The sequence below is a fragment of the Cytobacillus sp. C11.1 genome (assembly GCF_058145115.1).
In genome coordinates, this window is the sequence record NZ_CM176935.1 from 1,497,092 (window position 1) to 1,554,762 (window position 57,671).

The 57,671-nt window shown below is 44.4% G+C and carries 53 protein-coding genes, 1 tRNA gene, 1 other RNA gene and 3 pseudogenes (2 of these 58 running past the window's edge); 48 read left to right on the top strand and 10 right to left on the bottom strand.

Features of this window, described 5'->3' with window-relative positions; genetic code table 11:
- The 10 genes from AC3ZVC_RS07335 to AC3ZVC_RS07380 form a co-directional block, all read left to right on the top strand.
- A protein-coding gene (locus AC3ZVC_RS07335) for an aspartate aminotransferase family protein (protein ID WP_490067625.1) crosses the window boundary here: on the top strand, positions 1 to 234 show its 3' end. Its footprint begins 1,131 nt before the window's first position; only the last 234 of its 1,365 coding nucleotides appear in the window; the start codon falls outside the window, past its left edge; the stop codon is at positions 232 to 234.
- A 522-nt stretch (positions 235 to 756) separates the two neighbouring features.
- The gene (uvrB, locus tag AC3ZVC_RS07340; RefSeq protein ID WP_490067628.1) at positions 757 to 2,736 is read left to right on the top strand and encodes an excinuclease ABC subunit UvrB; all 1,980 of its coding nucleotides are present in this window, start codon (positions 757 to 759) and stop codon (positions 2,734 to 2,736) included.
- Between the two features lie 7 nt (positions 2,737 to 2,743).
- The gene (gene uvrA, locus AC3ZVC_RS07345; protein ID WP_490067631.1) at positions 2,744 to 5,620 is read left to right on the top strand and encodes an excinuclease ABC subunit UvrA; all 2,877 of its coding nucleotides are present in this window, start codon (positions 2,744 to 2,746) and stop codon (positions 5,618 to 5,620) included.
- A 336-nt stretch (positions 5,621 to 5,956) separates the two neighbouring features.
- Entirely contained in the window at positions 5,957 to 6,673 is a 717-nt protein-coding gene (locus AC3ZVC_RS07350; protein ID WP_490067634.1) for a DUF459 domain-containing protein, read from the top strand.
- A gap of 129 nt (positions 6,674 to 6,802) precedes the next feature.
- Entirely contained in the window at positions 6,803 to 7,147 is a 345-nt protein-coding gene (locus tag AC3ZVC_RS07355; RefSeq protein ID WP_110064589.1) for a hypothetical protein, read from the top strand.
- Positions 7,148 to 7,379: 232 nt separating this feature from the next.
- Positions 7,380 to 7,694 carry a magnetosome magnetite crystal formation protein family gene (locus AC3ZVC_RS07360; protein WP_214726277.1) on the top strand — a complete coding sequence of 105 codons (315 nt, stop codon included), beginning with the start codon at positions 7,380 to 7,382 and terminating at the stop codon, positions 7,692 to 7,694.
- A gap of 26 nt (positions 7,695 to 7,720) precedes the next feature.
- Positions 7,721 to 7,951 carry an SHOCT-like domain-containing protein gene (locus AC3ZVC_RS07365; protein ID WP_490067641.1) on the top strand — a complete coding sequence of 77 codons (231 nt, stop codon included), beginning with the start codon at positions 7,721 to 7,723 and terminating at the stop codon, positions 7,949 to 7,951.
- 17 nt (positions 7,952 to 7,968) lie between these two features.
- Positions 7,969 to 8,829 (top strand): DUF4097 family beta strand repeat-containing protein, encoded by an 861-nt coding sequence (locus AC3ZVC_RS07370; protein WP_490067643.1) that lies wholly within the window; start codon positions 7,969 to 7,971, stop codon positions 8,827 to 8,829.
- A gap of 34 nt (positions 8,830 to 8,863) precedes the next feature.
- Positions 8,864 to 9,058, top strand: coding sequence for a PspC domain-containing protein (locus AC3ZVC_RS07375; protein ID WP_490067645.1), 195 nt, complete (start codon positions 8,864 to 8,866; stop codon positions 9,056 to 9,058).
- A gap of 3 nt (positions 9,059 to 9,061) precedes the next feature.
- Positions 9,062 to 9,421, top strand: coding sequence for a phage holin family protein (locus tag AC3ZVC_RS07380; RefSeq protein WP_490067647.1), 360 nt, complete (start codon positions 9,062 to 9,064; stop codon positions 9,419 to 9,421).
- Positions 9,422 to 9,580: 159 nt separating this feature from the next.
- Here AC3ZVC_RS07380 and AC3ZVC_RS07385 read toward each other — a convergent pair whose 3' ends face one another.
- From AC3ZVC_RS07385 to AC3ZVC_RS07415, 7 genes are all read right to left on the bottom strand, one after another.
- Positions 9,581 to 10,249 carry an N-acetylmuramoyl-L-alanine amidase gene (locus AC3ZVC_RS07385; protein ID WP_490067649.1) on the bottom strand — a complete coding sequence of 223 codons (669 nt, stop codon included), beginning with the start codon at positions 10,247 to 10,249 and terminating at the stop codon, positions 9,581 to 9,583.
- Positions 10,250 to 10,368: 119 nt separating this feature from the next.
- Positions 10,369 to 11,100: a GntR family transcriptional regulator gene (locus tag AC3ZVC_RS07390; protein ID WP_214726272.1), complete on the bottom strand. Its 732-nt coding sequence runs from the start codon at positions 11,098 to 11,100 to the stop codon at positions 10,369 to 10,371.
- Between the two features lie 252 nt (positions 11,101 to 11,352).
- Positions 11,353 to 12,087, bottom strand: coding sequence for a glucosamine-6-phosphate deaminase (gene nagB / locus AC3ZVC_RS07395; protein WP_490067653.1), 735 nt, complete (start codon positions 12,085 to 12,087; stop codon positions 11,353 to 11,355).
- Complete coding sequence (gene nagA, locus AC3ZVC_RS07400) at positions 12,084 to 13,274, bottom strand: N-acetylglucosamine-6-phosphate deacetylase (protein ID WP_490067655.1); 1,191 nt, start codon at positions 13,272 to 13,274, stop codon at positions 12,084 to 12,086. Before nagA ends, nagB begins: the two co-directional genes overlap by 4 nt.
- Before the next feature lie 294 nt (positions 13,275 to 13,568).
- The gene (gene murQ, locus AC3ZVC_RS07405; RefSeq protein ID WP_490068858.1) at positions 13,569 to 14,474 is read right to left on the bottom strand and encodes an N-acetylmuramic acid 6-phosphate etherase; all 906 of its coding nucleotides are present in this window, start codon (positions 14,472 to 14,474) and stop codon (positions 13,569 to 13,571) included.
- Positions 14,474 to 15,544, bottom strand: coding sequence for a DUF871 domain-containing protein (locus AC3ZVC_RS07410; protein ID WP_490067658.1), 1,071 nt, complete (start codon positions 15,542 to 15,544; stop codon positions 14,474 to 14,476). The genes murQ and AC3ZVC_RS07410 overlap by 1 nt, the downstream gene beginning before the upstream one ends.
- 208 nt (positions 15,545 to 15,752) lie before the next feature.
- Positions 15,753 to 17,132 carry a PTS transporter subunit EIIC gene (locus tag AC3ZVC_RS07415; protein ID WP_490067661.1) on the bottom strand — a complete coding sequence of 460 codons (1,380 nt, stop codon included), beginning with the start codon at positions 17,130 to 17,132 and terminating at the stop codon, positions 15,753 to 15,755.
- A gap of 357 nt (positions 17,133 to 17,489) precedes the next feature.
- Between AC3ZVC_RS07415 and hprK the strand changes: the two genes are divergently transcribed.
- The 20 genes and pseudogenes from hprK (at position 17,490) to AC3ZVC_RS07515 (ending at position 35,616) form a co-directional block, all read left to right on the top strand.
- Positions 17,490 to 18,425: an HPr(Ser) kinase/phosphatase gene (gene hprK / locus AC3ZVC_RS07420; RefSeq protein ID WP_490067663.1), complete on the top strand. Its 936-nt coding sequence runs from the start codon at positions 17,490 to 17,492 to the stop codon at positions 18,423 to 18,425.
- Positions 18,426 to 18,786: 361 nt separating this feature from the next.
- A complete protein-coding gene (gene lgt, locus AC3ZVC_RS07425) occupies positions 18,787 to 19,602 on the top strand; it encodes a prolipoprotein diacylglyceryl transferase (RefSeq protein ID WP_490067666.1) in 816 nt (271 codons plus the stop codon).
- 26 nt (positions 19,603 to 19,628) lie between these two features.
- Entirely contained in the window at positions 19,629 to 20,576 is a 948-nt protein-coding gene (locus AC3ZVC_RS07430; RefSeq protein ID WP_490067669.1) for a nucleoside recognition domain-containing protein, read from the top strand.
- The gene (gene ppaX / locus AC3ZVC_RS07435; protein WP_490067672.1) at positions 20,566 to 21,213 is read left to right on the top strand and encodes a pyrophosphatase PpaX; all 648 of its coding nucleotides are present in this window, start codon (positions 20,566 to 20,568) and stop codon (positions 21,211 to 21,213) included. The genes AC3ZVC_RS07430 and ppaX overlap by 11 nt, the downstream gene beginning before the upstream one ends.
- The gene (locus tag AC3ZVC_RS07440; protein ID WP_490067675.1) at positions 21,210 to 21,761 is read left to right on the top strand and encodes an acyltransferase; all 552 of its coding nucleotides are present in this window, start codon (positions 21,210 to 21,212) and stop codon (positions 21,759 to 21,761) included. Before ppaX ends, AC3ZVC_RS07440 begins: the two co-directional genes overlap by 4 nt.
- Before the next feature lie 314 nt (positions 21,762 to 22,075).
- Positions 22,076 to 23,260 (top strand): ATP phosphoribosyltransferase regulatory subunit, encoded by a 1,185-nt coding sequence (locus tag AC3ZVC_RS07445; RefSeq protein ID WP_490067678.1) that lies wholly within the window; start codon positions 22,076 to 22,078, stop codon positions 23,258 to 23,260.
- On the top strand, positions 23,257 to 23,901 hold the full coding sequence (gene hisG / locus AC3ZVC_RS07450; RefSeq protein ID WP_490067680.1) for an ATP phosphoribosyltransferase: 645 nt from the start codon (positions 23,257 to 23,259) through the stop codon (positions 23,899 to 23,901). The genes AC3ZVC_RS07445 and hisG overlap by 4 nt, the downstream gene beginning before the upstream one ends.
- Positions 23,902 to 23,917: 16 nt before the next feature.
- Positions 23,918 to 25,189, top strand: a complete 1,272-nt coding sequence (hisD, locus tag AC3ZVC_RS07455; RefSeq protein WP_490067684.1) for a histidinol dehydrogenase — start codon at positions 23,918 to 23,920, stop codon at positions 25,187 to 25,189.
- A 15-nt stretch (positions 25,190 to 25,204) separates the two neighbouring features.
- Positions 25,205 to 25,792 carry an imidazoleglycerol-phosphate dehydratase HisB gene (gene hisB / locus AC3ZVC_RS07460; RefSeq protein WP_110064608.1) on the top strand — a complete coding sequence of 196 codons (588 nt, stop codon included), beginning with the start codon at positions 25,205 to 25,207 and terminating at the stop codon, positions 25,790 to 25,792.
- Complete coding sequence (gene hisH / locus AC3ZVC_RS07465) at positions 25,793 to 26,431, top strand: imidazole glycerol phosphate synthase subunit HisH (RefSeq protein WP_490067688.1); 639 nt, start codon at positions 25,793 to 25,795, stop codon at positions 26,429 to 26,431. It begins immediately after the preceding gene.
- Complete coding sequence (hisA, locus tag AC3ZVC_RS07470; RefSeq protein ID WP_490067692.1) at positions 26,428 to 27,159, top strand: 1-(5-phosphoribosyl)-5-[(5-phosphoribosylamino)methylideneamino]imidazole-4-carboxamide isomerase; 732 nt, start codon at positions 26,428 to 26,430, stop codon at positions 27,157 to 27,159. The genes hisH and hisA overlap by 4 nt, the downstream gene beginning before the upstream one ends.
- Complete coding sequence (gene hisF / locus AC3ZVC_RS07475; RefSeq protein WP_490067695.1) at positions 27,159 to 27,917, top strand: imidazole glycerol phosphate synthase subunit HisF; 759 nt, start codon at positions 27,159 to 27,161, stop codon at positions 27,915 to 27,917. The genes hisA and hisF overlap by 1 nt, the downstream gene beginning before the upstream one ends.
- On the top strand, positions 27,914 to 28,570 hold the full coding sequence (gene hisIE / locus AC3ZVC_RS07480) for a bifunctional phosphoribosyl-AMP cyclohydrolase/phosphoribosyl-ATP diphosphatase HisIE (protein WP_490067697.1): 657 nt from the start codon (positions 27,914 to 27,916) through the stop codon (positions 28,568 to 28,570). Before hisF ends, hisIE begins: the two co-directional genes overlap by 4 nt.
- Positions 28,571 to 28,846: 276 nt before the next feature.
- On the top strand, positions 28,847 to 30,346 hold the full coding sequence (locus tag AC3ZVC_RS07485; RefSeq protein ID WP_490067698.1) for a tetratricopeptide repeat protein: 1,500 nt from the start codon (positions 28,847 to 28,849) through the stop codon (positions 30,344 to 30,346).
- Positions 30,347 to 30,487: 141 nt separating this feature from the next.
- On the top strand, positions 30,488 to 31,438 hold the full coding sequence (gene trxB, locus AC3ZVC_RS07490; protein ID WP_490067699.1) for a thioredoxin-disulfide reductase: 951 nt from the start codon (positions 30,488 to 30,490) through the stop codon (positions 31,436 to 31,438).
- Between the two features lie 464 nt (positions 31,439 to 31,902).
- The gene (locus AC3ZVC_RS07495) at positions 31,903 to 32,361 is read left to right on the top strand and encodes an NUDIX hydrolase (protein ID WP_026582041.1); all 459 of its coding nucleotides are present in this window, start codon (positions 31,903 to 31,905) and stop codon (positions 32,359 to 32,361) included.
- Positions 32,362 to 32,388: 27 nt separating this feature from the next.
- Entirely contained in the window at positions 32,389 to 33,282 is an 894-nt protein-coding gene (rapZ, locus tag AC3ZVC_RS07500) for an RNase adapter RapZ (protein ID WP_490067702.1), read from the top strand.
- Positions 33,279 to 34,255, top strand: a pseudogene (locus tag AC3ZVC_RS07505) (gluconeogenesis factor YvcK family protein). Before rapZ ends, AC3ZVC_RS07505 begins: the two are co-directional and overlap by 4 nt.
- 125 nt (positions 34,256 to 34,380) lie before the next feature.
- The gene (gene whiA, locus AC3ZVC_RS07510; protein WP_490067704.1) at positions 34,381 to 35,331 is read left to right on the top strand and encodes a DNA-binding protein WhiA; all 951 of its coding nucleotides are present in this window, start codon (positions 34,381 to 34,383) and stop codon (positions 35,329 to 35,331) included.
- 27 nt (positions 35,332 to 35,358) lie between these two features.
- A complete protein-coding gene (locus AC3ZVC_RS07515; protein WP_490067707.1) occupies positions 35,359 to 35,616 on the top strand; it encodes an HPr family phosphocarrier protein in 258 nt (85 codons plus the stop codon).
- Between the two features lie 38 nt (positions 35,617 to 35,654).
- Here the strand turns inward: AC3ZVC_RS07515 and clpP are convergent, their stop codons facing one another.
- Positions 35,655 to 36,260 (bottom strand): ATP-dependent Clp endopeptidase proteolytic subunit ClpP, encoded by a 606-nt coding sequence (gene clpP / locus AC3ZVC_RS07520; protein ID WP_214726248.1) that lies wholly within the window; start codon positions 36,258 to 36,260, stop codon positions 35,655 to 35,657.
- A gap of 310 nt (positions 36,261 to 36,570) precedes the next feature.
- Here clpP and AC3ZVC_RS07525 point away from each other — a divergent pair.
- The 14 genes and pseudogenes from AC3ZVC_RS07525 (at position 36,571) to ssrA (ending at position 51,266) form a co-directional block, all read left to right on the top strand.
- Positions 36,571 to 36,642: transfer RNA gene (locus AC3ZVC_RS07525), tRNA-Arg, on the top strand.
- 486 nt (positions 36,643 to 37,128) lie between these two features.
- Complete coding sequence (rpoN, locus tag AC3ZVC_RS07530; protein ID WP_490067713.1) at positions 37,129 to 38,460, top strand: RNA polymerase factor sigma-54; 1,332 nt, start codon at positions 37,129 to 37,131, stop codon at positions 38,458 to 38,460.
- 17 nt (positions 38,461 to 38,477) lie between these two features.
- Entirely contained in the window at positions 38,478 to 38,726 is a 249-nt protein-coding gene (locus AC3ZVC_RS07535) for a glutaredoxin family protein (RefSeq protein WP_490067718.1), read from the top strand.
- A gap of 135 nt (positions 38,727 to 38,861) precedes the next feature.
- Complete coding sequence (locus AC3ZVC_RS07540; protein WP_490067720.1) at positions 38,862 to 39,884, top strand: sugar-binding transcriptional regulator; 1,023 nt, start codon at positions 38,862 to 38,864, stop codon at positions 39,882 to 39,884.
- A gap of 45 nt (positions 39,885 to 39,929) precedes the next feature.
- The gene (gene gap / locus AC3ZVC_RS07545; RefSeq protein WP_490067722.1) at positions 39,930 to 40,937 is read left to right on the top strand and encodes a type I glyceraldehyde-3-phosphate dehydrogenase; all 1,008 of its coding nucleotides are present in this window, start codon (positions 39,930 to 39,932) and stop codon (positions 40,935 to 40,937) included.
- A gap of 334 nt (positions 40,938 to 41,271) precedes the next feature.
- Entirely contained in the window at positions 41,272 to 42,456 is a 1,185-nt protein-coding gene (locus tag AC3ZVC_RS07550) for a phosphoglycerate kinase (protein ID WP_490067725.1), read from the top strand.
- 62 nt (positions 42,457 to 42,518) lie between these two features.
- The gene (gene tpiA / locus AC3ZVC_RS07555; protein ID WP_490067727.1) at positions 42,519 to 43,280 is read left to right on the top strand and encodes a triose-phosphate isomerase; all 762 of its coding nucleotides are present in this window, start codon (positions 42,519 to 42,521) and stop codon (positions 43,278 to 43,280) included.
- Positions 43,273 to 44,812, top strand: a pseudogene (gene gpmI, locus AC3ZVC_RS07560) (2,3-bisphosphoglycerate-independent phosphoglycerate mutase). The gene tpiA and the pseudogene gpmI overlap by 8 nt, the downstream one beginning before the upstream one ends.
- Before the next feature lie 263 nt (positions 44,813 to 45,075).
- The gene (gene eno, locus AC3ZVC_RS07565; RefSeq protein ID WP_214726240.1) at positions 45,076 to 46,371 is read left to right on the top strand and encodes a phosphopyruvate hydratase; all 1,296 of its coding nucleotides are present in this window, start codon (positions 45,076 to 45,078) and stop codon (positions 46,369 to 46,371) included.
- Between the two features lie 187 nt (positions 46,372 to 46,558).
- A complete protein-coding gene (gene secG, locus AC3ZVC_RS07570; RefSeq protein ID WP_110064632.1) occupies positions 46,559 to 46,792 on the top strand; it encodes a preprotein translocase subunit SecG in 234 nt (77 codons plus the stop codon).
- Between the two features lie 234 nt (positions 46,793 to 47,026).
- Positions 47,027 to 47,773, top strand: a complete 747-nt coding sequence (locus AC3ZVC_RS07575; protein WP_490067731.1) for an alpha/beta hydrolase — start codon at positions 47,027 to 47,029, stop codon at positions 47,771 to 47,773.
- A 43-nt stretch (positions 47,774 to 47,816) separates the two neighbouring features.
- The gene (gene rnr, locus AC3ZVC_RS07580) at positions 47,817 to 50,141 is read left to right on the top strand and encodes a ribonuclease R (protein ID WP_490067735.1); all 2,325 of its coding nucleotides are present in this window, start codon (positions 47,817 to 47,819) and stop codon (positions 50,139 to 50,141) included.
- Between the two features lie 169 nt (positions 50,142 to 50,310).
- A complete protein-coding gene (gene smpB, locus AC3ZVC_RS07585) occupies positions 50,311 to 50,778 on the top strand; it encodes an SsrA-binding protein SmpB (protein WP_490067739.1) in 468 nt (155 codons plus the stop codon).
- Positions 50,779 to 50,929: 151 nt separating this feature from the next.
- Positions 50,930 to 51,266: a transfer-messenger RNA gene (ssrA, locus tag AC3ZVC_RS07590) on the top strand.
- 327 nt (positions 51,267 to 51,593) lie between these two features.
- On the opposite strand, the gene AC3ZVC_RS07595 is transcribed toward ssrA, so the two are convergent.
- Together AC3ZVC_RS07595 and AC3ZVC_RS07600 are read right to left on the bottom strand one after the other, a co-directional pair.
- On the bottom strand, positions 51,594 to 52,001 hold the full coding sequence (locus AC3ZVC_RS07595; protein ID WP_490067742.1) for an LAGLIDADG family homing endonuclease: 408 nt from the start codon (positions 51,999 to 52,001) through the stop codon (positions 51,594 to 51,596).
- A 606-nt stretch (positions 52,002 to 52,607) separates the two neighbouring features.
- Entirely contained in the window at positions 52,608 to 53,147 is a 540-nt protein-coding gene (locus AC3ZVC_RS07600) for a flavodoxin family protein (protein WP_490067746.1), read from the bottom strand.
- A 180-nt stretch (positions 53,148 to 53,327) separates the two neighbouring features.
- Between AC3ZVC_RS07600 and AC3ZVC_RS07605 the strand changes: the two genes are divergently transcribed.
- The 4 genes and pseudogenes from AC3ZVC_RS07605 to AC3ZVC_RS07620 all read left to right on the top strand — a co-directional run.
- Positions 53,328 to 54,704, top strand: a complete 1,377-nt coding sequence (locus tag AC3ZVC_RS07605; protein ID WP_490067748.1) for an alkaline phosphatase — start codon at positions 53,328 to 53,330, stop codon at positions 54,702 to 54,704.
- Between the two features lie 67 nt (positions 54,705 to 54,771).
- Positions 54,772 to 55,407, top strand: a complete 636-nt coding sequence (locus AC3ZVC_RS07610) for a DUF4352 domain-containing protein (RefSeq protein WP_490067751.1) — start codon at positions 54,772 to 54,774, stop codon at positions 55,405 to 55,407.
- A 160-nt stretch (positions 55,408 to 55,567) separates the two neighbouring features.
- A complete protein-coding gene (locus AC3ZVC_RS07615) occupies positions 55,568 to 56,029 on the top strand; it encodes a MarR family winged helix-turn-helix transcriptional regulator (protein WP_490067754.1) in 462 nt (153 codons plus the stop codon).
- A gap of 3 nt (positions 56,030 to 56,032) precedes the next feature.
- A pseudogene (locus AC3ZVC_RS07620) lies at positions 56,033 to 57,671 on the top strand (MMPL family transporter) (it continues 1,489 nt past the right edge of the window).

The following is a 57,671-nucleotide window of genomic DNA, read 5'->3' on the forward strand; positions in this document are numbered from 1 at the left end:
ATGGGCATTGAGCTAGTGAAGGATAAAGATTCCAAAGAACCTGCTCCACCTTCATATCTTGGATCAATAATCAGTGAGTGTAAGGCCAACGGGCTGATTATCGGCAAAAACGGAGACACGGTTGACGGGCATAATAATATTTTATCGCTGTCACCTCCTTTATCCTGTACAGATGAGGATTTTGCATTTATTGTTTCATCACTTAAGAAAGTACTTAAAGCGAATCACTTATAAAAGTTTTCAATTATTAACTAAAAGTTTAAAAAGAATAGAATTTATGATCAATCTCTCAGCTTGTAGATAAGTCTATGGTTTAGACTTCATCTACGGGCTTTTTATTTTATCAAAAGTAAGGCTAAAGGAGTTGCATTTAGAGTGGAAGAAAAAATTGATAAAGTACCTTCCAAAGGGCATTTTGTCCGGCACTTTTAATTTAAGCCGATTAATGTTCATTGATCTCTAAATAAGAGGATTTAAATATATACAAAAAGTTAATCAAACGTTTGATTAACTATTCTTCGACACTACCCAGCCTTTTTCGGCATATTTCCCGAGCAATACTTTATTAATAAAAATAAAAAAACGAATATCCGTTCGCATATTGTTGGTTTGTTTTACCCTCTTTGTGGTAGAATGATGATATGAGTTTTGAGTAAAAAACTGACAAATCAGCAGCATCCCGGCCCTCAGTCATTTAACAGGCTGATTTGTGTTTATAAATAGATAGAAGTTAATTTTTGAACGGGAGGCTTTTAGGTGAAGGATCAATTCGAATTAGTCTCAAAGTATTCCCCTCAAGGCGACCAGCCGGGGGCCATTAAAAAGATCGTTGAAGGTATAAATTCCGGCAAAAAGCACCAGACCCTACTGGGAGCGACAGGTACAGGAAAAACCTTCACGATTTCGAATGTGATTAAAGAAGTAAACAAGCCGACGCTTGTGATTGCACACAATAAGACGCTGGCCGGCCAGCTTTACAGCGAGTTTAAAGACTTTTTTCCAAACAATGCTGTAGAGTATTTTGTCAGTTACTATGACTATTACCAGCCCGAAGCGTATGTGCCTTCAACAGATACCTTTATTGAAAAAGACGCGAGCATAAATGATGAAATTGATAAGCTTCGCCACTCGGCTACTTCCTCCTTATTTGAGAGGAACGATGTCATCATCATTGCAAGTGTTTCCTGTATATATGGTTTGGGATCTCCTGAAGAATACCGTGAGATGGTACTATCTCTTAGAACGGGTATGGAGATAGAAAGGAATCAGCTCCTACACAGGCTTGTAGATATTCAATATGAGAGAAACGATATTGACTTCCAGCGCGGAACCTTCCGGGTGCGCGGGGATGTAGTTGAAATTTTCCCAGCATCACGGGATGAGCATTGTATCCGGGTCGAGTTTTTCGGAGATGAAATTGACCGGATCCGTGAAGTGGATGCCCTGACAGGCGAGATCATCGGAGAACGCGATCATGTCGCGATTTTCCCTGCATCCCACTTCGTAACACGTGAAGAAAAAATGCGGATTGCGATTCAAAATATTGAAAAAGAACTGGAAGAACGCTTAGCTGAATTAAGAGAAAATGATAAGCTCCTTGAAGCACAGCGTCTGGAGCAGCGGACCCGCTATGACCTTGAAATGATGAGGGAAATGGGCTTCTGTTCAGGTATCGAAAACTACTCGCGGCACCTGACGTTAAGACCGCCTGGTTCCACACCTTACACCCTTCTGGATTATTTTCCGGAGGACTTCCTGATTGTCATAGATGAGTCACACGTAACGCTGCCGCAAATCCGCGGAATGTTCAATGGTGACCAGGCAAGAAAATCAGTTCTTGTGGATCATGGCTTCCGTTTGCCATCTGCCATGGATAACCGCCCGCTTACTTTTGCAGAGTTTGAAAAGCATGTGAACCAGGCTGTCTTTGTTTCTGCGACGCCAGGTCCGTATGAGCTTGAGCACACTCCGGAAATGATTGAGCAGATCATCCGCCCGACCGGACTGCTTGATCCAACCATTGATGTCCGCCCAATTGAAGGGCAAATCGATGATCTAATCGGCGAAATTCAGGAGCGTGTCCAGAAAAATGAACGCGTACTGGTTACAACCTTGACGAAGAAGATGTCAGAGGACTTAACCGATTATTTGAAGGAGATCGGCATTAAGGTCCAATATCTGCACTCAGAGGTTAAGACGCTTGAGCGGATTGAAATTATCCGGGAGCTGCGGCTTGGAAAATACGATGTTCTAGTCGGAATCAATCTTTTAAGGGAAGGGCTGGACATACCGGAAGTATCTCTTGTCACCATTTTGGATGCTGATAAAGAAGGCTTCCTCCGTTCCGAGCGTTCACTCATCCAGACGATGGGGCGGGCTGCGCGTAATGCAAATGGCCATGTCATTATGTATGCCGACCGGATCACGGATAGCATGGAAAAAGCCATCAGTGAAACAAAGCGACGCCGTTCCATTCAGGAAGAATACAATGAAAAACACGGCATAACGCCAATGACTATACAAAAGGATATTCGCGATTCAATCCGTGCAACCCATGCGGCGGAAGAGCAGGAAGAATATCAGCCATCAGCCAAGCTTGGCAAGCTGAACAAGAAAGAGCGCGAAAAGCTGATCGGCGATATGGAAAAGGAAATGAAGGAAGCGGCAAAAGCCCTCAATTTCGAACGGGCTGCCGAGCTTCGTGATTTACTATTAGAGTTAAAAGCGGAAGGATGACGTACAAATGGCGATGGATAAGCTGATTGTAAAGGGTGCCAGAGCCCATAATTTGAAAAATATCGATGTCACCATTCCGAGAGATAAGCTTGTCGTACTGACAGGGCTGTCCGGTTCCGGAAAGTCTTCACTGGCTTTTGATACGATTTATGCAGAAGGGCAGCGCCGCTATGTGGAATCATTATCAGCATATGCACGGCAATTCCTTGGGCAAATGGATAAGCCTGACGTTGATGCCATTGAGGGGCTGTCTCCTGCCATTTCAATTGACCAGAAAACAACAAGCCGAAATCCGCGTTCCACAGTGGGAACGGTGACGGAAATCTATGATTATCTGCGATTATTATTCGCTCGGGTCGGGCGCCCGACATGCCCGATTCATGATATCGAAATCTCCTCGCAGACCATTGAACAAATGGTGGACAGGATTATGGAATACCCCGAAAGAACAAAGCTCCAGGTAATGGCTCCGCTGGTATCCGGCAGAAAAGGCACACATGTAAAGGTCCTTGAGGATATTAAAAAACAGGGCTTTGTCCGAGTCCGTGTTGATGGAGAGATGATGGATCTTGGAGAAGAGATAGAACTAGAAAAGAATAAAAAGCACTCGATTGAAGTAGTGATAGACAGGATCGTAGTAAAAGAAGGTGTGGCTCCGCGTCTGGCAGATTCAATGGAAACAGCGCTAAACCTTGGAAATGGCAAGGTGCTTGTCGATGTGATCGGAGAAGAAGAACTGTTATTCAGCGCAAATCATGCCTGTCCGCACTGCGGCTTTTCAATCGGCGAACTGGAGCCAAGAATGTTTTCATTCAATAGCCCGTTCGGCGCTTGTCCCGAATGTGATGGTCTTGGTTCAAAGCTCGAAGTCGATGTAGATCTTGTAATCCCCGACAAGGAGCTATCCTTGAAGCAGCATGCCATTGCACCTTGGGAACCGACAAGCTCGCAGTACTACCCTCAGCTTTTAGAGGCAGTCTGCAATCATTATGGAATTGATATGGATATTCCCGTTAAGGATATTCCTGAACACTTACTTGAGAAGGTTTTATACGGATCAAGCAAAGACAATATCTATTTCCGTTATGAAAACGATTTTGGACAGGTGAGGGAGAACTATATCCGGTTTGAAGGTGTAATCCGGAATGTGGAGCGCCGCTACAAGGAAACAAGCTCAGACTATATCCGGGAGCAAATGGAAAAATATATGGCGCAGCATCCGTGCCCTTCATGTAAAGGTTACCGATTGAAGCCGGAAACCCTTGCAGTGCTGGTGTCCGGAAAGCATATCGGCCATGTGACGGCCTTTTCAATTGAAGAAGCGTTTAGCTTTTTCGAGGATCTGACACTTTCTGAAAAAGAAATGAAGATTGCCAATCTCATTTTCCGTGAGATTAAAGAACGACTTGGCTTCCTGATTAATGTAGGACTGGATTATCTTACATTGAGCCGTGCAGCCGGAACTTTATCCGGTGGAGAGGCACAGCGTATTCGCCTGGCAACACAAATTGGGTCACGTCTGACAGGTGTTCTTTATATTCTGGACGAGCCTTCCATTGGCTTGCATCAGCGTGATAATGACCGTTTGATCGATACGCTGAAAAATATGCGCGATATCGGCAATACATTGATTGTGGTTGAGCATGATGAGGACACCATGGTCGCTGCCGACTATTTGATTGATGTTGGCCCTGGAGCAGGTGTTCATGGCGGGCAAATCGTTTCTGCGGGGACGCCTCAGGACGTTATGGATGATCCAAATTCTCTGACAGGACAATATCTATCCGGGAAAAAATTCATTCCGCTGCCGATTGAGCGCAGGAAGAATGACGGCCGCTTTATTGAAATTAAAGGAGCTAAAGAAAATAACCTTAAGAATGTGAACGCGAAGTTCCCGCTTGGTTCCTTTATTTCTGTAACAGGCGTTTCCGGTTCCGGAAAAAGCACCTTAATTAATGAAATCCTTCATAAAGGGCTTGCCCAAAAGCTTCATAGAGCAAAAGCGAAGCCTGGTGAACATAGGGAAATTAAAGGTGTAGAACATTTAGATAAAGTCATTGATATTGACCAATCGCCAATCGGAAGGACACCGCGATCCAATCCTGCAACCTACACGGGCGTGTTCGATGATATTCGTGATGTATTTGCAACAACGAATGAAGCGAAAGTGCGCGGCTATAAAAAGGGCCGTTTCAGCTTTAACGTTAAAGGCGGACGCTGTGAAGCCTGCCGTGGCGATGGGATTATTAAAATTGAAATGCACTTCCTGCCTGATGTGTATGTACCATGTGAAGTCTGCCATGGCAAACGCTATAACAGGGAGACGCTTGAAGTTAAATACAAAGGGAAGAACATCTCTGAAATTCTCGAAATGACTGTTGAAGATGCATTGGAATTTTTTGAGAACATCCCGAAAATTCGCCGTAAGCTGCAAACCATTTTTGATGTGGGCCTTGGCTACATTACATTGGGACAGCCGGCGACAACCTTATCCGGAGGGGAAGCGCAGCGTGTCAAACTCGCTTCCGAGCTGCATCGCCGCTCAACCGGCCGTTCACTTTATATACTGGATGAACCGACAACCGGCCTCCATGTGGATGATATCTCAAGATTGCTTGTCGTTCTTCAGCGTCTTGTTGAAAATGGTGACACTGTATTGGTTATCGAGCATAATCTCGATGTGATCAAGGCGGCCGACTATATCGTAGATCTTGGACCAGAAGGCGGAGACAAAGGCGGTACTATTTTAGCCGCCGGAACGCCTGAAAAAATTGCGGAAGTTCCGGAATCCTATACAGGCAAATACCTCAAACCAATATTGGAGAGAGACCGACTCAGAATGAAACAGCAAATTGAAGAAAAAGAAGGCGTGACAAACGCTTGATAAATGGAAGCAGCAGCCATGAGGCGCTGCTTCTTTTTATGGAAGAAAGATTACTTTCATTCAAATCGGGTAAAGAAAATCAGGCTGCAGCCATCATCCGTTTAGGATGATGGCTGCCGGACACTAGTAATTTATCAATAACCGGATCAAAAGGTCACTATTTCGTCATTTAGCGGTGAGAATTCTAGTAATAACGGAAATTTTCGATTTATTGGTCAGAACTCAATTTTATCAGTCACTTTGCGGCCTAACAATCATTCCAATCATAACGAAAACTGGCGGTTAAACCGATCACTTCCTTAATGCAAGGCACAACCAAGAAAGGAACACACATATATGAAAAAAGGAATCTTTCTATTAGCTGGAGCTCTCCTAATTGGGCTGGCACTTTATCTTTCTATTACCTTTTTAGGAGAAGAGAAAAAAGCGGATGGCGGCAAGATGATTGTGGCATTTGGCGATTCGCTTACCTATGGGTACGGAGATGAAACGAAGAAGGGTTATATCGGCAGGCTGCAGAGCAAGCTGAGCCGTGCTTATCCGGAGAGGAATTACCAAATAAAAAATTATGGTGTGTACGGCTATAAATCATCCGATGTATTAAAGCAGATGCTCAAGCCGAAAGTGGCGCAGGACCTTAAAGAAGCGGATATGTTCATCGTTTATATCGGGACGAATGATTTGCTGAAGAGCAATGGCGGAGATTTGTATCCACTCCACCATAAAAAGCTCGTCGAAGCTAAGAATGTGTATGAAGATAAACTAAACGGAATTCTTGAAACGCTAGAAACGGCCGATAATGAAGCTCCTATTATTCTGCTGGGGCTTTACAATCCATATCCGGATGGGGATAAAATTGAAAAATACATTGATCATTGGAACCAATCAATTCAGAAAACAGCAGAGCAAGATGAAAACATCACCTATATTTCTACCAATGAGTTATTCAAAGGGAAAAACAAGAAGCAATATTTCTCTGATTCTCTGCATCCGAACGGAAAAGGCTATGAATTAATCGCTGACAAGATCCTGAACGAGTACTCATTTAAATAATTATCCTTCAAGAATGACCTTCTCAACTTCTTCTTTGATAAGACAATGTAATGTTCTAGCAAAAAGCATGTAAACATACTGCGTTATAATTGTAACAAGGGAAATTTTAGACAAAATGGGGAGGTCATTATGGAGGACTATTTAGCGAAGTCATTAGATGAATGGAAAGAAGATATTTCAGAGGTATTGGATCAAATCAATAATGAGTACGAAGATGTGAAAAAAGAGCTGAAGGTTTATTCCTATAAATATGGAATCACCAAGCAGGTTATTCAATCGACAGTGAACGAAGAGATTATTGATAATATTCGCGAAATGTATCATAAGCCTTTTGAAGAAAAGTATAATGAACTGAAAGAGTACATACGGGATTTGGATGAAAAAAGAAAAGTGTTCCAAATGTTTGTGAACAAGATTGATGAAGTGAAACGGAAGGAAGCGCCGAGAACCGACCTGGCTGCTGCCTACAAATAAGCTTCAATGAAGGAAACCGTCTTTGCAGAAAGGCGGTTTTTGTCGTTAGCCAAAAGCTCTACGCCTTTTGGCCATTGAAGCCTAAGCCTGCAGATGTATTTTTGCAAAAACAGAGGTAAATACTCCTGCGGTTTCCTATAATGAAAGTGAGAAGAGGAAACGCTATTTGGTTTTACAAAAACGAAACCTTACCTGCTCCACATTCGTATTAGAGTAAAAGGAGCTGAAAACAATGGAAACGAGAAAGGTGCTATCCGCGTTAAGCTATTTCAGCATTATGTTCGCAGGATTTATATTTCCGCTAATTGTGTTTTTTGCAACTGGAGACCCGGAAGTGAAGCGGCATGCGAAGAGTGCATTCTTATCGCATTTAATTCCGCTGGTTCCTGTTCCCTTTATTATTTTTGCAGCAGTGACCCAGTTTACGGTTACCGGCCAGGATATTCCGGTATTTTTTCTGGCGGCTGTCGTCATCACGATCATTCTAAGTTTAATTGTACTAATCTGGAATATTATTAAAGGGGTAAAAGTCCTTATTGAAGAGTAGCAAATAGATATAGAGGAGGAACCAAAATGAAAGAGGAACGGAAACGCATACTAAAAATGGTAGAGGAAGGCAAGCTGACAGTTGATGAGGCTTTAACGCTATTAGAGCAGCTTGAAAATTCACACCAGACAATGGAACAAAAGCAGGAAGATCTTATTAAGGAACTCTCCGCAGATGTGAAGTTTGAAGAATCAAAGAAGGAGATCCCTACAGCTCAAAGCATCAAAGTGCCAAAGAAAAGATTATTGATTTCGTAGACTCTGCATTAAAGAAAGTGAAGGACTTTGACCTTGATTTCAATTTTGGCAAAAACGTTGAGATCTCGCATATTTTCCAGCATGCAGACACATACTTGAAGGATCTGGATATAGATGTTGCAAACGGAACAGTCAGGGTTGTACCGTGGGAGCAAAGCGATGTCCGTGTTGAATGCCATGCGAAGGTTTACCGGGTGGATAACCAGGAGGAAGCACGCAAGAATTTCCTTAAGGATGTTATTTTTGCCATTGAAGGACAAAAGCTCCGTTTCTCCACCCAGCAAAAGTGGATGAAGCTTGATGCTGTCATCTATATTCCGAAGGCAGAATATGAAAATGTTAAAATTCGCATGTTTAATGGACCAATTGAAAGTCAAAACTTATCAGTGGAAAACTTTAAAGCCAAAACCGCCAACGGAAAAATTACAATCAGGGATTTGAGCAGCAAATATGTTGAGGCGGAAACAGCAAATGGGCAGATTTCTGTTCAAAGAAGCCGGATCGATAGTCTTGAGGCTGAAACGCTTAATGGCGCCATTTTAGCGGAGGGGGACTTTGTAAAGGCGGAGCTGCAATCCTTTAATGGCAACGTAACCTGCAGGGCTGAAAATGAACGCTGTGAAAGGATAGAAGCAAAGGCGGCAACCGGCAGCATTGACCTGTTTGTACCCGATTTTGCGGCTGTCAGCGGAGAGCTGAGAACCAATCTGGGCGGTTTTCATGTAGATATTGAGGGAATAGAGGTAGTAGAAGAAAAGAGCGAAGTGATACAAAAAATGATGCGCTTTAAGTCTGTAAAAGAAGCGGATAGCGGACTTAAGCTATTGGCTGATTCGAAAACCGGGACGATTACGTTAAAAAGGTCATCAGCCTGGTAGGATCATAGCGTTTTTATGATGGGAGGGAAGCTTTATGAATAAGCTTATGCGCTCACGAAGCAACAGAAAAGTGGCTGGTGTCCTTGGCGGGCTATCTAAATCGATCGGTATTGACCCGACCATAACGAGGGTCATATTCATAGTCCTGCTCTTTACGACAGGAGTATTTCCAATGGCTTTGATTTATGCACTATTGGTGTTTGTGCTGCCGAACGAAGAGGTGCTGTAATCGATGAGATGGATGATTGGCATATTAATCAACGCCATCCTCTTTGTCGCCATTGCCGGCTTCTTTGAGGATTCTTTTTACCTGTCCGGGTTTGGCGCTGCCATCGGGGCCAGCTTTATGCTTTCAATTTTAAATATCCTTGTGAAGCCAATCCTGATTATATTGACATTGCCGGTCACAGTATTAACGCTCGGCTTGTTCCTGTTCGTCATTAATGCCGTCACATTAATGATCACAGACGGTTTCATGGGCGATTCCTTTGAAATTGCGGGTTTTGGCACGGCAATCATCGTTTCCATCATTATGTCGATCGTCAACCTGATTATCCAAAAAGCAGTATTAGAACCTGCGAAGGAAAAATGAAAAACCGCGCCAGAATGGGAAGTTGCACATAAAATTGGCTGTGTTAAGCTCAATGTTGATTTTAGCATCTTTTTGATGTGAGAGAATAACCGAAACAAACCCGGGACATGATGTTCCCATCCGAAAAAAGCCAGCACCATTTCACGTGCTGGCTTTTTCCTATTCAATGATAATCGCATTATAGCCATCGTTCAGTAAATTCCCTGCGAGTTTTTCAGCTTCTTGCCTTTCCTCAAAAGTAACCTGCACTTTATATTGTTTGGGTCCTTCCGATTTTCTTTTTAAACCGTATTGTTCAGCTATAGCTTTTACAATGGCTTGGGCACATCGTTTGCGGTAGACAGGTGTGCGGAGCAGTGCGGCTTCTTCTTTGTTTGTCATAAACCCGCATTCCACAAGGACGGCGGTCATTTTCGTTTCCCGGAGGACATGGAAGTCGGCCGTTTTTACGCCGCGGTCGCGCAAGCCGGTTGAGTGAATTAAATTCCGCTGAATCTTTTGTGCAAGTTCAAGCGCTTCCTGAGGCCTGGAAGGATAGACGAATGTTTCAATCCCGCCGACCTCGTTCCAGCCGCCCGTTCCATATGCATTAGCATGAATGGACACATAGCAGTCTGCATGAAGCTTGTTTGCGAGGTCAGTCCTCTCAGAGAGAGGTGCATCCCGCTCATCCGAATGGGCAAAATAAACAGTCACATTTTGATAGTTTTCCAGCAGACCCTTTGCAAGGTTTGCTACAGCTCGGTTGAATTCATATTCCCGTATACCATCGGGACTTCTTTTTCCGGAAGTGTCGTATCCATGGCCGGCGTCCAGCATAATCTTCATTTTTATCTCCCCTTTCTGAGTCATTTTTTTATAAAAATATTCTCACTTATATAATATGGACAAACCCTGTAAAAGGACATGGCAAAATAAAAAAGGAGAAAACCCCCATGGGCTTTCTCCTATTTAGTGGCGCGCTGCATCGAATGGACAAATTTATAGCGGTCTGCCCGGTATGCTGATTTTACAAGCTCAAAAGGCGTGCCATCCTGCAAAAATGAAGTTCTGACAATCAGAAGAACAGGGGAGCCTGTATCGACTTGCAGATGCTTTACCTCTGTTTCTTTTGCAATGGAAGCTTCAATTTGCTGTGTCGCTTCACTGATTGTGAGCGCCAGTTTTTCCTCAATATATTGATATAATGATTGGTTGATGATTTCTTCCGTAAGCCCTTTTACCAGATTGGCAGGAAGGTAGGTCGTTTCTAGTGCCATTGGCAGGTTATCAGCCATGCGCACCCGCTTAATTTCATAAACAGGCGTATTTTCTTTAATGCCAAGCTTACGGGCAAGCTGCGGTTCAGCCGGGATAATTTCAAAGGAGATCAGGCGGCTGCTTGGCACCATGCCCCGTTCTTTCATATCCTCTGTAAAACTTGTCAGACCCTGCAGCTTCTGCTCAACCTTCTGCTTATTGACGAAGGTTCCCCGGCCTTTTTGCCTGTACAAAAATCCATCGTTCACCAGGTTGTTCAAGGCTTGCCTGACCGTCATGCGGCTGATCTGGTATTGCTCGGAATACTCGCGTTCAGACGGAATCGCTTCATCAGGCTTTAAAATTCCGTTTTCAATTAAGTGTTTAATATACTCCTCTAATTGATGGTAAATCGGAATAGGTGATTGTTTATCGATCATGGGAAATTCTCCTATCACTTTGTCTTCAGATTGTTGTTTTTGTACTATAAAAATTTGCCCGTTGATTTCCGCTCCAGTCACTTGCTTTCCGCGGGGAGGAACGGGAGCCTCCTCGGCGTTTCACGCCTGCGGGGTCTCCCGCTCCCTCTCTTCCCGCAGGAGTCAAGTGCCTTCCGCTTCAATCAACTCAGTAATTAAAACCAGTTTGTAAGCAACTAATTTTGCGAAAACAGCCTTTAACAAAGCATTGTCTTAATAATCCTGCACCAAACGTAGCGCTTCTTCATCGGTAATGATCGTCACATTGGGATGAAGCTTTAGAGCAGAGGCTGGAAACTGCTCATCAGGCTCTCCATTTACCAGGCGTCTGATTGCTTCTGCCTTAGCTGAGCCTGATGCGAGCAGCACGATTTCTCTGCTATCAAGGATGGAGGCGATGCCCATTGTAATCGCATGGGCAGGAACTTCATCGATGGATTCGAAAAATCTTGCATTTGCTTTTCGTGTGCTTTCCGCAAGCTTGACGACATGCGTCCGGCTTTTAAAAGAAGTGCCTGGCTCATTGAAGCCGATATGCCCGTTGCGGCCGATGCCCAGCAGCTGCAGATCAATATCCGCAAGGTCTTTAATCAGCTGTTCATAACGCTGGCATTCCTGGTTAATATCTTCCGCCGTCCCATTAGGGAGATGCGTGTTTTCGAGCGGAAGATTAAGATGTTTAAAAAGCTCGCAGTTCATAAAATATCGGTAGCTGTTAGGGTCAGAAGAAGGCAGGCCGATATATTCATCCAAATTAATCGTTGTGATGTTTTCATAGGAGGTGCCGTTTTCAAGATGATCTTTAATCAGCTCAGCGTAAACTCCTTTTGGCGTACTGCCGGTTGCCAGCCCTAAAGTCATATCTGGATTGGAACGTATTTTTTCGATCATCAGCAGTGCCGCTTTATGGCTCATATCCTCATAATGGGCTGCTCGGATAATCTTCAAGAAGACTTCACCTCGCGTTCAAAAGCCTTTATACCTCTGCAAAAGGTCATTACCACCTCGAGATTTTCATCCAGGATCACCAGGTCAGCATCCTTTCCTTCCGAGATGCTGCCTTTCCGGTCATAGATGTTCATCTGTTTGGCCGGATTGCTGCTGGCAAGGCGGACGGCTTCCAATAAAGTGATATCCGTAAAATCAATCATATTCTTAATCGAATCTTTCATTTTTAAAATGCTGCCAGCCAATGTTCCATCAGCGAGCAGGGCCTGGCCATTTTCAACGGTGACATCCTGTCCTCCGAGATCATAATGGCCGTTCTTCAGGCATTTGGCTCTCATCGAATCAGTAATCAGAATCATGCCATCCTGGCCTTTGGCGTTGAGAGCAAGCTTAATCATTTCCGGCCGGACGTGTATGCCGTCTGCGATCATTTCAACAATGAGTTCTTTGAATAAAAGAGCAGCCCCGGCAACGCCTGGCTCCCGGTGATGCAAGCCTCTCATGCCGTTAAAAAGGTGGGTCACATGCGTGGCACCTGCTTTAACGGCTTCCTCCATTTCGGTGAAAATAGCATCACTATGGCCGATCGAGGCAACAACGCCATTTTCGCTTAAATAGCGGATAAAATCGTAGCCGTTCGCCTTTTCAGGCGCCAGCGTAATAAGTTTGATTGTGTGGTTTGCAGCTTCCTGCCAGCGTTTAAAAAGCTCGATATCAGGTTCGAGAATATGGTTCCTCGGCTGGGCTCCGCCTCTTTTTTCATTAATAAACGGTCCTTCTAAATGGATACCGATGATCTCTGCTTTGCCTGGCGTGTTTTGCTCTTTTTGATAGAGGGCTGCATTAGACAGCGCCGCCTCTATCTTTTCTTTTTCCTGGGTAATGGTGGTAGCCAGAAAGCTGGTTGTTCCTTCTGCCGGAAGAACGCTGGCCATTGTGGTGAGAGCTTCCGGCGTTGCATCCATCGTATCCGCTCCGCCTGCCCCGTGAATATGGACATCAATAAATCCCGGGCTGATCGTCTGTTCCGGGGGAAGTTCCATGATTTCTATATCCTGATCAATAGCAGGAATCTCATCCATGCTTCCCACTTTTATGATCTTTTCATTTTCTATTAAAATAAAACCGTTATTAAGAAGGTCGTGTTCTCGAATAATTTTCGCATTTTTTATAAGAAGACGGCTCATCTTACTTCATCTCCGTTCAAGTCTTAGTATAGGGTTAAGAGTATACCTCTATTATAAAAGGTTTATGAATAGATGTCTATACCAGTTGATGTAAATATACACTGGTTTATATTTGGTCTATACAACTAAAATAAAAAAGGATAGAGAGCACCAAATGAATGTGGCTTTCTATCCTTTTTATTGGGTTCGCGGATAAATCAATTTTTTCGCGGATAAATCGAAAATGCCGGCTTAATTCCGATTTGGCTAGTCATTCTTCTGCAGAAAACACTGCTAAGAATCCTAATTCTATCCCTAGTTTGAATGATATTCTGCTATTGCTTCACGCAAATAGCCGTTATGCTTATCCAAAAGCTCTGCCGCTGCTTCGCCTTTTAATCCAGTTAAGATTTGCAGGATGGCAGCCTTCGTATTATGCTTTTGCTCCAGCAGAGCGGCTTTGGCTTCCTTATCAGATGCGCCTGTTGCCATTTTGACGATATTCTCCGCTCGTTTGAACAGCTTTTCATTGGTCATTTGCACGTCGACCATCAGATTCCCGTACACTTTTCCGAGCTTGACCATAGACGCCGTCGTAAGTATGTTCAATACCAGCTTTTGCGCAGTTCCTGCTTTCATGCGTGTGGAGCCTGTAACCACTTCCGGACCCGTGATCGGCGCAATCGTATATCTTGAGATTTTCTCCATCTCGGAATCCTTTGTGCAGGCGACCGAAACCGTAACAGCTCCGACTTCGTTTCCGTATTGAAGCGCTCCGATTGTGTATGGAGTGCGTCCGCTTGCTGCGATTCCGACAAGCACATCATTCTCAGTCAGGCTGATATCCATCACATCCTGGCGGCCTTGCGCACTGTCATCTTCAGCGCCTTCAATCGCATCGGTCATCGCCTCTTTTCCGCCGGCGATAATGCCGACAACCATTTCAGGATCGGTGCCATAGGTTGGAGGACATTCGGAAGCATCAATAATGCCAAGCCTTCCGGAAGTGCCGGCCCCTACATAAATGAGACGGCCGCCTTTTTTAAAACTCTCCACAATCTCATCCACCACTTTTACAATATGGGGAATTTCCCGTGCGATGGCATTGGGAACAATCGTATCCTCCTGATTGATGATTGTAATAATTTCTTCTGTTGTCATTAAATCAATTTCCATTGTTTTTGGATTTCGCTGCTCGGTATTAAGCTTCGTAATATTCATCATTGATCCCTCACCACTAATTGAAATTTTGTTCCCGCTTTGATTTGGTCCAAAAGAGGAAGGTCTTCCTCTATGACTCTGGCCACCACATTGACGCGTTCATCCCGCGGCAGGTCTGCCAGAGCGATTTGCATTTCGCCTGCATAGCGTCCGTATAGAACATTATCAACCGTCACCATGCCTTTATTACGATCCACCTGGTTAGCAGGTTCCAGTTTAGTTTGTCCCTGCTGGGCATATGATCTTGATTCCACTGACCGGATCACATCCCGGGCAGGATCCATGCGGTTTGTATGGACTTGTTTAAAAAGGTCCTCATGGTGCTGCCCGCCAAGAGTCTCGATGCGAAGAGGAATCACACCCTCGGCCATTTTGGTTAATTGCATCAATGTCTCATCATTTACCGAATGGTCACCGATTAATACTTTATCCGTATAACAGCTGTTCATTAATTCAGCAGCTGCCGCAGCAGGGGAGAAGCCCCGATGTTTTTCCAAAGTCGGCAGTCCTGAGAAAACAGGACCGCGCCGTTCGCCATCACCGGGAACAAAAGCCATCGTTGTAATGCCCATTCCTTTTAAAAATTGATTTCTTTTGATTAAAAACTCTCTGTCCAGACCTGTTTCAGGGCGCGGGTAAAAGTTATGCCATGCCTCTACATTGCTGGCGTTTAAGCCAAGATCGAGCCACTCTTGCAGCTCCTTTGCTGGAATGGTGCTCGCATTTATTCCAAGTTTCATTTTTTTCGAGAGTTTAACAATTTGGGAAGCTGAAAAGCCATAATCAGCCCGAATGCCAGCCAGGCCCCAGTCAAGAAGGGTATCGATCGATTCCCAATTTAAGCCCAAGTGGCCTAATGATTGCGGAGAAACATCCGCCAGCAGCTCCATATCATGCTGTTTGGCCAGAGCGCCGAGCTCCTGCAGCAAATGCTTATATGTACTGTGGTCGTCTTCAGGAATATGGAGGGAAGTGAAAATGGATTTTAACCCAAAGGAAGCTGCTTTCCCAATCCATTCCGCATTTTGTTCCTGCCGTTTATCAGATAAATAGACTGATATTCCAAGCATCAAGCTCACCTCAATTTAAGTTCGAATTTTTAAAAAATATGACCTCATAAGTAAAGAAGGAGGAATCGATCCTCCTTCTTTATTTGTTTTGGCTCTGTTAAATTTGCCTGTTGATTTCAGCACGAGGCACTCCCTTTCCGCGGGTGGTCCGACGCTCCAATCAACAGGGTGCTAAAAAACAACAATAAGCTATAACAGAGCCTTTGTTTTAAATATTTTTCGCCATTTCTTCCTTAAATCCGAACATCCATGTGAACAGGAAGCCGAATGCATAGGCGATTAATAAACCGATTAGGTACAATACTATTTGATGTGTGTGCACGAGGAAGGCAAGCGGTATGCCGGAAACCCCGATCGCAATCGTGGCAATTTTAAAGAACGCCTGGAATGCTCCGCCAACAGCAGCTCCTAGACATGCTGTTAAGAACGGGCGTCCCAATGGAAGGGTTACCCCGAAGATCAGCGGTTCGCCGATGCCGAGAATTCCAACCGGAAGACCGCCTTTGATGACTTTTTTCAGACGGGCATTCTTTGTTTTGAAATAGATGGCAAATGCTGCACCGACCTGGCCTGCGCCGCCCATTGCCAGGATTGGCAGAAGCGGGTCATCGCCGATTGTATTGATTAATTCCATATGCACAGGTGTTAAACCTTGGTGCAAGCCGGTTACAACAAGCGGAAGGAATGTTCCGGCAAGTACTAATCCGGCAAGGACGCCGCCAATATCAAGAATGCCAAGCAATCCTTTTGTAATGATATCTGACAGGAATCCGCCAACAGGCTGCAGGATAAAGAATGTTGCAAAGCCTGTGATTAATAAAGCAAGAGTAGGTGTTACGATAATATCAACAGCTGATGGAACCACTTTGCGGATTCTCTTTTCTAAAAAGGCGATAAGAGCAGCTGCCAGCATGACGCCAATTAATCCGCCTCGCCCAGGAACAAGTGCTTCACCGAAAAGAGTAATATTCGCAAGGCCCGGGTTGATTAACAGGATACCGGCCGCACCACCAAGAGCAGGCGATCCGCCAAATTCCTTCGCTGTATTAATACCAACGAACACGCCCAGGTAACTGAATAATCCCCAGCCAATTAAGCTCAGCATCTGTACTAAAGTTGATTCCGGATCTGCGCCGGAGCGGATCACTACATTTGTAATCCCCGCGACCAAACCGGATGCAACAATCGCCGGAATCAGCGGGATGAAGATACTGGCAATTTTTCTTAAAAATAATTTGAATGGTGTGGCATTTTTCTCATTGAGTCCAGCTTTTGTACGTGCAGCCAGGCCTTCCAATGAAGTATCAATTTCTTCGCCATCATCCACAGAAGCCACATTCATGCCCGTCATTTTTGATACCTCGTCAGCCACCTTTGTGACAATACCCGGTCCCAGAATGATTTGCAGTGTTTCTGCTTCAACAACGCCCATAACTCCATCAATATCCTTGATGCCTTCGAGGCTGACCTTGCTTGCATCAACCGGTTTCACACGAAGGCGGGTCATGCAGGAAGCCAGTTCTGCGATATTGCCGGTGCCGCCCAACTGATCCGTAATCTCTTTCGCCAAGCGTTCTTCTTTACGCATGAGCTTTTCCCCCTCATAAAAAAATAGAATACAAGTGCAAGAAACAAATAAAAAGTCAATGAATCCGCTTACATACTAATATTACCAACTAACAGTATAGTTGTCTATACCATTTATGTATATTTTTATATTGTTAAAGATTTCGAGGCTGTCTTACCATAACTATACGCTGCCTAATGTGAAAAATTGTCCATTCCGTTGCCGATTAAGCAAAAGGGCCTATAACATCCTTAAACTTTTGTAAAATTCGCTATCAGAAATTTGGTTCTGCGTTAAAAAGTGCTAAAATAAGAGGAACTATTATAGGACATTAAACAATTTCATCCGAGAAGTGCCAGCATAAAGGAGGAGCTTAACTTGGTAAAAGTTCGCACAAAAGATATTATAGAAAAATTTGGTCTTGAGCTGATTGCCGGGGAGGAAGGCATTAACCGGCCGATTACAACGAGTGATATCTCACGGCCAGGGCTTGAGATGGCTGGCTATTTTGATTACTACCCGGGAGAAAGGGTTCAGCTGCTGGGGAAAACGGAGCTAACCTTTGCGGAAAAATTAAACGATACAGACCGGGAAAGCCGCCTGGAACGTTTATGTACGGATATTACGCCGGGCATCATTATCACAAGGTCGCTTGAAATTCCGGAAGAGCTCATCGAAGCCGCTGAACGCGAGTCTGTACCTCTTCTTCGTACAAAGCAAAAAACAACCCGATTTTCCAGCTTGCTGACCAACTTTCTTGAAAGCAAGCTTGCCCCTACGACTGCAGTCCATGGTGTTCTAGTCGATATATATGGTGTAGGGGTGCTGATTACGGGAAAAAGCGGTGTCGGTAAAAGTGAAACAGCTCTTGAACTCGTAAAACGGGGCCATCGTCTTGTTGCAGATGACTGTGTGGAAATCAGGCAGGAGGATGAAGATTATCTAGTCGGAAACTCGCCGGAACTTATTGAGCATTTGCTTGAAATCCGCGGCCTTGGCATCATTAATGTTATGACATTGTTTGGAGCAGGGGCAGTCCGCAGCTATAAGAAAATCTCCGTTGTGATGAATCTGGAGCTGTGGGATCCGAAAAAGCAATACGACCGCCTCGGCCTTGATGAAGAAAAAATGAAAATCATCGATACGGAAATCACAAAGCTGACGATTCCGGTCCGCCCTGGACGTAACCTTGCTGTTATCATTGAAGTTGCGGCCATGAACTTCCGCCTAAAACGAATGGGCATGAATGCAGCCGAACAATTTACCAACCGCTTGTCTGATGTCATTGAAGACGGCGATCATGAGGACCGTTAAGTTTGCTTTTCATTTCAATCAAACGTTTGATTGAAGTCTAATAAACGGCTTCATTAAAGGAATTAAGTGATATAAATAGAGGAAGCACAACCATAGATAACTGTCTAGCTCCAGGCGCCATCGGCTCGAGGTCATAAGCCAATCCGTCACAAAGGTTAAAGAACAACCTTCATGCAGGCTTGTCTTATGCTTGAGGCCCGCAGGACAAGGAAAGCTTCGTCAGCATCCTCATCGCTCGACCAAAAGCGGCAGCTTTTGGGAGGATGCGGGTCATTCAGACGTTGCCACAGGACGTGGCGGTTTTAGTCTGCGTTCTAATTAAGCGGGCGCCTTGCGCTTTTCTAGAGAAGGAGAAGTGATCATGGAAAACAATATACAGCCGCTTGATCCGATTGCCATTTCCCTTGGACCGATCCAAGTCCATTGGTATGGCCTCATTATCGGGATCGGCATTGCGTTGGCTCTCATCATTGCAATGAGGGAAGGGGAGAGAAGGGGACTCCCTAAGGATATTTTTGCAGATTTAATGCTTTGGGCCATTCCTATTGCCATTATTTCCGCACGGATTTATTATGTTATATTTCAATGGGACTTTTACTCGCAGAACCCGGGCGAGATTATAAAAATATGGAATGGCGGAATTGCCATTCATGGAGCTCTAATTGGTTCCGTCATCACCGCTTATATTTTTGCGAAAAACAAAAAGATTTCCTTCTGGCAGCTTGCTGATGTTGCAGCGCCAAGTATTATTTTAGGTCAGGCAATCGGACGCTGGGGCAACTTTATGAACCAGGAAGCACACGGCGGGGAAGTCAGCCGCGCTTTTTTGGAAAATATGCACCTGCCTGAATTTATTATTAACCAAATGTATATCAATGGTGCTTATTATCATCCAACGTTTTTATATGAATCAATTTGGAATATAATTGGGTTTGTTATTCTTATATTATTAAGAAGAGCGAATTTGCGGCGCGGAGAGCTTTTCCTTACGTATGTGATCTGGTATTCAATCGGCCGTTTCTTCGTGGAAGGATTGCGGACAGACAGCCTGATGCTTACAGACACATTAAGAATCGCGCAGACGATTTCAATTGCTCTTATTATTGGCGCGCTTGCTCTCATTTTCTATAGAAGAAAAACAGGATTGGCAGACGCCCGCTATTTGGATAAAGCATAGAAAAAACGAACAAAGGGAGAAAAGAGATGCTGGTTGAATCATCGAAACGGGGGCTCATGGTCGGCTTAAAGACAACATGGACACTTGGAAAAGTCATTTTTCCGGTTACGCTGATCGTGGCAATGCTGCAGCATACGCCAGTGCTTCCATGGGTTATAAAGCTGATCACGCCTCTTATGAATCTGATTGGGCTGTCAGGGGATGCAGCCATACCGCTTGTTTTGGGGAATTTTTTGAATTTGTATGCCGGAATCGGGGCGATTTTAACGCTTGATCTCACGGTAAAAGAAGTTTTTATTATCGCAGTCATGCTGTCTTTTTCGCATAATATGCTGATTGAAACGGGAGTAGCCCTAAAAGTCGGCGTCAAGCTTTGGGTTGTTTTAGCCGTAAGATTCGGTCTTGCGTTCATTAGCGCGGCAGTCATTAATTTAACCTGGCAGGGCGGTTCGGAAACGGCCAAGTACGGATTTATCCCAGCAAAAGAAGAGCAGGTGTCCGGATTCGTTCCCATCATAATGGATGCACTGCAAACAGCATTGCTTGGGATTTTCCAGCTTGCCATAATTGTTATACCGCTTATGGTGGCTATTCAAATTTTAAAAGACAAACAATGGCTCGCTGTTTTTTCAAAATGGATGGCGCCTGTTACAAGAGCGCTGGGTATGAAAGAAAATACGTCAACCACTTTGGCGGCTGGCTTGCTGATTGGTCTCGCCTACGGGGCGGGTGTCATGATCCAGGCTGTCCAGGAGGATGGTGTCAGCAAAAAAGATGTTACGATCGCATTTATATTCCTCGTAGCCTGCCACGCTGTTGTGGAGGATACGCTGATCTTTGTTCCTCTGGGCATTCCAATCCTGCCGCTCCTGCTCATCCGCTTGGGGGTAGCAATTGTGCTGACACTGGTGGTTGCAATGATTTGGAACCGTGCTGATCTGGCAAAAAGAAAGGAAGCAACATATGAGTATTAACACAATTTTATTTGATTTAGACGGAACATTAATCGATACAAATGAATTAATTATATCTTCATTTTTGCATACACTGGGGCAATATTACCCAGAACGGTATCAGCGTGAGGATGTCCTTCCCTTTATGGGGCCAACGCTTCATGAAACATTCGAATCGATCAACCCGGAGAAAGTGGAGGAAATGATCACTGTTTACCGGGAGTACAATATTAAAAATCACGATGTCCTTGTGAAGGAGTTTGAAGGCGTATTCGAAACAGTGCGGACTTTAAAGGAATCCGGCTACAAGCTGGGCATCGTAACGACCAAGGTTTCCAATGTAGTAGATAAGGGCTTAAAGCTGACAAATCTTGATCAATTTTTTGATGTGGTTGTGACGCTCGATCATGTGGAAAAACCGAAGCCGGATCCGGAGCCCATTTTAAAAGCGTTGAATTTATTGGATGCAAAGCCGGAAGATGCGATCATGGTTGGAGATAACTCACACGATATTGAAGGCGGGAAAAACGCCGGCACGAAAACGGCAGGAGTTGCCTGGACGGCCAAAGGCCGCGAGTTTCTGGCCCGCTTTGAACCTGATTATATGCTCGACAACATGGCTGACCTGCTTGATATCCTTGAGGCAGAAAAGCAATGAGAAAAACGGAACGTTACCCAGTCGAGGGCGGCAATTCTCTCTGGCATGTGTATAAAACCGTTCCGTTCTGGAAGGTCGTCAAAAACTTTGCTGTCATCCAGCTGGCACGCTATACACCGTTTCTCGGCATGAAGAACTGGCTCTACAGGACCTTTTTAAGAATGAAGGTGGGGGACCAAACGTCATTCGCACTCATGGTCATGCTGGATGTCATGTTTCCGGAAAAAATCAGCGTCGGCCGCAACACGGTTATCGGCTATAACACAACGATTCTGGCACATGAGTACCTGATCAAAGAGTATCGTCTCGGCCGAGTTGAAATTGGCAGCGAAGTCATGATCGGCGCCAATTCGACAATCCTGCCGGGTGTCACGATCGGTGACGGAGCCATCGTATCCGCGGGAACGCTCGTCCACAAGGATGTCCCTGCCGGCGCCTTCGTCGGCGGCAACCCGATGCGGGTTATATACACAAAGGAAGAACTCGCCGCTCGCTGGGCAGACGATCCGATATATGGCATGAATGAGGAGAAGGCTCCGCTGGCTTAGGCTGGCGGGGTTTTTTATATCCCCGTGATCAGGATAGATACAAAACCGCATCAGATCAAGGAGTGGCGCATAAATTCGAAAAGTGACGCAAAAAACGCTATCGGCTCAAATAACCTCTCCTATAAAAGAGCAAACTAAAGCAAAAGCTCCTTTTTCAAACCAAAAAGGAGCCTTTTTTATGCAGGATCAAATTTTTCTCCAACCTATTGGTTGACGTCACAAACGAACCGCGTTACACTACATATAACTTCAATTTGTTACCATATTAGCGAACTAAAGGATTCGGAATTTTTTAGTCATAGAGGTGAATACTTTTGAGCCGATTATTTATGTTTGAAAAACCATTAGGAATGAGAGATACATTACCTGATTTGTATGAAAGAAAAGCTGCAGTCAGGTCATCCATTCAGGAAGAAATGAAGCGCTGGGGCTACCAGTTTATTGAAACGCCTGCGCTTGAATATTACGAAACAGTTGGAGCGGCTTCTGCTATTCTTGATCAGCAGCTGTTCAAGCTCCTTGACCAGCAGGGGCATACACTTGTACTGCGCCCGGACATGACCGCTCCAATCGCGAGGGTGGCGGCTTCACGCCTGTTAAAAGATGAGCTGCCAATCCGGCTGGCCTATTCTGCGAATGTTTACCGCGCCCAGCAGCGGGAGGGCGGACGCCCGGCCGAGTTTGAGCAGATCGGCGTTGAGTGTATTGGCGACCATACAATAAGCGCAGATGGAGAAGGCATGGCACTGATGATTTCTTCCTTAAAAGAAGCAGGACTCCAGAACTTTCAGCTGTCTGTCGGCCATGTCGGATTTGTGCGCGAATTCTTCCAGCAGATTCTTGGAACGGCAGAAAGAGTTGAAAACTTAACCAGATTTTTATATGAAAAGAATTATGTGGGGTATAGGGAACATGTAAAAAGCCTGGCCCTTTCATCCATCGATAAACAAAGGCTTCTCGACTTCCTTAAATTAAGAGGCGGAGAAGAAGTTATTGAAATGGCTTATGGCCTTCTCGAAAACGGTACAGGCAAAAAGGCCCTTGCCGAGCTGCAGCAGCTATGGGGAATCATGCTTGATTACGGTCAGGAGGACACAGTTAAATTTGATTTAACGCTTGTCAGCCATATGAGCTATTATACGGGCATCCTGTTTGAAGTTTATGCCGGAAACGTCGGTTTCCCGATTGGAAACGGCGGCCGCTACGATCTTCTGCTTCGAAAATTCGGAAAAGATACTGGAGCGACCGGTTTTGCGATCAGACTGGACCGCCTGCTTGAAGCTCTCGAAGATAACAAAGCAGCTGAACCGGTTTACTGCATTTTATATAGCCCGGAGCGCCGAAAAGAAGCATTCCAGCTTGCAAAGGAACAGCGCGCATCCGGAAAGAAAGTGGTTCTTCAGGATATCAGCGGCGTGAAGGATCTTGATGCCTGTACGAACCAATATGAGGATATTACCTTTTTAGTCGGAAAAGCTGGAAAGGAGAGCGTAAAATGAGTGACGTTTTAACGATTGCGATGCCGAAGGGCCGCATTTTTGAAGAAGCTGCCGAATTGCTGCGCCAGGCGGGCTTCCAACTGCCTCCTGAATTTGATGATTCGCGCAAGCTGATTATAGATGTGCCGGAAGAAAAATTCCGGTTTATCCTCGCAAAGCCGATGGATGTGCCAACCTATGTGGAGCATGGCGTTGCAGATCTTGGAATTGCCGGGAAGGATGTTATGCTTGAGGAAGAGCGTGATGTTTACGAGCTGCTTGATTTAAAAATCAGTGCCTGCTATCTTGCGGTTGCTGGCCTGCCAAACACAAAGCTAAACGATGTTGCTCCTAAAATCGCGACAAAGTATCCGCATATCGCGGCTGCCTATTTCCGCGAGCAGGGAGAGCAGGTTGAAATCATTAAGCTGAACGGATCCATCGAGCTGGCTCCAATGATCGGGCTTGCAGATCGGATCGTTGATATCGTTTCAACAGGCCGTACTTTAAAAGAGAACGGACTCGTTGAATACGAAACAATCGTGGGAATCACCTCAAGGCTGATTGTTAATCCTGTCAGCTACCGCATGAAGGACGAACGAATCAGCGAGCTCGTTGGCCGGCTGTCAGAAGTTATTTCAGGAGAAGAAATAAGCTCTTAAAAGGATGTAGAACCCTATGAAAATTTTAAAAGTAAAAGACCAGGTTTCGATTAAACGGTCTGTTGATAATGGAACGGAGGATCAGCGGGCAATTGTAAAAGGTATCATTGAAGCAGTCCGCCAAAATGGAGACCAGGCGTTAAAAGAATACACGGAAAAATTTGATGGCATCTCCCTTGATGATTTTGCGGTAACACAGGCTGAGATTGAAGAAGCATACAGCCAGGTGGATGAAGAAATCCTCGAGATCATTAAAGAAGCTGCTGATAATATCAAGTCCTTCCATGAAAAACAGCTGCGCCCATCCTGGATGACAACCGAGGAAAATGGCACAGTCCTAGGGCAAAAGATTACACCGCTTGATTCGGTTGGGTTGTATGTTCCAGGCGGAACGGCGGCATATCCGTCATCCGTACTCATGAATGTGATTCCTGCAAAGGTAGCGGGCGTCAAACGGATTGTGATTACTTCGCCTCCTGATAAAAAGACCGGCAAGCTGCCTCCGGCGGTTCTGGCAGCCGCACATATCGCAGGTGCGGAAGAAATCTATAAAGTTGGCGGAGCCCAGGCGATTGCCGCCCTTGCATATGGTACTGAAACGATTGCTTCAGTCGATAAAATCACAGGACCAGGAAATATTTTTGTAGCACTCGCCAAGCGTGAAGTTTTTGGCGATGTGGATATTGATATGATCGCTGGCCCAAGTGAAATTGCCATTCTTGCAGATGAGACGGCACAGCCTGATGAGGCTGCAGCTGATCTTTTATCACAGGCTGAGCATGATCCTATGGCGAGTGCGGTGCTCGTTACACCATCGTCGGCTTTGGCAGAAGCGGTTTCAGCAGAAGTTGAACGCCAGCTTGCCGAGCTGCCGCGCCAGGAAATTGCCGCTCAGTCCATCATGAATTATGGCGCCATTTATGTGACGGAAAGTATGGATGAAGCGGTTGAAACGGTTAACAGTCTCGCTCCGGAACACCTTGAAATTTTAACAGAGAACCCGATGGAGCTTCTTGGACAAATTCGGCACGGAGGTGCCATTTTCCTTGGAAGATTCAGTCCGGAACCGGTCGGCGATTATTTTGCAGGCCCGAACCACGTTCTGCCGACCAACGGAACCGCCCGTTTTTCAAGTCCGCTAAACGTGGAGGATTTTCAAAAGAAATCAAGTATTCTTTTATATAGTGAAAAAGCTTTAAGAAGCAATGGCGAAAAAATTGCGGCATTTGCACGACTCGAAGGGCTTGAAGCCCATGCCCGCTCCATTGAAACAAGACTAAGAAAATAAGCTGGAGGAATAATCATGGCCAGAACTGCAGAAATTTCCCGTAAAACAAACGAAACAAATATCTCACTTTCCTTAAATATAGATGGGGAAGGCAAAAGCGACCTGGAAACAGGCGTGCCTTTTATGACACATATGCTTGACCTGTTCGCCAAGCATGGGCAATTTGATTTGAACATTGTTGCCAATGGGGATACGGACGTTGATGACCACCATACGACAGAGGATATCGGCATTTGCCTCGGACAAGTGCTGAAGGATGCTTTAGGTGATAAAAAGGGCATCAAGCGCTATGGCAACGCTTTTGTTCCAATGGATGAAGCTTTGGCTCAAGTTGTGGTTGACCTCAGCAATCGCCCGCACCTGGAAATGCGCGCAGAGTTTCCAAGCCAAAAGGTTGGCACGTTTGATACGGAGCTAGTGCATGAATTCCTCTGGAAGCTTGCACTTGAAGCAAGAATGAACCTGCATGTGATCGTCCACTACGGACAAAATACACATCACATTATTGAAGCGATTTTTAAAGCGCTCGCTCGTGCTCTTGACGAAGCGACAACTATTGACCCGCGGATTAAGGGAGTTCCATCAACGAAAGGGATGTTGTAAATGATCGGCATCATTGATTACGGAATGGGGAATCTCTTTAGTGTCAGCAAAGCGCTCGAACGCTTGGAAGTTCCTTATTTTTTATCTGAAAATAAAGATGAGCTGATGAAGGCAGATGGATTGATTTTGCCGGGAGTCGGCTCCTTTAAAGATGCAATGTCCATCTTGAATTCTACAGGCCTTGCTGATCTGGTAAAAGAGTATGCAGAAACAGGAAAGCCGCTGCTGGGTATTTGCCTCGGGATGCAGCTTTTGTTTGAGGATAGCGAAGAGAATGGGCTGACTGAAGGTTTGCAGCTCCTGCCCGGCCATGTAAGACGTTTTCCAGGCACAACAGCTGAAGGCGAAACGTATAAAGTGCCGCATATGGGCTGGAATCGCCTTGAATTCTTACATAGCTCTCCCATTTTAAAAGGGCTTGAAGAAGATTATGTTTATTTCGTCCACTCCTATTTTGTGGATACTAATGATAAAGAAGTTGTCATCAGCAGAAGTTTGTATGATGTAGAAGTGCCGGCAGTTGTCGGCAGGGGAAATGTGTTCGGCATGCAATTCCACCCTGAAAAAAGCAGTGCGCTCGGGATGGCGCTGCTGCGCAACTTTACCGAGCTGGTTGAAGAAAGGATGTCTGTGAAATGAGTTTTACCATTTATCCGGCAATCGATATGAGAGGCGGCAAGTGCGTTCGGCTGCTGCAGGGGGACTATGATAAGGAAACAGTCTACGGCGATTCTCCTTTTGATATGGCCAAAAAGTTTGCTGATGAAGGAGCAGGCTGGATCCATATGGTGGACCTTGACGGCGCTAAGGACGGGAAGCGCGTCAATGATGAATACGTCATACAGGCGGCTCGCGAACTCGGAGTATCTGTCCAAATCGGCGGAGGGATCCGTACAGAACAAGACATTCTTCACTACCTTGAAAATGGCATTACCCGGGTGATTATTGGAAGTATTGCTGTATCTAATCCAGCGTTCGCAATTGAGATGATCCAAAAATACGGAAAAGCGATTGCTGTCGGGCTTGATGCAAAAAATGGCTATGTAGCAACACATGGCTGGCTTGAAACCTCTGAAGTCAAGGCAGTTGACCTTGGTAAAAGATTTGCAGATGCTGGTGCTGAAACCTTTATTTTTACTGATATCGCAACTGATGGCATGCTTTCAGGTCCAAATGTGGAAGCGGTTCGTCTTCTCGCGCAGGAAACAGGCAAAAGCGTCATCGCTTCCGGCGGTGTCAGCCAGCTGGCAGATCTGGCTCAATTGAAGCAGTACGCGGGAGAAGGCGTGTCCGGTGCAATTGTCGGAAAGGCTATTTACGAAGGGCGATTTACTGTGGCAGAAGCCTTAAAAGAGGTGAAGAAATAATGCTGACAAAACGTATCGTTCCTTGCCTGGATGTTAAAGAGGGCCGTGTTGTAAAAGGAATTCAGTTTGTTCAGCTGCGTGATGCCGGAGATCCGGTTGAGCTTGCCCGATTTTATGATGAACAGGGTGCTGATGAACTGGTATTCCTCGATATTTCAGCTTCTCATGAAGGCCGGAAAACGATGGTGGAAGTCGTTAAGGCGGTTGCTTCTGAGCTTGCCATTCCATTTACAGTCGGTGGCGGGATTAATGCGCTGGAAGATATGAAGCGGATTTTGCGCGCAGGGGCCGACAAGGTTTCCCTTAATACAGCTGCTGTAAATAACCCTGATCTAATTACAGAAGGTGCGAACTTCTTCGGATCCCAGTGCATCGTCGTAGCGATTGACGCAAAATATGATGAAGAGCTAGGTTCCTGGCGTGTGTACACACATGGCGGCCGGACACCAACTGAACTTGAAGTCATTGCCTGGGCCAGGGAAGCTGCTGAACGCGGCGCCGGCGAAATTTTACTGACAAGCATGGATTCAGACGGCGAGAAAAAAGGCTTCGATCTTAAGCTTACGAAAGCAGTCAGTGAAGCTGTTTCGATTCCGGTAATCGCATCCGGCGGTGCCGGCAATGCCGATCACTTTGCCGAAGCATTTATCGATGGAAAAGCAGATGCCGCCCTGGCAGCATCGATTTTTCACTATAAAGAAACATCTGTTACAGAAGTGAAAGCTTATATAAAGGAAAAAGGGGTGGTTGTCCGGTGAATATTGAGAGCGTGAAGTTTGATGAAAAGGGACTAATCCCTGCTGTAGTGCAAAATGCGAAGACTAAAGAAGTTTTGACACTCGCTTATATGAACCAGGAGTCACTATTAAAATCAGTGGAAACAGGCGAAACCTGGTTCTTCAGCCGTTCCCGCAATGAGCTCTGGCATAAAGGGGCTACAAGCGGAAACACACAGAAAATCGTTGAAATGAAGCTTGATTGCGACCAGGACGCCATTGTGGTATTGGTTGAGCCAGCAGGTCCTGCCTGCCATAAAGGAACGGAAAGCTGCTTTGAGGAGAGAGTGTACGGGGAAGAAGCTGGCGGATCTGCATCTGATTTATCTTCATACGAAATTCTCTACACACTTGAAAAAGTCATCGCAGAGCGCGAAAAAACACGTCCTGAAGGAGCTTATACGACCTACCTCTTTGAAAAGGGCGTCGATAAAATCCTGAAAAAAGTCGGCGAAGAATCAGCTGAAGTCATCATCGCAGCCAAAAACCGCGATAAGGAAGAACTAAAATGGGAATCTGCCGACCTGATCTATCACTTAATGGTACTCCTGCGCGAACAGGACCTGCCTTTTAATGAAGTTTTGAAAGTATTAAATAAGCGGCACGATAAGAAAAGTGAACCGGCCTCCGAATAAGGGAGGGCGGTTTTTTTAATACCTCTTAGAGTCCCTCAACCTCCCCCATACCGTACAGGCAAAGGCCGCCGCTACCTTCCGCCGCCCCGCTATCGGGACATTCCCCATATAGATATCCAGCTATATTAAACTGCTGCGATAACCCTTTAAAACATAACAGCGGTAAGATTTCCAATAAAAAAATCCTGCTGGAAACACTATTGTGATTTCATCCCTTCTCCGCAGGCTTGTTCGTATGATATACTACTTTAGTTACTAACATTAATGGAGGATTTCATGAGCAAAGACTCTAAGGCTAGACACCAAAAAGGAAAGTTACTGTCATTTATCCCGACAGGTGAGTACTATTTTTCAAAAGGAATTAAGGCGTACCACCGCAGGGATTTTCATAAAGCGAAGAAATACTTAATGCGTGCGATGCAGCTTGAGCCGGGTGAACCGATGATTGTTTGTCAGCTGGCGATTGTCCATTCCGAGATGGGCGAGTATCAGGAATCAAATCGTTTGCTTCATATGATACTGGAGGAGCTTGATGAGGATATGGTGGAGTGCCATTATTTCCTCGCAAACAATTATGCTCATTTGGGTCTTTTTAAGGATGCTTATCAGCACGCGAATACGTATCTTGATTTGGATCGGGACGGAGAGTTCACGGAAGATACAGAGGATCTATTGGATTTACTGACGCTTGAGGCGGATGATTTGGATGAGGATCTTTACGAGCAGGATGATTTAATTACGAAGCAGGAGCATGCACGAGAATTGCTTGAGTCCGGGCATTTTCCGAAAGCGGTGGAGATTCTGAATTCGGTTATTGATGAATATCCGGAGTATTGGTCCGCATACAACAACCTGGCATTGGCGTATTTTTACCTGGGAGAGGTCCAAAAGGCCTCCGATATTCTGGAGAAAGTTCTTGAGGAAAATCCGGGGAATCTACATGCTCTTTGCAACAAGCTTGTTTTTGCCTTTTACGAGCGTGATTTCAGGCAGGTGCGTTTGTTAAAAGAGGCGCTGAAAAAAATTAAGCCGCTTTCGGTTGAACATCAGTTTAAACTTGGTGCGACTTTTGCGTTAACAGGTGAATACGATGCTGCTTTTTCATGGCTGCGCAAGCTTCAGAAAAAGGGCTTTGAAGGGGACGGTCCATTCTATTACTGGCTGTCTTACTCAGCATATTTTACCGGGAAGGAAGAACTGGCGAAATCTGCATGGAAGAAAGCGATCGAAATCAATCCGGAGAAGGTTGGCTTTGAACCTTGGAATGATGAAAAAGTGACGAACAGCGGTTTTGAAGACCACTATTCTTCCATTCTGAAAAAGCTGGAAAGCGATTATATCGAAGAGCGCTTATTTGGACTTTTCCTAACGTCCGTTTCCAGCAGAAAAAATGACATTTTGGCATCAGACGCAATGGTCAAAAATGACAGGTTCACACAAATGGAAAAGGATTATCTTTCATTTGTTAAGAACGAGCAGGAAACGCCGAACGGTGTTCAGGATGCGCATAAAACAGCCGAGCTGCTTTACGAAAACCATCATCCTATCGGTACAGTGGAAGCTGGGTTATATTTAATGTGGTTTACCATCTTTGTTGAAATGACAAATAACCAGCAGAATGTTAAAAATAAAGAAGCCTGGGCCGCTGCAATTGAATATGTGTGGCATAAGCTCCGCAACGAAAAGGTTTCACAATCAAAAATAGCCGGCAGGTACGGAATTTCCGCTTCGACAATGGGCAAATATGTGAAATCTGTGAACGACCGTCTTCAGTGAGCAGATTTTTGGACGAAACACTCTTGGATTTTATAGGATAGCAGTAAGAAGGTCATACTATAATATGCGTAATAAAGGACTATTTAATAAAAAACCTTGCGGATATTACAGGAGAGCAGAATACTGAAGGAGTGAATCGTTGTGAGTGAAGAAAAAATTTATGATGTCATTATCGCTGGAGCAGGCCCAGCCGGAATGACAGCTGCTGTCTATACATCCCGTGCTAATCTTTCTACATTAATGCTTGAACGCGGTGTTCCAGGCGGACAAATGGCGAACACAGAAGAAGTTGAAAACTATCCTGGCTTTGACCATATTTTAGGGCCGGATTTATCTACAAAAATGTTTGACCATGCGAAAAAATTCGGCGCTGAATACGCTTATGGCGATATTAAAGAAGTGATTGACGGCGAAGAGTATAAAACAGTTGTTGCCGGATCCAAGCAATACAAAGCCCGTTCTGTCATTATTTCAGCTGGTGCGGAGTACAAGAAGCTAGGCATTCCTGGTGAAAAAGAGCTGGGCGGACGCGGGGTGTCTTACTGTGCGGTCTGTGATGGTGCTTTCTTTAAAGGCAAAGAGCTTGTTGTTGTCGGCGGCGGTGACTCCGCTGTTGAGGAGGGTGTTTATTTAACTCGCTTCGCATCCAAGGTAACAATCGTTCACAGACGTGAAGAGCTGCGCGCGCAGGCAATCCTGCAGCAGCGTGCGTTTGACAATGAAAAAATTGACTTCATCTGGAATACAACGGTTAAAGAAGTCAACGAAAAGGATGGCAAAGTGGGCAGCGTAACCCTAGTGTCTACTGAAACGGGCGAAGAAAGGGAATTCAAGGCAGACGGTATCTTTATTTATATCGGAATGGTTCCTCTATCCAAGCCGTTTGCAAGCCTCGGCATTACAAACAGCAACGGCTATATTGAAACAAATGAGCGTATGGAAACGAAGGTGGAAGGCATTTTTGCTGCTGGTGACATTCGAGAAAAATCCCTGCGCCAAATCGTAACGGCTACTGGCGATGGAAGTATCGCTGCTCAAAGTGCCCAGCATTATGTTGAGGAACTAAAAGAAAGCCTTAAAGCGAAAAATTAATTTCAAAAAGCTGCACATCACCCAAAAGGGGTACGTGCAGCTTTTTTATTAGAAAATTTAGCCACCTCGTGCAAAGATTAACAAAAAGTCATGTTGTTTTAATTCTTCTGTAACCTGTGTGAAATAAATATCGGGTAATATAGGAATAGAAATTGACCCCCTTTTAAAGATATAATCCTTTGTAAAGCACAGGCACTTGGCCTGTGCTCTTTTTTTTGTGTTGGGAAGTTTATATGGAGAGAGGCTTACGGAATGAAGTCTTGCCAGCGGTTTGCGGAGTACTCAACAGGCCCCTCCGGTATTCCTTTTAACTTTCTTTATTGGAAATCTGTATTCATTGTGGCTGTATGACAAAAATAGTATAATGAAAGGAATAAAGAAAAGCGTTAGCCGGCTTTTACATAAAGCGATTCCTTGCAAAAGCAGTTAACGGAATGATTCGGATAAATTAGAGGTGAATAGTGTTGCAGCGAGTCACGAACTGTGTGTTATTAAAAGATGATCAAGTATTGCTTTTGCAAAAGCCCAGACGAGGCTGGTGGGTAGCGCCGGGCGGAAAAATGGAGCCAGGCGAATCAGTAAGGGACTCGTGCATCCGTGAGTTCAGGGAAGAAACCGGAATCTATCTGCGCAATCCCAATATAAAAGGGATTTTTACCTTTATCATGAAGGATGGCGATAAGGTTGTACAGGAGTGGATGATGTTCACGTTCCTGGCCACAGCCTCGGATGGCTTAAATGTGGATGAGTCCGAGGAAGGCAAGCTTCGCTGGCATCCGTTTTCGGAGATAAAAAATCTGCCGATGGCTGCTGGTGATTCACATATATTGGAATATATGATTCACGGCCAGGGCATGATTTATGGAACGTTTACGTACACGCCAGATTTTGAATTGATCAGTTACAGGCTGGATCCTAGCTGAATTTTGACATAAACAGGGGGAAATAGAATGAGTACGGGTGCTGTGAATGATACTCAAATGGTCATTATTACGGGAATGTCAGGGGCCGGCAAGACGGTAGCCATTCAAAGCTTCGAAGACCTTGGCTTTTTCTGTGTCGATAATTTGCCGCCGACACTGCTGCCGAAGTTTCTTGAACTGATGAAGGAATCAGGTAATAAAATGAATAAGGTAGCATTGGTGATGGATTTGCGCGGGCGTGAATTTTTCGATCATTTGTTTAAGGCTTTGGATGAGTTATCGGAGACCTCATGGGTTACACCGCAAATTCTTTTCCTGGACGCGGATGATTCGACATTGGTTAGAAGATATAAAGAAACCAGACGATCACATCCCCTTGCTCCATCCGGATTGCCCCTGGAAGGAATTAAGCTTGAGCGGGAGCTGCTGGAGGAGTTAAAAGGAAGGGCCCAGCTTATTTATAACACTTCCCAAATGAAACCAAGAGAATTGCGTGAAAAAATTCTTACGGAATTTTCATTAAATAAAAAGACAATCTTTACAGTCAATGTGATGTCCTTTGGCTTTAAGCATGGAATACCGATTGACGCAGATCTTGTATTCGATGTGCGTTTCCTGCCAAATCCTCATTATATCGAGCATATGAGGCCGAAAACCGGTTTGGATGAAGATGTATCCAGCTATGTGCTGAAATGGACGGAAACAAGTAAATTCCTCGAGAAGGTTACGGAGCTGCTGAGCTTTATGCTTCCTCACTATAAAAGGGAAGGAAAGGCCCAGCTCGTTGTGGCGATTGGCTGTACCGGAGGCCAGCACCGTTCGGTAGCATTGGCAGAATATATAGCTAATTATTATAAAAAGGACTACCACACGGCCATCACTCATCGTGACATCGAGAGGAGAAAGGAAAACACCAAATGAACAGACAGCCAAGAATTGTCATCATCGGAGGCGGAACAGGATTGCCCGTTCTCCTGCGGGGATTAAAGAAGCATCCTGTTGATATTACTGCGATTGTGACAGTAGCCGATGATGGCGGCAGCTCAGGAAGATTACGAAATGACCTTCGCATCCCTCCGCCTGGGGATATCCGAAATGTGCTGGCTGCTCTATCAGATGTGGAGCCGCTGATTGAGGAGATGTTCCAGCATCGCTTTGCGACATCCAATGAGTTATCCGGCCATTCACTCGGTAACCTGATTCTTGCAGCCATGACCTCGATTACAGGCAACTTTGTCCATGCCATTCAGGAAATGAGCAAGGTTTTAAATGTACGGGGAAAGGTTCTGCCGGCTGCCAATCAAAGTGTTGTGCTGCATGCGGAAATGGAAGACGGGACAATCGTTTCAGGTGAATCGAGATCCCTTACTCCGGCAAAAAAATTAAACGGGTATTCTTAACGCCGAAAAATATTAAAGCCCTGCCTGAAACACTGCAGGCAATCAGACAGGCAGATATGATTATTATCGGGCCTGGCAGCTTATACACCAGCATACTTCCAAACCTGCTAGTGCCTAAGCTCGGCAGCGAGGTTTGCCACTCGAAAGCCAAAAAGGTGTATATATGCAATTTAATGACACAAGCAGGGGAAACGCTTGACTATACAGCGAGTGACCATGTGAAGGCGTTATATGACCATATGAGCTGTGCGTTTATCAACACGATTCTTGTCAATAATGAAGAAATTCCTCGGCATATCCAGGAACGGTATAGCGAGGAAATGGCTAAGCCTGTTGTTTATGATACAGGTGCACTGACCGAACTGGGCCTTGAGATTATGCATGGCGAGATTGTCAGCCACGAAAATGGGATGATTCGCCATGATACAAAAGAAGTTGCCCAAATGCTTTATAATTTGCTTTTAGATGAAACCAATAAGCGTTTTAACGCGTAATATATATGTGTGCAAAGGCTAAGCCAGTGAAATATAAACTGTGCATACGCTTGCCCCGGAGAGAATATTATATCTAAAGAATATTTTTATCCTGGCTTCAGTTTTTGCAGATAGGGGGTGAAGGGATGTCTTTCGCTTCGGAAACGAAAAAGGAATTGACGAACCTGGAAATAAAAGATTGCTGTGGAAAAGCGGAATTATCCGCGCTCATCAGGATGAATGGATCACTCTCTTTTTCCAACAGGAAATTGATCGTGGATATTCAGACGGAAAATGCGGCAATTGCAAGAAGGATTTACACACTGATCAAAAGGAACTATCAAGTTCAGGTTGAACTGCTTGTCCGCAAGAAAATGAGATTAAAAAAGAACAATGTTTATATTGTCAGATTGAACGAACAGGCAAGCATGATACTAGATGACCTGAAAATTTTAAGCGAGGGATTCGTTTTTACACACGATATTTCCGGTGAGCTTATTAAAAAGAAATGTTGTAAGCGTTCTTACCTGCGCGGCGCATTCCTTGCGGGGGAATCTGTTAATAATCCGGAGACCTCATCCTATCATCTTGAAATTGCTTCGCTTTATAAGGAGCATAATGACGCTCTTTGTGAACTAATGAATATGTTCGGACTGAATAGCAAAACGCTCGAACGGAAAAAAGGATATATCACGTACTTAAAGGAAGCTGAAAAGATAACCGAATTCCTGAACATTATCGGCGCCCACTCTGCATTGCTGCGCTTTGAAGATATCCGGATTGTCCGGGATATGCGAAATTCGGTAAACCGTCTCGTAAATTGTGAAACAGCGAACTTGAACAAAACCATCGGTGCAGCGCTGCGCCAGGTTGAAAACATCCGGTTCATCGACCAGACAGTCGGACTGCAAATTCTGCCTGACAAGCTAAGGGAGATCGCCGAATTGCGTGTGGCGTATCAGGATGTCACATTGAAAGAGCTTGGGGAAATGGTCTCGGGCAGCAATATTAGTAAATCGGGCATCAATCACAGATTAAGAAAAATAGATGAAATAGCTGATAAACTCCGAGCAGGAGAAACGATGTCACATCATTAACAAGGAGTCAGCAGGGAGGAGATAAATATGGCGGAAAAACAGGTTGAAGTTAAGCTTAAAACAGGATTGCAGGCACGTCCGGCAGCATTATTCGTTCAGGAGGCAAATCGGTTCTCATCCGATATCTTCCTTGAAAAGGACGGCAAAAAGGTAAATGCGAAAAGCATCATGGGGCTTATGAGCCTTGCTGTCAGCTCCGGGTCTGTGGTTACCCTACGAGCACAAGGAAACGACGAAAACGAAGCAATCGAAGAGCTTTCAAAATACATCCAGAAGGAAAACTAAAACAACTCGCATCGGGAAGATGCGAGTTGTTTTTTATCTTATTTATCTTTCTTTTCTTCCAAAGAGTTGCGGGTAATAATTTGATCAACCAGACCGTATTCAAGCGCTCTTTCAGCTGTCATGAAGTTGTCGCGGTCTGTGTCTCTTGCAATCACTTCAAGCGGCTGTCCTGTGCGCTCTGAAAGGATTGTATTTAGCTTTTCACGAAGGAAAAGAATGCGTTTTGCAGCAATTTCAATTTCTGTCGCCTGGCCCTGTGCACCGCCAAGTGGCTGGTGAATCATAACTTCACTGTTTGGAAGGGCAAAACGCTTGCCTTTTTCACCTGCAGCAAGCAGGAAAGCACCCATTGATGCAGCCATACCGATACAAATCGTCTGAACCTTTGGCCTGATAAATTGCATAGTATCATAAATAGCCATACCAGCTGTGATGCTTCCGCCAGGGCTATTTATGTAAATAGAAATGTCTTTCTCAGGGTTTTCAGCTTCAAGGAATAACAATTGGGCAACAATAGAGTTGGCCACATTATCGTCGATTCCGCTTCCCAGCATAATAATGCGGTCTTTTAAAAGGCGGGAGTAAATATCATAAGCGCGCTCCCCGCGGTTTGTTTGTTCGATAACTGTAGGGATTAAGTTCATTTTCAAATTCCTCCTTTAAAATAAGGGTTCAACATACAATGTGAACAAGCATGTTCTACCAAGTGAAGAAAAATTTAATACTTTCTGTATGTAATAATATGATACACTCATGGTCAATTAAGGTCAAACAAATCGCATGGAAAGCCAGGCATATTCGTTCGACATCATTTTCTGTGCTGTCCTATCCCATTCCATGATACCCATTGTTCCAATTTTTAAACAAAAAGTATGCTTGCAAAGTTAAGGAACTTATCATATAATTAGTAATCGTAACGGCTGAGCGCTTGGTCAGCCAGCGATTAAAGTATCTGCCCTCGTGGTGCAACGGATAGCACGTAAGATTCCGGTTCTTGAGATGTGGGTTCGATTCCTGCCGAGGGCGCTGCCAAAACTCCTTGTCTGATATGGACAGGGGGTTTTTATTTTGCGGAAAATGTCCTTACATAAAAAGTTGAGTCTATCAGTATATAGACTGGTCCATCCACGCATAAACCGTCTGCATTCACTTGAAAAAGCTATCCGCACATAAACCGGCTCCAAACGCATATAAAAATTTCTATCCGTATATAAATCGACGCTACTCCGCACATAAAAAATTTTATCCGCATTTCTTTCCTTCTTTTCACCCGGAAATTATCCCGCCAACTCTGCAAATTAGCCGTCTTCACAAAAATACTAAAAAAAATCCGCTAAAAATCTGCATTTTATCTAAAAAAAAGAATATTATTCCCTCCCGCATGCATATGGTGAAGTATTCAGAAAAACGGAGCGGTGCAGGTACCAGCGTGTTTTTTTACATGAGCTGGCAAGATATTTCCATACAATATTTACCGCGAATAATGTAAAATGGGGACAGGGGGAATGTACGATGAATTTGAAAGCTGGGTTATGGCAGCAGCAGACAATGAAATTAGCAATGACACAGGAGCTAACGCAGGCGATTGCCCTTTTGCAATACAGCACACTGGAGCTCTCATCTTTCCTCGAGAGTAAAGCACTTGAAAATCCCCTCTTAAAAGTAGAGTCAGGTCACGTCCAATCAATGGATCCCCGTTATGACCGTGTGAAACAGACGAGAAAAAAGGTTGAAAAAGATAAAATAAATTGGATTGAGCAAATTGGCTGCGGAAAAACGATGCTGCTGGATGAGCACTTAAAGTCACAGCTGCACTTCAATTTGAACGCTGCCGAAGAAAAGGTAATCGAACGCCTTATTGAAAGCCTTGATGAAAACGGTTACTTTCGGGCGGAGCTTAGCGCCGTTGCCTCATCTTTCAGCATATCGCCAGAGGAAGCGGAACACATGCTCGAAATGATACAGGAACTGGAACCTGCCGGTGTAGGAGCCAGAAACCTGCAGGAATGTCTTTCATTGCAGCTGAAAAGAATGCCCGAAAGAAACGAGCTGGCAGAAGCTATTATTGATGAATATTTCACCCTTTTTGCGGAAAAGAAGTGGAAGGAGATCGCGAAACAGCTGGGCGTGGAACTGAAGGAAATCCAGGAGGTTTTCGATCTCGTTCAGACCATGAACCCAAGGCCGGCATCATCCTTTCAAAGCGAAAAGTCCGCATATATAACACCGGACGTGATCATAAAATGGGATGGGGAATCTTTTTCAGTCAGCGTTTTTGACGAAGCCCTTCCGAAGATCAGTTTTAATAATGATTACTATAAACGTTTTTCTGCTACTGGAGATCGAAATGTGAGCCGCTTCCTCCAGGAGAAGCAGCAGGATTATCATTGGATCATAAGGAGCATAGAACAAAGAAAAGAGACGCTCACCAATGTTACCCTGAAAATCGTTGAAAAGCAGCAGGACTTTTTTATAAAAGGGCCATCACACATAAAACCGATGACGATGAAGGAGATTTCAGATGAGCTTGATATCCATGAATCCACCGTCAGCCGTGCAGTCCGGGAAAAATATGCACAAACACCGTACGGAACGTATGAGCTTAGATCCTTCTTCTCAAGCACGATTAAAACAGTCTCCGATGAAAATACATCATCTCAGCAGGTTAAGACGATTATTAGTAAAATGATTGAAGGGGAAAATAAGCAAAAGCCTTTATCCGATCAGGAGCTGGTAAAGCTGCTGAAAGAAAAAGAAGGAATGGTTGTCAGCAGAAGAACGATCGCGAAATATCGTGACCAGCTCGGCATCCCATCTTCATCAAAACGGAAAAGGTATGATTGATAAAGGAGATTATCACTGTGAACCAGCCAGAGATCGTGCTATATACACGAAGCAGATGCCCGCTTTGCGATAAAGCAAAGGATGTACTAGTAGAATTAAAGAAAGAACACCATTTTACGTTAATTGAACGCGATATCGATGAGAGCGATGAACTGACAGAAAAATATGGCTTGATGATTCCGGTCGTTGAAATGAATGGGGAAGAAGTGCAATTTGGGCATATTGACACAATTACAATAAGTGAAGCGCTTACAGAAAAAATCTGAGTTTTATCAGTTGAATTCATCAATCACTCCTGCTATTATTGATTTTGAAGCAAGGGTGATTTTTTTTGCGGTAAGTGGGACATAATATGTCTATGCGGGACAAAAAATGACCACATATGATGAAGGAGCCATCCGATGTACTCACTAATTGATATTCAAAAAAGAATATTGCCTGATATGCTTGCGGTTATGCAAAAGCGTTACGGAATCCTGCATTACATAGGGCTGATGGAGCCTGTTGGAAGAAGAAGTCTTGCCGTAAGTCTTGGCTTGACGGAAAGAGTACTGAGAAGCGAGGTTGAGTTTTTAAAAGACCAGAACCTGATTCGCATCTCCAGTGCAGGCATGAGCCTCACTTCCGATGGCAAAGATTTATTGGAAGCCCTCGAAGGAATAATGAGGGATATATCGGGTATAGCCTTAATGGAACAGAAACTATCAGCTAAGCTTGGCATCCGCCAAGCAATCATCGTTTCCGGCAATAGCGATGAATCTCCCTGGGTCAAGCAAGAGCTTGGACGAGCGACGGCTTCGTGTATGAAATCCAGGCTTGAAGGAAAAAATATCATCGCAGTTACTGGCGGATCAACGATGGCTGCCGTCGCAGAAATGCTGACACCAGACCTGGCGGAACGGGATTGGCTATTTGTCCCGGCAAGAGGCGGAATTGGCGAGGATGTCAAAAATCAGGCCAACACAATTTGTGCGAAAATGGCCGATCATACAGATTCCAGGCACCGAGTCCTTTATGTGCCGGACCAGGTAAGCAAGGAAATGTACGATAGCATTATTAAAGAACCTGATATTAAAGAAGTCATCACCCAAATCAAATCTGCAAGCATGGTTTTACATGGCATTGGGGACGCTATAACAATGGCGGAACGCCGTAAAACCAGTGATGAAGATTTTGAGAAAATTGAGCAGGCCGAAGCGGTAGGCGAAGCATTTGGCTATTACTTTAATGAAGGCGGCGAGGTTGTACATAAGGTTCAAACCATCGGCCTTCAGCTGGATGATTTATCCCATATTGAACATGTTATTGCTGTAGCAGGCGGTGCCTCCAAGGCAAAAGCCATCGCAGCTTATATGAACCGTGCACCATCCCAAACGATTTTAATTACAGACGAAGGTGCCGCAAAACAGTTGTTAAAAGGGTAATCCCTTTTCAAATATAAAATCTACCTTTTTAAGGAGGAAATAATAATGGCAGTTAAAGTTGGTATTAACGGATTTGGAAGAATCGGGCGCGTTGTTTTCCGTGCAGCCCTTAATAACCCTAATGTAGAGGTTGTAGCAGTAAACGACCTTACAGATGCAAACATGCTTGCACACCTTTTAAAATATGATTCCGTTCACGGAACATTAAATGAAGAAGTAACAGTTGATGGTGACTACCTGGTAGTTGGCGGCCAAAAAGTAAAAGTTATCGCAGAGCGCGATCCTGCTCAATTAGGCTGGGGAGATGTTGGCGTAGAAGTAGTAGTAGAATCAACTGGCCGTTTCACAAAGCGTGCTGACGCTGCGAAACACCTTGAAGCCGGCGCGAAAAAAGTTATCATCTCTGCTCCTGCATCTGACGAAGACATCACAGTTGTTATGGGTGTTAACCATGAGAAATATGATGCTGCGAACCATCATGTCATCTCAAACGCTTCTTGTACAACAAACTGCTTGGCTCCATTTGCGAAAGTATTGAACGACAACTTCGGAATCAAGCGCGGTATGATGACAACTGTCCACTCATACACAAATGACCAGCAAATCCTTGACTTGCCGCACAAAGACTACCGTCGTGCGCGTGCAGCAGCAGAAAACATTATCCCAACAACAACTGGAGCTGCAAAAGCAGTATCTCTAGTATTGCCTGAACTAAAAGGTAAATTGAACGGTGGAGCTATGCGTGTTCCAACTCCAAACGTTTCTCTTGTTGACCTTGTTGCTGAGCTTGACAAAGACGTAACGGCTGAAGAAGTAAACAGCGCTCTTAAAGCAGCTGCTGAAGGCGACCTAAAAGGCATCCTTGCATACAGCGAAGAGCCATTAGTATCTGGCGACTACAACGGAAACCCAGCATCTTCTACAATCGATGCGCTTTCTACAATGGTTATGGAAGGCAACATGGTAAAAGTAATCTCTTGGTATGACAACGAAACTGGTTACTCTAACCGTGTGGTTGACCTTGTTGACTACATTGCTCAAAAAGGACTTTAAGATTTAATTCTTTACCAAAAAAGATTAGTTTACGAAGTATTCACCAGCTGAAAAAATCTTTCTAAGATTGCCTCATCTTGTTGGATATTAAAATCGTGAACGTCTATAATGAATAAAGGTAAAAGGGGAGCAGGGAAACATTCCCTCTCCCTTTTGTTTTAAAGCAAAAAGTAAAAATAATTGACTAGGGTGGTGTCTAGCTCCAGCGCCTAGGGGCTCGAGTCATAAGCCAATCGCTTCTGAAGGCAAAGAACGCCTTCTGCCAGCGCTCGTCTTATGCTTGTCGCCCCTGGGCCAGGCGCTTCCGCTTTTCTAGTAAGGAGGTCCTTTTGCTGTGAACAAAAAAAGCGTAAAAGATGTGGAGTTAAAAGGTAAGCGAGTTTTTTGCCGCGTTGATTTCAACGTGCCTATGAAGGATGGACAGGTAACAGACGAAACTCGTATCCGCGCAGCTCTTCCAACGATTGAGTATTTGACTAACCAGGGCGCTAAAGTTATTTTAGCGAGCCATTTGGGACGTCCAAAAGGTTCAGTTGTTGAAGAATTGCGTTTAACACCTGTTGCCAATCGTTTGTCCGAGCTTCTTGGCAAAGAAGTGAAAAAAGCGGATGAAGCTTACGGCGATTCTGTAAAAGCAATGATTGAAACGTTGGGTGAAGGGGATGTACTTCTTCTTGAAAATGTTCGTTTCTATCCTGGCGAGGAGAAGAATGACCCTGAATTAGCTAAGGCTTTTGCTGAATTGGCTGATGTATATGTAAACGATGCATTCGGGGCTGCCCACCGTGCCCATGCTTCAACTGAAGGAATTGCACACCATCTGCCTGCAGTATCCGGCCTATTAATGGAAAAAGAACTGGATGTACTCGGAAAAGCTCTTTCAAATCCGGAGCGTCCATTTACAGCCATTATCGGCGGTGCAAAGGTTAAAGATAAGATTGGCGTAATTGAAAACCTTCTTGAAAATGTAGATAACCTGATCATTGGCGGCGGACTGGCTTACACATTTGTAAAAGCACAGGGCCATGAAGTAGGAAAGTCTCTATTGGAAGAAGATAAAATTGACCTTGCAAAATCGTTTATGCAAAAGGCTAAAGAAAAAGGAGTAAATTTCTACATGCCTGTTGATGCCATTGTTGCGGATGATTTTTCTGAGGAAGCCAATATTAAAACAGTTGCGATTGAAGAGATCCCTTCTGACTGGGAAGCACTCGATATTGGACCAAAAACACGCGAAATTTACAGCGATGTGATACAAAACTCAAAGCTTGTAATCTGGAACGGCCCAATGGGTGTGTTCGAATTGAAAAAATTCGCCGGCGGAACAAGAGCTGTGGCTGAGACTTTAGCAGAAGCGAATGATACATATTCAGTCATCGGCGGCGGTGACTCTGCAGCTGCGGTTGAGAAGTTCCATCTAGCAGACCGCATGAGCCATATCTCCACAGGAGGCGGCGCTTCTCTTGAGTTTATGGAAGGGAAAGCTCTGCCTGGTGTCGTAGCTTTAAACGATAAATAATAGAAGGGGCTGATTTAGCCCTGTCTATTGACAATAATAAAAAGCAGAAAAGGATGTGCAAGATGCGTAAACCAATTATCGCAGGAAACTGGAAAATGCATAAAACACTTCCGGAAGCTAAAGCATTTCTTGAAGAAATCAATGGCTTAGTACCGGGGAAAGAGCAGGTTGAAACAGTCGTATGTGCGCCTGCACTATTCTTGGAGCGCCTGGTTGAAAGCGCGAAGGATTATGATGTCGAAATCGGTGCACAAAACATGCACTTCGAGGAAAGCGGTGCTTTTACAGGCGAAATCAGCCCGGTTGCACTTGAAGATCTTGGCGTTAAATATGTCGTTCTCGGCCACTCAGAGCGCCGAGAAATGTTCAATGAAACAGATGAGGCAGTAAACAAGAAGACGCTGGCTGCTTTCAAATATAACTTAACTCCAATCGTATGTGTCGGTGAATCGCTTGAACAGCGTGAGAACGGCGAAACGAAGGAGCTTGTTGGCTCTCAAGTTGAAAAAGCCCTTAACGGCTTGACTGAAGAGCAGGTAAAGCAAACTGTAATCGCTTATGAGCCAATCTGGGCAATCGGAACAGGCAAATCTTCAACCTCTGAAGATGCCAATGAAGTATGTTCCCATATCCGCTCTGTGGTTGCGAAGCAATTTTCACAAGAGGCTGCAGATGCAGTACGCATTCAGTACGGCGGCAGCGTAAAGCCTGGCAACATTAAAGAATATATGGGACAGCCTGATATTGATGGCGCACTTGTAGGCGGAGCAAGCCTTGAGCCGCAATCATTCCTTCAATTATTGGAGGCAGGCAAGAATGAGTAAATCTCCAGTTGCATTAATCATCTTAGATGGTTTCGCATTGCGGGGCGAGCGGATGGGTAATGCCGTTGCCCAGGCAAAGAAGCCAAACTTCGAACGTTTTTGGAACACCTACCCGAATGCGACCTTAACGGCGAGCGGTGAAGCGGTAGGGCTTCCAGAAGGGCAAATGGGAAATTCTGAAGTAGGCCACCTAAACATTGGCGCAGGCCGGATTGTTTATCAAAGCTTAACAAGAGTGAACGTGGCAATCCGTGAAGGACAGTTTGAGAAAAACGAAACCTTCCGTTCTGCGATTGACCATGTGAAAAAGAATGGGACAGATCTTCATTTGATGGGACTTCTATCAGATGGCGGTGTTCATAGCCATATACAGCACTTATTTGCCTTGCTTCGCATGGCAGCTGAAGAAGGTGTTAAGAATGTCTATATCCATGGTTTTTTGGATGGACGTGACGTTGGACCGAAAACAGCTGAAGGCTTCATTAAAGAAGCACAGGAAAAAATGAAGGAATACGGAGTCGGTGAATTTGCAACGATTTCTGGCCGTTATTATTCCATGGACCGCGATAAGCGCTGGGAGCGTGTTGAAAAATCATACCGTTCCATAGTGTATGGAGATGGCCCTGCGTACAGCGATCCTCTGGATTTAGTTGATGATAACTATAAAAATGGGATCTTTGATGAGTTCGTTATTCCATCTGTAATTACTAAAGAAGATGGCGCACCGGTTGCAACGATCAAAAATAATGACGCGGTTATATTCTATAACTTCCGTCCGGACCGGGCCATTCAGATTTCAAATACTTTTACGAATAAAGAGACTTCCGTTCCTTTGATAGAGGGCCAGGGCATCCTGAGAATTTATTCTTTGTTTGCTTAACCCACTTCAGTGAAACGGTTGATGGATATGTTGCGTTTAAACCGACAAACCTGGATAACACTTTAGGTGAGGTTTTAGCGCAAAATAATAAAACTCAGCTCCGCATTGCGGAAACAGAAAAGTATCCTCATGTTACGTTCTTTATGAGCGGCGGACGTGAAGAGAAATTCCCTGGCGAAGAGCGGCTTCTGATTGATTCACCGAAAGTAGCTACCTATGACCTTAAGCCTGAAATGAGTGCTTATGAAGTAACGGACGCGTTGCTGAAGGAAATAGAAGCGGACAAATTCGATGCGATCATCCTTAATTTTGCAAACCCGGACATGGTCGGCCACTCAGGTATGCTTGAGCCAACGATCAAAGCGGTAGAAACAGTTGACGAATGCTTAGGCAAAATTGTCGACTTGCTGATTCAAAAAGGCGGAAAGGCTATCATTACAGCTGACCACGGAAATGCCGACGAAGTTGTCACTTTGGAAGGCAGCCCGATGACCGCCCACACAACAAACCCAGTACCAGTTATCGTCACACAGGAAGGCGCAGAACTCCGTATACAAACGGAATCCTCGGAGACCTTGCTCCGACCGTGCTTGACCTGCTTGGACTGGAAAAGCCTGTTGAAATGACTGGAACAACGCTTCTGAAAAAATAGTTTTTTTCCGTATGGTTTGCAGCTCTTTTTTTCAGTAAATTAAATTCAACCCACTGAGTTGATTGGAGCGGAGGGCGCTTGACTCCTGCGGGAAGAGAGGGAAGTGGGAGACCCCACAGGCGCAGCCGAGGAGGCTCCCATTCCTCCCCGCGGAAAGCAAGTGACCGCAGCGGAAATCAACGGGCAGAATTTTCAAGTGAAAACAAATAAGAGAAGAGTCAAAAGATATAACAATTTTTCGATATAAAAAGGAGAGAATTGATATGCCATTTATCCAACATGTTTATGCTCGTGAAGTATTAGATTCCCGCGGTAACCCAACAGTTGAAGTTGAAGTTTTAACAGAATCCGGCTTTTTCGGCCGCGCGATTGTTCCTTCTGGAGCTTCCACTGGTGAGCACGAAGCTGTAGAACTTCGTGACGGCGACAAATCCCGCTACCTTGGAAAAGGCGTTCAAAAAGCGGTAGATAACGTAAATAACCTAATTGCTGATGCAGTTATCGGCTTGGATGTAACCGACCAGGTTGGCATCGACCGCACAATGATTGAATTAGACGGAACTGAAAACAAAGGCAAGCTAGGTGCGAACGCTATCCTAGGCGTGTCTATGGCTTGTGCACATGCTGCAGCTGAGTCTGTAGGACTTCCTTTATACCGTTACCTTGGAGGCTTCAACGCGAAGCAGCTTCCAACACCAATGATGAACATCATCAACGGCGGATCTCATGCTGACAACAACGTAGACTTCCAGGAATTCATGATCATGCCTGTTGGAGCTCCTACTTTCAAAGAAGCAATCCGTATGGGTGCTGAAGTATTCCATTCATTGAAGAAAGTACTATCTGGCAAAGGCCTGAACACAGCTGTTGGTGACGAAGGCGGATTCGCTCCAAACCTTGGTTCAAACCGTGAAGCTCTTGAAGTAATCATCGAAGCAATCTCTAACGCTGGCTACGAAGCCGGTAAAGACATCCACCTTGCAATGGACGTTGCCTCTTCTGAGTTCTATAACAAAGAAACTGGCAAATACGATCTTGCAGGCGAAGGCCGCACAGGCTTAACTTCTGAAGATATGGTTAACTTCTATGAAGAGCTTGTAAACGAATTCCCAATCATCTCTATTGAAGATGGTCTGGACGAAAACGACTGGGAAGGCCACAAGCTATTAACTGACCGCATCGGCGGAAAAGTTCAGCTAGTTGGTGACGACCTATTCGTAACAAACACGAAGAAGTTAGCTCAAGGTATCGAGCAAGGCGTAGGAAACTCAATCCTAATCAAAGTTAACCAAATCGGTACGTTAACTGAAACATTTGAAGCAATCGAAATGGCGAAGCGCGCTGGCTACACTGCAGTAGTTTCCCACCGCTCTGGTGAAACTGAAGATGCTACAATCGCTGACATCGCAGTTGCCACAAACGCTGGCCAGATCAAAACTGGTTCCATGTCCCGTACAGACCGTATCGCTAAATACAACCAGCTTCTTCGCATCGAAGACGAGCTTGGCGATTTAGCAGTATACGACGGATTAAAATCTTTCTATAACTTGAGCAAGTAATCTTGCTTGGTGAGCAGCCGTCCCGGATGGGGCGGCTGTTTTTTAACAGGTAATATTGCTGGTGTACAGCATCCAAAATTAATAGTTGGCCGGTATCTAACAGGCCCTGCCAAAATCTTATTGTTTATACCACCAAAATGTGATAAATTAAGAATAATGTGATTGTACGTTTTCAGGAGGTGGCTTCATGCATACATTATTTATTACTCTTTTAGTGATTGTATCGATTGCGCTTATCGTTGTTGTACTCCTTCAGTCTGGTAAAAGTGCAGGTCTTTCCGGTGCGATTTCCGGGGGAGCTGAACAGCTTTTTGGAAAACAAAAAGCGCGCGGTCTTGATTTGATTCTACACCGTGCTACGATTATACTATCTGTTTTGTTCTTTATCCTTACGGTTTTAGTATCTTTTTTCGCAGTATAAATGAACTCAGTGCCTGGCCTGTCATAAGGTCAGGCTTTTTATTTTTTGCTGCTGTGGCCCCTATCACAAGCGGCTTTTTGCTTGCTGCGAAGGGCGCCTTCGCTTTTCTTTTTACATACAAAGCTTTTTGTTGGCATGTTGCCCCTTTGTTTGCTAAAAATAAGGAATGCAGTTTCAATCAAACGTTTGATTAAGAAGAATTTAGGAATTATATAGGTAAAAGGAGTTTTATAAATGAAGATTGTAGCGCCAAAGCCGTTTACGTTTGGAAATGGAAAAAGGGCAGTTCTGCTGCTGCACGGTTTTACAGGTAATACTGCGGATGTAAGAATGATGGGACGGTTTCTTGAAACGAAGGGCTACACCTGCCATGCTCCGCTATATAAAGGACATGGCGTGCCGCCGGAGGAGCTTGTGCACTCAGGGCCGGAAGACTGGTGGAAGGACGTCATGGAAGGGTATGAGTTTTTAAAAAACAGAGGGCATAAGGAGATTGCTGTTGCAGGTCTTTCCCTTGGCGGCGTATTTTCCCTTAAATTGGGTTACACTGTACCTATAAAGGGTATCATTCCGATGTGCGCACCTATGTACATAAAAAGCGAAGAGGTCATGTATAAAGGAATTCTGAGCTACGCAAGAGAATATAAGAGACTGGAAGGGAAGTCAGAAGATCAAATTGACCAGGAAATGGACGAATTCCAAAAGACGCCGATGAAAACGCTGAAAGCCCTTCAGGAACTGATAGCGGATGTGCGCAATCATGTGGATATGATCTATTCCCCGACGTTTGTCGTCCAGGCTCGACATGATCATATGATCAACACGGACAGCGCCAATATCATTTTTAACGAAGTCGAAAATGATTTAAAACAGCTGAAGTGGTATGAAGAGTCCGGCCATGTGATTACGCTTGATAAAGAACGTAATCAGCTTGAAGAAGACGTTTATCAGTTTTTAGAAAAGCTGGATTGGGAAGAATAAAAGAAAAGAAAATAAAATATCTCCTTAAGGAGGGATGATTGATTTGGAAAATAATATTCAACAGCTGATTGACAAGCTGCTTCATTATATGAAGGATGAGGCTTATAAGCCTTTAACGGTGCAGGAGCTTGAGGCTGCATTTGGAATCGAGGATTCGACTGGCTTCAAAGACTTCGTCAAAGCGCTTGTTGTGATGGAAGAGAAAGGCCTTGTTGTCAGAACGCGAAGCAACCGCTATGGCTTGCCGGAAAAAATGAATCTCATCCGCGGAAGACTTTCAGGACATGCAAAGGGATTCGCCTTTGTGATCCCGGAAGAGCCGGGGATGGACGATATTTTTATCCCGCCGAATGAAACAAATAATGCACTGAACGGTGATACCGTCCTTGCGCGGGTTACATCTGAAAGCTCAGGGCAGCGGAGAGAAGGTACAGTTGTCCGCATCCTGGAGCGCGGTGTTACACAAATCGTGGGAACATATACAGAAAGCAAGCATTTCGGGTTTGTGATCCCGGATGATAAAAAGTTTGCCAGCGATATTTTTATTCCGAAAGCAGCCTCAAAGGGTGCTGTGGAAGGGCATAAGGTTGTTGTAAAGCTGACTACTTATCCGGAAGGGCGCAAAAGTGCTGAAGGCGAAGTGATCGACATCCTTGGGCATAAAAATGACCCGGGTGTGGATATTCTGTCCGTTATCCACAAACATGGCCTTCCGCTTGAGTTTCCGGAAGAAGTGCTTAAGCAGGCTGAAGAGACGCCGGATACGATTGACCCCAGCGAGCTTGAAAACCGCCGTGACTTAAGAAATGAAGTCATTGTCACAATTGACGGCGCCGACGCAAAGGACCTTGATGATGCCGTCATGGTTCAAAAGATGGATAACGGCAATTACAGGCTTGGCGTCCATATTGCGGATGTTACGTATTATGTCCGTGAGGATTCGCCGATTGACCGGGAAGCCGAAGAACGGGCAACGAGTGTGTATTTAGTAGACCGGGTAATCCCGATGATTCCGCATCGCCTATCAAACGGTATTTGCTCCCTAAATCCGAAAGTGGACCGCCTCACGCTATCCTGTGAGATGGAAATTACATCAGATGGGGAAGTTGTGAATCATGAAATTTTCCAGAGTGTGATTAAAACAACTGAACGAATGACTTATTCAGATGTGAATAAGATTCTGGAAGACGAAGATGAAGAACTTATCAACAGGTACGAATCTCTTGTGCCAATGTTCCAGCTGATGAAGGAGCTTTCTCTTATTTTACGTAAAAAGAGAATGCATCGCGGAGCCATTGATTTTGACTTCAAAGAAGCAAAAGTTATTGTGGATGAAGAAGGCAATCCGACAGATGTTGCCCTGCGTGAACGTTCGATTGCAGAGCGCCTGATTGAAGAATTCATGCTGGCGGCAAATGAAACGGTTGCTGAACATTTCCACTGGATGGACGTGCCGTTTATTTACCGTATTCATGAAGATCCGAAAGAAGATAAGCTTAGAAGGTTTTTCGAGTTTATCACAAACTTTGGCTATATTGTAAAGGGAACAGCTAATTCTGTTCACCCGCGCGCCCTGCAGGAAATCATTGAAGAAGTTCAGGGCAAGCCCGAAGAAATGGTTATATCAACGGTAATGCTGCGTTCCATGCAGCAGGCTAAATATTTTGAAGAGAGCCTGGGCCACTTCGGGTTATCAACAGAGTTTTACACACACTTCACATCGCCGATTCGCCGTTATCCGGATTTAATCGTTCATCGCTTAATCCGCACCTATTTAATTGAAGGTAAGCTGGATCAGGCGACCAGGGAAAAATGGAACGCTTCACTTCCGGATATTGCGGAGCATTCATCCAATATGGAGCGCCGTGCGGTTGAAGCTGAGCGTGAAACAGATGAGCTGAAGAAAGCGGAATATATGGCTGATAAAATTGGCCAGGAATACGACGGCATTATCAGTTCTGTAACGAACTTTGGAATGTTCGTTGAGCTTCCAAATACGATCGAAGGCCTGATCCATGTCAGCTATATGACAGATGATTATTACCGCTATGACGAGCGGCAGATGGCCATGATAGGCGAGCGGACGGGCAATGTCTTCCGGATTGGTGACGAAATCACTGTCCGTGTGGTCAATGTAAACAAAGACGAGCGCTCTATCGATTTTGAAATCGTCGGCATGAAGGGAACCCGCAGACGGGAACCAAGAGATGCGCCGAAGGTTTTCAAAACAGGCAGCACCGAGAAAAAGCCGCGCAAAGGAAAGTCTGACCAAGGCAGAGGAAACAATTCAGACGGACCTAGAAAGAAAAAAGAGAAAAAGCATTACGAAAATGCGCCGAAAGCTAAGCGGAAGAAAAAGAAGCGATAGCGGAATAAGGGAGGGTCTTAAAAGGCTCTCTCTTTCCCTTCCTGATAGGGCTTCTCGTTGAGAGAGAACTGGAAATTTGCTATAATAGAGAGACTGCTAAAGAACGGATGCTGCATTTTTCCTGCCGTTAAAGACAGAAATAGGAAAGAGGAGCAAAGGGGGATTCATCATGCCAAAAGGTACTGGCAAAATGGTTGCGCAAAATAAAAAAGCATATCATGACTACTCAATAGAAGAAACTTACGAAGCGGGCATTGTTCTCCAGGGAACAGAGATTAAATCAATCCGCGCCGGCAAGGTAAACCTAAAGGATTCATATGCAAGGATTCAAAACAACGAAATCCATCTATTCGGCATGCATGTCAGCCCATATGAGCAGGGGAACCGCTATAATCATGATCCGCTCCGGACAAGAAAGCTGCTTCTTCACAGAAAAGAAATCAACAAGCTGATCGGCGATTCAAAAGAAATTGGCTATTCGCTTGTACCATTAAAAATGTATCTAAAAAACGGCTATGCAAAAGTTTTATTAGGCCTTGCAAAGGGTAAAAAGAAATATGACAAGCGTGAGGATCTGAAGAAGAAAGAAGCCAAGCGTGAAGTAGAGCGTGCTTTCCGCGAAAGGCAGAAAATGTAAATCCAAAACCTTACAATTGAAAAATTAACTCAGTGTGCTATAATAGTAATTGTCACAGTGAGTGACACAATCTTTAGCTCATCTATTTCGAGCTTTTCCGAACGTCAGCGTGCAGAATGAGATTCGGCGCAGACCTATTATATGGGGACGCTACGGATTCGACAGGGATAGTTCGAGCTTAGGTTGCGAGTCGAGGGGATCGGCCTCGTTAAAACGTCAAAGCCTATAACTGGCAAACAACAAAACAACTTCGCTTTAGCTGCCTAATAGGCCTTTAGCGGTTCGCCCCTCCATCGCCCATGTGGTAGGGTAGCGGACTCACTCTTAGTGGGCTACGCCGGATTCCACCGTCTGAGGATGAAGGAAGAGAACAACCAGACTAGCTGGCCGGACGCCCGTCGATAGGCATAAGGACCAGCGAAACGCGAATATATCGACTACACTCGTAGAAGCTTAAGTGCCGATATTTCTGGACGTGGGTTCGATTAATTATTAGTCGCCTTGTGTGGCAACACACAAGTGAAAATTCGGCTTTATCGGTGAAACCTAAGTCGCCTAACTGGCGATAAGGCAATGCCGAGCGGTATGTGGAGTAATTCAACAGCCGTGTATCGACTTATAGGCTGCCACAAAAATGGTAGTACTAGGATGCGGAATCCTGCCTGAAACCCAGGTAAATATATATTTCGCATAATACGCCGAAGGGCCTGCCAGACTGCAGGTTCAAGATATAGTCAGTGCCATCTCGAAAGGATGGAAGTGCACGTCCCACCGTCTCCACCAAATACATATTTGGTGGTTTTTTATTTGTCTTTTTATATATTAAAAAATGTTTCCTCGAATAAAAGCTTTTGTTTTAACATCTCAGCATTATACTTTCCGTTTCTGGGTGTTACTTTCTCATAGTTTTCAATAATCCACAATGCTCGATTTCTCTTTTTATTAACTCTCAAATAAGGGGATATTTGTTTAAGCAATGTGAGAACAATTACTTTTTGTTTGATATTTAAAGAGAAAGAGTTCTTATGAATATCCGGTTTATAATTTTTTTTATTAGTAATTGTCCCGCCTGTTAATGAATGTACATAAACTAATAGTTCCATATCGGTTGATGCTATGGTAATGCATGGCCTTCGATGCTCACTGGCATGCATTCTGGTTAAAGTGATTGTTCCTTCTCCGTCTATTATACCTGCAATATATGCTGCCTCCCAATTATTCATGTTTAACCCCCTCTAAAAAGAGAACGTGTATTCTATTTTATTTTAATTTAAAGTGGTTGAAGTTGTAAACAACCGACTTAAACTGTCTCCAAATAAAATGTAATTATATAATGGTGTTAAATCAGAATCCTCTTTAAGAAGGGACGAACAACGTGAGCCGAAATATTTCTACAGGAATCACCGCAGGCCTTATCCCCGGCATATTTCTAGGCTTATTTTTTAAAATCATTGAGTCTATTACCCGAGTAAAAGTGTATACACTGCTCCTCAACGTAGATTACATCCCGATCCTAAATAGCTATAATTTCCCTGAAATCGTGGAATTCTTATTCCATTTAATCATTTCAGTCCTCTTGGCTGTCATCCTCTTTCATCTAATAGAAAAATTTCAATGGACCAGAAAGCAGATTGTGTTTCGCACCGTATCCATATCTATCTTTATCGGCGTGCTGCTTTATCCAACGACGGCCTTATCTGACCGCACCCCTGAGTTGACATCTGCTGCGGCCCTTATTTTCTGGCTGTCGGGTCATCTTTTATATGGAGGAATGCTGGCGGCTTTTCTTAGAAAAAGGGACCGTCAAGCTAGACGGTCCTCAGAGGGCATTATTTTAAAAATAACTGATTCCACTGTTCCGCTTTTGCCAAAGCAAGGGTATCTTCCTTGACCTCTCCCGGCTTAACTCCGCTTCCAATGATATAGTCAGCAAACTCCATCCCGACAAAGTCAAATATGTATTGAAATTGCTGAACAAGCGGCAATCCCTTCACTTTGGCGCTGTTTCCTCCAGTGATCACGACATATGCTTTTTTCTTTGCCAGTTCTTCTTTAAGATTGAATCGCTCATCTCTTAAATACTGTGACCAGCGATCAAAGAAGTCCTTCATTTGGCCGCTCATGCCATACCAATATAAAGGTGTGGCAAACAATAAAACATCATGAGACAGCATGTGCTGTATTAATTTTTCATAATCGTCGTCAACAGGTGAGAAGCCTTCCTCGGCATGCCTTTTATCAACAATGGGCTCTATATGCATATCTGACAGTTTAACAAGGGTAGAATTGGTACCTTCGACAATCTTTTTGGCTAAGTATTCAGAGTTGCCGCTTTCTCTTGTACTTCCAAGCAGGGTCAATACTTTCATTAAAAATCGCTCCTTTATCATTAACGTCTGTTTTTATGGATTTTACATAAAAAATTTTAATAAAGCAAAAAACTGGATCTTTACATAAGTGTTATATTATTTTTACATTCTATTAATCTCTCATTTACACTATGTCCCTATACTTTTACTTGTAAGTTACTAACAGGGAGGTTCTATAGAATGACATTTAAGAAGTTCACAAAAAAAGCACTTCCGGTTCTTGCTGCTTCTGCCGTTGCGTTTGGCGGACTAATGGGTACCGTTCAGCAAACAGAAGCAAAAGGACAATCAAATAATAGAGAGATCAAGAATGTAATTTTCCTTATCGGTGATGGGATGGGCGTATCTTATACGTCTGCATACCGCTATTTGAAAGACGACCCTAGCACAAAATTTGTTGAGCGTACGGAGCTGGATAAATATCTGGTCGGCCAGCAAATGACTTACCCGGAAGATCCGGAACAAAACGTAACAGACTCAGCCTCTGCAGCAACAGCCATGTCTGCAGGGATTAAAACTTATAACAATGCGATTGCAGTAGATAATGATGGCTCTGAAGTGAAAACAGTTTTAGAAGCAGCGAAAGAGCAAGGAAAAGCGACAGGACTTGTGGCCACTTCAGAAATTACACATGCAACTCCAGCTTCATTCGGCGCGCATGACGAAAGCCGTAAAAATATGAATGCTATTGCTGATGATTATTATGATGAGCTTATCAATGGCGAGCATAAGGTTGATGTTCTTCTTGGCGGCGGGACCGATTTATTCATCCGCAATGACAGAAACATTACAGAAGAGTTTAAGAAAGATGGATTCAGCTATGTAACAGACCGCAAGGAATTGCTGGCGGATCAAAATGAGCAGGTTCTTGGTTTATTTGCGGAGCGCGGCCTTCCTAAAATGATTGACCGCACAGAAGACATTCCTTCACTAGAAGAAATGACTGCTTCTGCAATCGAGCGCCTGAACAAGGATCAGGACGGTTTCTTCCTAATGGTAGAAGGAAGCCAAATCGACTGGGCGGGTCATGATAATGATATCGTTTCAGCTATGAGCGATATGGAAGACTTCGAAAAAGCATTCAAAGCAGCGATCGATTTCGCGAAAAAGGACAAGCATACTCTTGTTGTTGCAACTGCCGACCACTCAACTGGCGGCTACTCGATCGGTTCTGACGGGGTTTACAACTGGTTCAGCGAGCCTATTAAAGCTGCTAAGCGCACACCAGACTTTATGGCTCAGGAAATTGCCAATGGTGCAAGTGTAGAGGATACTTTAAAGCAATATATTGAGCTTGATCTGACAGCTGAAGAAATCCAATCTGTTAAAAAAGCTGCTGAAACGAAAAAGGTAACAGATATTGATAATGCTATTGAAGAAATTTTCAACGAGCGCTCCCATACTGGCTGGACAACAGGCGGCCATACTGGTGAAGATGTACCTGTTTATGCATTTGGCCCTTCAAGCGAACGATTTGCGGGACAAATTGAAAATACTGACCAGGCTAAACTGATTTTTGAATTATTGAAGACCAATGTAAAGGTTGAAGATAAATAAATTTCAATCTCCCGCTGCTTTCATAGAGCAGCGGGAACTTTTTTACAACAACTGAAGGGGGATCATCATGAAAAAACTAATAACAATGATTGCTCTCTTATCTATCGTTTTATTTGGCTGCTCTAGTGCGCCGGAACAGCCTGCAGATGTCAGCGCTGAAGCTCCGATTGAGAATGAAGCCATGAAAAACTATGCACCCAACCCACAGGTTCCGGATGACCGTCAGCTGCAGAAAGCTGGCCAGACTCACCTGGATGAAAAAGGCGAAATAACCTTAAAAAAAGTCAAAAATGTAAATGGCACCTATAACATGGGTCCGATTGAATTGAAAATTACCGAAGCAAAAATCATGCATTTAAAACCTGATTACAGCTTAGTGGACTACTTTCATACCCTGACACATGACGAAGAATTCGACTTTGTCAAAGTCTTTGCAGAAATCAAAAACACATCCGATGAAAAAGTAAACTTTGCCCCTGTTGCTATTATGGAAACAAGCGAAGGAGAACAAGTCACCTGGGAAAATGATATTTATCTTGATGGATTAAATGAAGAAATAAGACCAAACGAAACCAAGGCCGGAAACATCGGCTTTATTATAGAAAAATCCGATTTGAAAAATATCGAAATTACGACGAGCGACGTCTTCAATGCAGAAGGGAAAAAGATTGAGGATGCAGAAAAGATTAAGATTGATTTTTAAAGGGAGAGGCTCCAGTGTTGGGGTCTTTTTTGTTTTTAGAGTTGGAAAGGTTTATAAAGATTGACAACTCTCCCTCCATCCATTAAAGTTAACTACATTAATAGTTAAACAGTTGAACAGTTAAACGATAGAATAATTTAAGCGTGAGGTGAATATATAAGTGAGTGTGCCAAATATTAAGGAATTGGTCGACCGGTATATAGCCGTTTCTTTTTCTGTGGAAAAAAAGGCAGCTTCTCTTGTAAAGGATCAGATTGGCAGTGATCTTACAAATGATCAGCATTATACGCTGAGGTACATAAATCAGGTGGGTTCTTGTACTTCGTCCGAGCTTGCGGAAGTATTTGATGTGAAAAAGAGTGCGATTACCGCGATGATTACGCGGATGTGGGAGAAGGGACTGATCCAGCGGACGCGCGATGAAAATGACCGCAGGGTTGTGTATTTGACTCTGACTGAAAAAGGCAATGAGCTGTATGCTGAGGCAGAAGAAAAAATTCATAAGCTTGTAGAATCACTGATTACGAGATTTGACCAGACTGAAATCCAGCAGTTTATTGAAACCTTTGAAAAACTGAACAAAGTCTTATTAGAAAGCACAGATGATAAAGCGGGGGAATAAAGAGTGCATACAATTATTAAAAGAAAATGGCTTGTCATTGTTGCCTGGATTGCCATAGTTGCCGGTTTATTTCTGGCAGCACCGAACATGGCAGATCTCGTCCGTGAAAAGGGGCAGATCACCGTTCCTGAAGAGTATTCATCGACCCTTGCCGGGGAGATTATGGAAGAAGTGCAAAAGCAGGAAGGCGGCGGGGATGAGACCCAGGTTGCGCTTGTTTTTCATCATGATAAAAAGCTGACAGATGCAGAAATAAACGAAGCGGAAAAAGCCATCCGCACGCTTGAAGAAAAAAGTGATAAGATTGGCATTACTGAAATCCTGACTCATTTTAACGAAGAAAGCTTGGAAGAACAGCTCGTTTCAGAGGACGGTAAATCGATTCTTGCTTCTGTCAGTGTCAGGTGGGATGACCGCGAGGCAGCTGAGCTGAGGAAAGAGTTATATTCGGCTATTGATGATGTAAAAGTAGATTATTATTATACGAGCGAGTGGCTGATAAATGAGGACTTGATGACGAGTTCCCAGGAAGGGCTAAAAAAGACTGAGGGGATTACAGTCGTCTTTATTTTGGTTGTTTTGCTGCTGGTATTCAGATCCGTGATTGCCCCGGTCATCCCGTTATTGACAGTTGGGTTTACGTATCTTGCTTCACAGTCTATTGTTGCTTTTTTAGTTGAGAAATTGGATTTTCCGATATCAAACTACACACAGATTTTTCTAGTTGCAATTTTGTTCGGAATCGGAACAGACTATTGCATCCTGCTGCTGAGCCGTTTTAAAGAAGAACTTTCATATAATGAAAGCACAGCTGATGCGATTGTAGCGACATACCGCAATGCGGGGCGCACCGTCTTTTTCAGTGGCGTAGCCGTTATGATTGGTTTTGCTGCGATTGGCTTTTCGCAATTTATTCTTTATCAATCCGCGGCAGCTGTTGCAATTGGGGTAGCGATTCTTCTTATTGCGCTATTTACGATTGTTCCTTTCTTTATGGCTGTATTGGGTCAGAAGGTATTCTGGCCATCTAAAAAGAGTGCTGAGCATGGCGAGAGCAAGCTTTGGGGTACAGTCGGCCGCTTCTCACTGGCACGTCCATTTCTGGCCTTGCTTATCGTGGCTGCTGTTTGCGTACCGTTCCTGGTGACATATGACGGAGAATTATCTTACAACTCACTTGAGGAAATTGGCGGAGATGTCAACTCCATCAAAGCTTTTAATGCGATTGCCGATAGCTTTGGTCCAGGACAATCCATGCCAACACAAATTGTTTTGAAAAATGACGAGGCGATGGATTCAGCAGAATATGTAGGTCTGGCTGAAAAAATAAGCCGAGAAGTCGAAAAAGTAGACTTAGTTGATACCGTCCGCTCTGTCACAAGACCGACTGGTGAGCCAATTGAAGACTTTTTTGTTGCCAAGCAAGCTGAAACTCTTGAAGAAGGTCTAGGAGAAGGAAAAGACGGCCTGAATAAGATTTCGGACGGCTTGAATGAAGCGAGCAATGAACTGGCCAAATCGGAGCCTGAACTGAAAGGTGCCACTAAAGGAATCAATGACTTAATATCCGGTACAAATGAAATCAAATCCGGATTAGGTGAAATCCAGACCAATCTTGCTAAAATTGAAAACGGTATTCGCC

Coding starts and splice junctions, on each gene's coding strand:
- uvrA (WP_490067631.1), top strand. CDS start 2,744: ATGGCGATGGATAAGCTGATTGTAAAGGGTGCCAGAGCCCATAATTTG.
- AC3ZVC_RS07605 (WP_490067748.1), top strand. CDS start 53,328: ATGACATTTAAGAAGTTCACAAAAAAAGCACTTCCGGTTCTTGCTGCT.
- secG (WP_110064632.1), top strand. CDS start 46,559: ATGCATACATTATTTATTACTCTTTTAGTGATTGTATCGATTGCGCTT.
- AC3ZVC_RS07440 (WP_490067675.1), top strand. CDS start 21,210: ATGAGAAAAACGGAACGTTACCCAGTCGAGGGCGGCAATTCTCTCTGG.
- AC3ZVC_RS07485 (WP_490067698.1), top strand. CDS start 28,847: ATGAGCAAAGACTCTAAGGCTAGACACCAAAAAGGAAAGTTACTGTCA.
- AC3ZVC_RS07415 (WP_490067661.1), bottom strand. CDS start 17,132: ATGCGTAAAGAAGAACGCTTGGCGAAAGAGATTACGGATCAGTTGGGC.
- smpB (WP_490067739.1), top strand. CDS start 50,311: ATGCCAAAAGGTACTGGCAAAATGGTTGCGCAAAATAAAAAAGCATAT.
- nagA (WP_490067655.1), bottom strand. CDS start 13,274: ATGAGCCGTCTTCTTATAAAAAATGCGAAAATTATTCGAGAACACGAC.
- lgt (WP_490067666.1), top strand. CDS start 18,787: ATGGAAAACAATATACAGCCGCTTGATCCGATTGCCATTTCCCTTGGA.
- hisG (WP_490067680.1), top strand. CDS start 23,257: ATGAGTGACGTTTTAACGATTGCGATGCCGAAGGGCCGCATTTTTGAA.
- clpP (WP_214726248.1), bottom strand. CDS start 36,260: ATGAACTTAATCCCTACAGTTATCGAACAAACAAACCGCGGGGAGCGC.
- murQ (WP_490068858.1), bottom strand. CDS start 14,474: ATGAATATTACGAAGCTTAATACCGAGCAGCGAAATCCAAAAACAATG.
- AC3ZVC_RS07540 (WP_490067720.1), top strand. CDS start 38,862: ATGTACTCACTAATTGATATTCAAAAAAGAATATTGCCTGATATGCTT.
- hisF (WP_490067695.1), top strand. CDS start 27,159: ATGCTGACAAAACGTATCGTTCCTTGCCTGGATGTTAAAGAGGGCCGT.
- AC3ZVC_RS07430 (WP_490067669.1), top strand. CDS start 19,629: ATGCTGGTTGAATCATCGAAACGGGGGCTCATGGTCGGCTTAAAGACA.
- AC3ZVC_RS07390 (WP_214726272.1), bottom strand. CDS start 11,100: ATGATCGATAAACAATCACCTATTCCGATTTACCATCAATTAGAGGAG.
- tpiA (WP_490067727.1), top strand. CDS start 42,519: ATGCGTAAACCAATTATCGCAGGAAACTGGAAAATGCATAAAACACTT.
- ppaX (WP_490067672.1), top strand. CDS start 20,566: ATGAGTATTAACACAATTTTATTTGATTTAGACGGAACATTAATCGAT.
- AC3ZVC_RS07515 (WP_490067707.1), top strand. CDS start 35,359: ATGGCGGAAAAACAGGTTGAAGTTAAGCTTAAAACAGGATTGCAGGCA.
- rapZ (WP_490067702.1), top strand. CDS start 32,389: ATGAGTACGGGTGCTGTGAATGATACTCAAATGGTCATTATTACGGGA.
- AC3ZVC_RS07375 (WP_490067645.1), top strand. CDS start 8,864: ATGAATAAGCTTATGCGCTCACGAAGCAACAGAAAAGTGGCTGGTGTC.
- AC3ZVC_RS07410 (WP_490067658.1), bottom strand. CDS start 15,544: ATGCTTGGAATATCAGTCTATTTATCTGATAAACGGCAGGAACAAAAT.
- whiA (WP_490067704.1), top strand. CDS start 34,381: ATGTCTTTCGCTTCGGAAACGAAAAAGGAATTGACGAACCTGGAAATA.
- hisD (WP_490067684.1), top strand. CDS start 23,918: ATGAAAATTTTAAAAGTAAAAGACCAGGTTTCGATTAAACGGTCTGTT.
- AC3ZVC_RS07600 (WP_490067746.1), bottom strand. CDS start 53,147: ATGAAAGTATTGACCCTGCTTGGAAGTACAAGAGAAAGCGGCAACTCT.
- AC3ZVC_RS07610 (WP_490067751.1), top strand. CDS start 54,772: ATGAAAAAACTAATAACAATGATTGCTCTCTTATCTATCGTTTTATTT.
- hisA (WP_490067692.1), top strand. CDS start 26,428: ATGAGTTTTACCATTTATCCGGCAATCGATATGAGAGGCGGCAAGTGC.
- AC3ZVC_RS07360 (WP_214726277.1), top strand. CDS start 7,380: ATGGAAACGAGAAAGGTGCTATCCGCGTTAAGCTATTTCAGCATTATG.
- AC3ZVC_RS07595 (WP_490067742.1), bottom strand. CDS start 52,001: ATGAATAATTGGGAGGCAGCATATATTGCAGGTATAATAGACGGAGAA.
- AC3ZVC_RS07575 (WP_490067731.1), top strand. CDS start 47,027: ATGAAGATTGTAGCGCCAAAGCCGTTTACGTTTGGAAATGGAAAAAGG.
- AC3ZVC_RS07350 (WP_490067634.1), top strand. CDS start 5,957: ATGAAAAAAGGAATCTTTCTATTAGCTGGAGCTCTCCTAATTGGGCTG.
- hisB (WP_110064608.1), top strand. CDS start 25,205: ATGGCCAGAACTGCAGAAATTTCCCGTAAAACAAACGAAACAAATATC.
- gap (WP_490067722.1), top strand. CDS start 39,930: ATGGCAGTTAAAGTTGGTATTAACGGATTTGGAAGAATCGGGCGCGTT.
- AC3ZVC_RS07385 (WP_490067649.1), bottom strand. CDS start 10,249: ATGAAGATTATGCTGGACGCCGGCCATGGATACGACACTTCCGGAAAA.
- rpoN (WP_490067713.1), top strand. CDS start 37,129: ATGAATTTGAAAGCTGGGTTATGGCAGCAGCAGACAATGAAATTAGCA.
- AC3ZVC_RS07365 (WP_490067641.1), top strand. CDS start 7,721: ATGAAAGAGGAACGGAAACGCATACTAAAAATGGTAGAGGAAGGCAAG.
- AC3ZVC_RS07380 (WP_490067647.1), top strand. CDS start 9,062: ATGAGATGGATGATTGGCATATTAATCAACGCCATCCTCTTTGTCGCC.
- eno (WP_214726240.1), top strand. CDS start 45,076: ATGCCATTTATCCAACATGTTTATGCTCGTGAAGTATTAGATTCCCGC.
- AC3ZVC_RS07355 (WP_110064589.1), top strand. CDS start 6,803: ATGGAGGACTATTTAGCGAAGTCATTAGATGAATGGAAAGAAGATATT.
- hisH (WP_490067688.1), top strand. CDS start 25,793: ATGATCGGCATCATTGATTACGGAATGGGGAATCTCTTTAGTGTCAGC.